Consider the following 57,671-nt stretch of genomic DNA (forward strand, 5'->3'; position numbering starts at 1 on the left):
CAGTTGGCCTGCGTGCGCCGCAGGCCCGAATTGGCACTGTCGAGCTGTGCCTGGCTGGAACCGATACGCGCTTCCGCCGCCCGTTCCAGCTGGGTCGAGTTGCTGAGGGCTGCCTGCTGGCTTGCCAGTGTCGCCTTGGCCTGTTCGAGCTTCTGCGCATAGATGCGGTCATCGATCCGCACCAGCATCTGCCCTTCCTTGACCTGCTGATAGTCCTGCACCGGCACGTCGACGATATATCCGCTGAGCTGCGGGCTGATGAGTGTCACGTAGCCTTTGACATAGGCATTCTCGGTGATCTCGACATTGCTGTTGAAGGGCGGCAGCCGCCATGCATAGAGAACCAGCACAAGGCCGAGCAGGCCGAGAAGAATGGCGGTGAGGGTGGCGGTGTTGCGGAGCAATCGGGACATGATCTTATGAACTTGGTTGGGCGATTTCGCCGGTCACGCGCGGAGCCATGAATTTTCCGGCGGCATAGCGAAAGCCGACATGGGTGAGAAGGGCGACGAGGGCAAAGAACGAGATCGCCGCAATGAGGAAGAATGCGTCATTATAGGCAAGGATATTGGCTTCACGCGTCGTCTGCAGCGACAGGAGCGCGATCCCTTCGGCATTGAGCAGTGCCTTGTCGGTGATGACCCGGCCATAGCCGTTTGCCAGTTGCGCGACACGCTGGGCGACGAGCGGGTCGGACAGGACGATATGTTCCGCCAGCACGTTGGAGTGGAATTTCTCGCGAATCGTGACGAAGCTGCCGAAGACGGCGGTTCCGAGCAGTCCGCCGAGGCTTTGCGTCGCCAGGAACACGATGATGAAATTGAGGATATAGCTCGGGCCCCGTTTCAGGGCGGAGGTGAGGCCGGCCGACATGGCGGGCGGCAGGAAGATGGCCGTGGCTGCCGCGATCAGCGCCTGGCTCAGATACATGTTGTCGGGGCGCGTCAGGTTTGTCGCCTGGCTGTCCATGTAGGAACCGACGATCAGGAAGACCAGCGCCACCGCATGGATGGCAGGGCCGCGTTCCGGCTTCATCACCGCAGCGCAGCACAGGCCTGCCACGATCATCGACACCATCATCACTCCATAGAGCGCGGCGATCTGCTCGTTCAGCAATCCCAGGTTCTGGAAGAAATTGGTGGCAACGGTGGATTGCTCGGAAACGATCAGCCGGAACAGCAGGATCGTCCCCGCCAGATGCAGCATTTCCCGGCTGGCGATCCAGCGGATGTCGAGCAGGGGCTTCTCCCGGTTGAGTTCGATGACCACCGCCGTCGTGACCGTGATGACGGCAATGGCGAGAAGAATGCCGAGCCATGGCACTTCCGCCCACCAGTAGAGGCGCCCGGTCACGAGCACGACAGCGGTACAGCCAAAGCCGATGGCAATCAGCAGGTAGCTCACGATGTCGAGCTTTTCGATGACCTTGGCGCGGGGCACGGGTGTGAGCGGCAGCAGGTAGATCGTGGCGAAGGCGATGAAGGCAAGCGATATCTCGAACATGTAGAGACCCTGCCATTGGCCGAATTCCAAAAGGGTGGGCGACAGCAGGCGGGCGAGCGGCGAGGCGAGCGAGATGTTGGTGAGGACGAGGCACACGGCGACGGTGAGTTTGCGCGCCGGCGGAAAGGCCTCCAGCATGTAGAGGAAGGCGAGACTCGACATGGGCGATGCGGCAACGCCGCTGAAAAAACGGATGATGATGGCTGATTGCAGGTCGGTGACGAACAGGTGCATCAGCGAGACGAGAACGAAACCGGCAATGCTCAGTTCGGCAAAGTTGCGCAAGCCATACTGGTTGCGGATTTTGATCAGTGCGACGGAAAGGCTGACATTCGGCGCCATATAGGCAGCGATCAGCCAGGTGGTTTCGGTATTCGTTGCGCCGAGATAGCCCTGGATCTGCGCCACATTGGTGGCGATGAGGTTCATGCCCAGCCCTTGCGTGAGGGAGAGCAGCGTCGAGGCGGCGATATAGATGGCGGAGCGGTAAGGGCTGATGGCAGGCGGCGGCGCTGGCGGCGTTGCAGCGGGCAGCACCGCTTCCTCCGGCGGTTCCGGTTGCAGCTTCAGCGGGTCATACCCGACGAATTCTGCCTCGCGGATCATCCGTTCTGATCCTTGTCCATGTCGCCGATGTTGCGGTTGATGGCACGCATGACCTCAAGTCCGGCAACAAGCGCCGTCTCGTCCACGCCATTCAGAAACTCTGCGCGCAATTCCTGCGCCAGCTGGCTGACCTCGCTGGCCAGTTCCGCACCCAGCGGTGTCATGACGATCTGCTTGGCACGGCGGTCGCCGTCCACGGAGCGCCGTTCGATAAAGCCCTGCTTTTCCAGGCCGTCGAGCAGCCGCACCATGGTGGGCGTTTCGATTTCCAATTCCTCTGCCAGATCCTTCTGGCTGAGGATTTCCATGCGGTCGAGCAGCATCATGGTCCGGGCGCGCGCAAAGGTAAGACCGCGCTGCTTGACCCGCGCATCGAACAATGTGCGGATCTTGCGGCTGACTTTCGAAAGCTCGTCAATATAGGTATCGCGGAGCGTCATCAGGGTCATATCATAGCCAGACAATAAGTAGTGTGCTAATTATTATCTGGCGATATAAACCCAATCCGTTTCATTTTCAAGATGGCGTGACGATTTTTGCCGGCGGTGTCAGCGCAAATCGAGCCGCAGCAATTCATCATCGTAGGATTGGCCGTTGATGCGCAGGGCATCCTTTTCAAAGCCGAAAACCGTGAAGCCCAATCCGAGATAGAGCGTACGGGCGGGCAGGTTGGCTGCCATGACCGTTGCGTGCAGCGTGTCGACGTGATCCCGGGCATGGCCGATGACCGCCAGGGTCAACTTCCTGCCGAGATCGTGGCCGCGCCAGTCCGCATAAACGAAAACGCCCCACAGCAGACCCTTGTGCTTCTGTTTGACCTTGGTCGTCGTCGCGAAACCGGCCATGCCGACCAGTTCAGTCCCGGCAAAGGCACCGAACACCGCATTGGGCCTGCCGTCGAGCATGCGCTCAATCTCGGCGGGCGTGCGGCCGACCTCATCCTCGTAGCTCGAGCCGAAACTTTCCGGTGTGCTCTGGAGGCCATGCAGGCGCAGGGCCTGGAAGGCGGCGGCATCGTGCGCCGTCAGGACACGAATCAAAGGGCAAGGGGACATGCGGGGCACTCTGCTGGCGTGGGATCGGATTGGGCAAGTTTTGCAAAAGAACAGGCTTGGCACAACCCGCCGGAAACGCCGGGATTACTGCCCGTTTTGCTGCTCTCCGATGAAAAGTTAACCGAACTTTAAAACAAGACCCAACTTTGCCTCAATTGAGGTAAGATAACTGCGTGAGGGACGTATTTGGTTGAAACGGAGAGGGTATACCCATGAACAGCAAACTACTTATTTCACTTGGTATGGTTTCGCTTCTTGCACTGACCGCTTGCGGCAAGAAGGAAGAGGAAAAGAAGGCTCCGGCAGCGACCGAACAGCCTGCTGCAACACCGGCCAAGCCAGCCGCTCCGGCAACGCCGTCCACAACGCAGGCTCCGGCAACGCCCGCAGCGCCAGCAGCGCCGATGAATGCGGCGGATACTCTGAAGAAGTTGAAAGAGCAGGCTGCGACCATGACGGCTGAGCAGAAGCAGGCTGCTGTCGCCACCGCCCGCAAGGCTGCCGAAGATGCGGCCAAGGCTGCCGGCCAGACGGCCGACCAGATCAAGGCCGCTGCGGATGCCGCAGAAAAAGTCATGAAGGACACGCTCGGCGTTCAGTAAGAGCCTCTATCCCCGATGAGAATGGCCGGCTTCGCGCCGGCCATTCTACTTTGACAGGTGCGGCAACCGGTCTGCCCGGCTTGCTCCAGATGGCTATCGCAATTGCGAAAGAATTTGAATAAAACAATACCATGTCAATCTGGCGCCGTATCAGCGACTTCATTACCAGCACTGCCATCGATGCTTTCTCCAGCATCATCGAGGCCGTGCGCACGGCCTTCGAGGGAGACCCCGAAACCCGCAGGCGCGTCGCGTTCTCCATCGCCATGATTGCGCTCTCGGCCAAAATGGCCAAGGCTGACGGTGTCGTCACCGAAGTCGAGGTCAAGGCATTTCACGAGATATTCCATGTTCCGCCCCGCTACCAGGATCAGGTGACCCGGCTCTACAATCTCGCCAAGCAGGATGTGGCGGGTTACGAGACCTATGCGGCGCAACTGGCGTCCCTGTGCGGCACCGGCAAACGGAACTGCAAGATGCTGGAAGATATTCTCGACGGCCTTTTCCACATCGCCAAGGCTGACGGCTCGCTGCATGACAAGGAACTGATCTTCCTGGGCACGGTCGCCGAGATTTTCGCGCTCGATGAAGAGCAGTTCGACAGCATTCTGGCACGGCATGTCGGGCGGGGACAGGCGGACCCGTTTGTGGTTCTCGGTCTGGCGCGGGATGTCAGTTTCGAAGACGCCCGCAAGCGCTACAGGGCGCTGGTGCGGGAAAATCATCCGGACATGCTGATTGCCCGCGGCGTGCCGGAGGAATTCGTCGCTATTGCCAATCAGCGCATTGCCGCTATCAATGCGGCCTGGGAAAAAGTCGAAAAAGATTTGAAGGCATATGAACGCGTTTAAACCGGACCATTTACGCGCGGAAGTGCATCCCTCACCGAATTTTGGCCCGCGCAAGGACGGCAAGCATCCGTCCTATCTCGTCCTGCATTATACAGGCATGGAAACCGGGGAGGCGGCCGAGGGCTGGCTGACCAATCCGCAAAGCGAAGTTTCCGCCCACTACGTCGTGCACGAGGACGGGCGCGTCGTTCAGCTCGTGCCGGAAAGCCAGCGCGCCTGGCATGCCGGACAAAGCTCCTGGAAGGGCGAGACGGATATCAATTCCCGCTCCATCGGCATCGAGATCGTCAATGGCGGACCGCTGCTGAATTTCCCCGATTTCGGCGATGCGCAGATCGATGCGGTGATCGACCTGTGCAAGGGGATCGTGTCGCGCCACAAGATGCGCCCGGAAAACGTGCTCGCCCACTCCGATATCGCGCCCGCACGCAAGATCGATCCGGGTGAAAAATTCCCGTGGCCGGTTCTCTACACCGCCGGCGTGGGGCACTGGGTACAGCCGTCACCGATCCGCGGCGGACGCTTCTTTTCCCTCGGCGACCAAGGCCAGCCGGTCGAGGCATTGCAGAGCATGCTGGCGCTCTACGGCTATGATGTGCCTATCGACAGTGTGTTCGGACGGTCGACAGAATTAGGCATTTTAGCGTTCCAGCGCCATTTTCGCCCGGAAAAAGTCGACGGAGTCGCCGACATGTCAACCATCGAAACCCTGCATCGGGTACTTTCCGCACTTCCCGCGCTTCATGCTTAACTCCCTGTAAAAAAACGCTTTCCCGGCGTTTATTTGTGCACTGCAACCTATATATTTCAATGTGTTACACTTTGTTATTTGGCCGACCCATATTCGGCTGCATTGGACCGTCACATCCTTGGACATTGTTCCGGTAATGCCCTTTTAGATTTTTGGCGCGGAACGGGGTCCGGCAGTGCGCTCGTATTGCCCAAGCGATTTAGACGGAAAACGATGACAAAAAAATTTGGTATGATTCTCGCCCTTGTTGGGGCGACGGCCTTCTTTGGCGCAAATTCAGCATACAGCAGTCCGGCAGAGCCGACAAACCTGATGGACTACCTCAAGGCCAAGCGGGCCGCAGCGGAAAAGGATAAAGAAGGCGGGAAATCCGCCAAGACTGCCCAGACAGCAAGCAAGGGTAAAAAGAGCGTCGTAAAGACCCACGCCAGCAAGAAGACCCTGGCGTCATCCAAGCGTCCGGTTGTCGAAACCAAGGTCCGGCTCAGAACCAAAGTGCGCCACAGGAATCTCGCCAATGTCGACACGATGACAACGGGCAGCATTCCATCGGCCGCCGGATCGATGAAGTATACGACGATCATCAATTCCTACGCCGCGTCCTACGGCGTCCCGGCTTCCCTCGCCAACGCCGTGGTCCGGGTGGAAAGCAACTACCGCGCCGACATGACCGGCAGCGCCGGCGAAATCGGCCTGATGCAGATCAAGCTCGAAACGGCGCGCGGCCTTGGCTATACCGGCACCCGCCAGGCGCTCTACAATCCCGAAACCAATATCCGCTGGGGCATGAAATATCTTGCCGGGGCACACAAGCTCGGCAACGGCACGACCTGCGGCACTATCCTGCGCTACAATGCCGGTCATGGCGCAACGCGCATGAATCCGGTCTCGGCCAACTACTGCGCCAAGGTGAAGATGGAAATGGCTTCCAACTAAAACCGTTGGAGACCTGTTCAAAGATGAAGGCCGGATAACCAATCCGGCCTTTTTCATTTGCGTTTTTGCTGCGAAACCCTTTTATACGCTTCGTCAGCTGGCCGGGCAGCCGCGCATGTCAGAAGCCGAAAGGCGGCATGTGAGGAAAGTCCGGGCTCCAGGGAAACACGGTGCCGGATAACGTCCGGCGGGGGCGACCCCAGGGAAAGTGCCACAGAAAGGAAACCGCCCCGTCTTTCGTTGCGCCGGATCATTGCCGGTTGGGCGCAAGGAATGACGGGGTAAGGGTGAAAGGGTGGGGTAAGAGCCCACCGCGTTGCTGGTAACAGGAACGGCAAGGTAAACCCCACCGGGAGCAAAACCGAATAGGGACGGCGTGTCAGGCGAAAGCCTGGCGATCAGTTTCCGGTCAGTCGTCCGGGTAGGTTGCAGGAGGCGGATGGCAACATCCGTCCAAGATGAATGGCTGCCGCGCCGGACGCAAGTCCGGCCATACAGAACCCGGCTTACAGGCCAGCTGACACTTCATTCCCCTTCTGCCGCGGCATGCCAGCACTTGTGCGTGGTGAGCTTGTCAAACCACGCACCACGCCTCAGCAAAGGCTTCAATCATACCGCCCAACCGGTTTCCTAACCGTTCATTAAGCTTAATGAGCCATAAATTCAGAATCGCCGGAAGTGCGTCTGATTGCAGGCTTGCTCCCACCATGTGTTCTCTAATCCCATTGACGCCCATAGTGCCCCATGATATCGATTGGTTTCATCAGTAGCGTTCAGTCGACACGGTGTTTCCCGACATTGGATTTGGCATGCCAGGGCTTGCATTCGGCCCGTTCGGCCAATGCTTCCGCGGCTATTGATGGGGCTCCCAGGGGTGGAGCAGGGGTAGAAATGAAACAGGCCTTCGTGGCGGAAACGGCGGTGTTGCGTTTTGAACCGGTTCCTCGGACATGTAACGAACAGGATCGATGCGAAGGGACGGGTTTCCGTGCCGGCGCATTTCCGTTCGATCATCCAGCAGACCGGCCACACGGAACTGTACGCCCTGCGCTCCCTGCATCTTCCTGCCCTCGATGCGGGCGGACCGGATCTGCTGACGCGCTTCGACAAGCGGCTGGAGAGCGAGGATCCCTTCGCCGAAATGGCAGACGATATGTCTTTCTACCTGCATGCGGATGGCGGCTTTCTCAAGCTGGACGCGGATGGACGGATCACGGTGACGGATTTCCTGCGCGAGCATACGGGCATCACGACCGATGTGACCTTTGCGGGGGCGAACACGCATTTTCAGATGTGGCAGCCGGAGCAGTTCGAAACGCATCGGGCAAAGGTTCGTCAACGCCTGATGGAGCGGCGGCGGCTGGAAAATCTGGACAATCAGACAGGAAACAGGTGATGGCGGGTGCGGGCGGTCAGGATGCAGCGCGCCACATACCCGTCCTGCTCGATGAAGTCATTGCCGCACTGAAACCCGGTCCCGGTCAATTGATCATCGACGGCACGTTCGGTGCAGGCGGTTATACCCGCCGTATTCTCGATACCGGCGCATCGGTGACCGCCATCGACCGGGATCCCTCGGCCATCGAAGCCGGGCGGGCGCTGGAAAAGGCCCATGCGGGCCGCCTCACGCTCGTGCAGGGCACTTTCTCGACACTGGATCAGGTTGCATTGCTGGGTGCTCCCGACGGAATCGTGCTGGACATCGGCGTGTCATCGATGCAGATCGACGAGGCCGAGCGCGGCTTTTCCTTCCAGAAGGACGGTCCGCTCGACATGCGCATGTCAAGTTCAGGGCCAAGCGCCGCCGACGTGGTCAATCGGCTCAAGACGGGCGATCTTGCCCGCATCTTCAATTTCCTCGGCGAGGAGCGCCATGCGGGCCGCATCGCGCGCATGATCGAAAAACGCCGCACCACCGAGCCGTTTCACCGCACCCGCGATCTGGCCAATGCCATCGAGGCGCTGGTCGGGCGCAATCCGAAGATTCCGATCCATCCGGCGACGCGCGTGTTCCAGGCGCTGCGCATTTTCGTCAATGACGAACTGGGCGAACTCGTCCGCGCGCTGCACGCGGCCGAGCGGGCACTCAAGCCGGGCGGCCGCCTGGTTGTCGTGACCTTCCATTCGCTCGAGGACCGCATCGTCAAGCGCTTCTTCAACGACCGCGCCGGTTCGAGCGGCGGTTCGCGCCATCTGCCGCAGGTGCAGGTGCGCCTGGCAAGCTTCACCCCCATCGGCAAGGGCGTGGTTGCGCCGACCGAGGCGGAGACGGAAAGCAATCCACGTGCGCGCTCGGCCAAGCTGCGTGCCGCCATCCGCACCGAAAACCCGCCGCTGGCTGAAGATCATTCGATCTACGGCCTGCCCAGTCTTCCGCATTTTCATGAAACGGCGAGGAGCTGATCCATGCTGCGCACCTTCGACATCATATTGATCGGGCTGATGATCGCAGCGGCCGGCATCACCTATAAAATCAAGCACGATGCTGAAAAGCAGATGACGGAAGTGCACAAGATCCAGCGGATGATCGCCGACGAGAAGGATACGATTGACCTCCTGAAGGCCGACTGGAGCCTGCTGACGCAGCCGAACCGCCTGCAGAAGCTGGTTGCCTCCTTCCAGGGCCAGCTCAACCTGCAGCCGGTCGAGGCGCAGCAGATCGCCAACATCAACGAGATTCCGAAAGCCAAGCCAGCGGCCGAAAAGATCGATGACGTCGCCAACCTCATCACCGAGGCCGATGCGGGGCCTGCCGTGAAAAAGACCGATACGATCAAGACCGGCAGCGTGCGCAGGGCAACCGTTGCGGCCGTCCCCGGCGCGAAACCGAAGGGGGCTGCGCATTAAGATGGGCATCTGGATCAAGCGGAAAACAGCGCAGCTGGAAAACGGAACGGCACCGGCATTCGAAATGGATGCGCGCAAGAAGAAGACGGGCAATCGCGCACGCAACCGCGTGATGATGGCCATGATCTGCTTTATCGGCATTTATGGCGTCATCAGCGGACGCCTGATTTTCTACGGGATGCAGGAAGATACCACCGGCTACAACGGTCCGACCGGCACCGTTCTGGCCTCGCGTCCGGATATTCTCGACCGCAACGGCGAAGTGCTGGCAACCGATATCAAGACCGCATCGCTCTATGCCGAGCCGCGCAAGATCATCGATCCCGATGAGGCCTATGAGTTGCTGTCGACCGTCCTGCCCGATCTCAACTTCGAACAGACCTACAGCCGCCTGAAGAGCGGCGCAGGCTTTGCCTGGCTGAAGCGCGGCCTGACACCGCAGCAGAAGAGCCAGATCATGGCGCTGGGCATTCCCGGCATCGGCTTCCGCACGGAAAAATCACGCTTCTATCCCGGCGGCCCGACCGCGTCGCATATCCTTGGTCTCGTCAATATCGACAATCAGGGCATTGCCGGCATGGAGAAGTACATCGACTCGCAGGGGCTGTCGGACCTGCGCGATGTCGGCCTTGCGGACGGCCGTTCGCTGGCGCCGGTGCGCCTGTCGATCGACTTGCGCGTCCAGCACGTGGTGCGCGACGTCGTGGTCAATGCGATGCAGAAATACCGCGCCATTGCGGCGGGTGCCGTTGTTCTCAACGTCAATACCGGCGAAGTGATGGCCATGGCCTCGGCACCGGATTTTGATCCGAACAACCCGTTCAATGCGCTCGACAAGGACCACCTCAACCGCATGTCGGCCGGTCTCTACGAGATGGGCTCGACGATCAAGAGCTTCACCACCGCCATGTCGCTCGACCATGGGGCGACGCTGAACACCACCTATGACGCGACACGCCCGATCACCATCGGCCGCCAGACGATCCACGATTTCCACGGCAAGGCGCGTGTGCTGACCCTGCCGGAAGTCTTCGTCTTCTCCTCCAACATCGGCTCGGCGCGGGAAGCCGATGCGGTGGGCATCGAAAATCACCGGGCGTTCCTGACGCGTCTCGGCCTGCTCGATCCGATGAAGACGGAACTGCCCGAGGTCGCCAAGCCCTATTCGCCGAAAGTGTGGAAGAAGGTGAATTCGATCACGATCTCCTTCGGCCACGGCATGGCCACGACACCGCTGCAGACGGCGGTCGGCGCCGCGGCGCTGGTCAATGGCGGCCGGCTGATCGAACCGACCTTCCTGCCGCGTACGCTGGAACAGGCGCAGACCATGGCCGAACAGGTCATCAAGCCGAAAACCAGCGATGACATGCGCTATCTCTACAAGCTCAACGGCGACACCGGCTCGGGCCGCAACGCCAATGTCAAGGGCTATCGCGTCGGCGGCAAGACGGGTACGGCGGACAAGGTCGTCAATGGCCGCTATGCCAAGGATCTGCGGTTCAACGCCTTCGTGGCGGCCTTTCCGATCGAAAAACCGGAATATGTCGTTTTGACCATTATCGACGAACCAAAGCCTGCCGAAGGGCAGAGCAGCGGTATCGCAGCCTTCAACGCGGCACCCATGGTGGCGGAAATTATCCGCAGATCCGCATCGTTTCTCGGGGTAAAGCCCGATTTCGGCCAACAAGTCGCGCCATTGCAGGTTTCCTACGACAGTGATGAGTAAAGCAGATTCGGTCATGAAACTGAAAGAATTGAACGGCATACCTGCCCTGGCAATCTCCGAATTCGGGGAAACGACGATCAATGGCCTGACTTCCGATTCGCGTGAGGTCAAGCCCGGTTTCCTCTTCGCGGCCCTGAAAGGCTCGAAGGCGGATGGCAGCGTTTATGCCGCCGATGCGGCAAAACGCGGCGCTGCGATCATCGTTGCCGCCAGCGCTTCCAAGCTGAGCAACGTCTCCGCGCCGATCATCTATGTGGACGATCCGCGCCGTGCGCTCGCGCTTGCGGCTGCCAGCTTCTACCGGGTGCAGCCGGATGTGATGGTCGCCATCACCGGCACCAGCGGCAAGACATCGGTGGCCTCCTTCACCCGCCAGATCTGGGCCAATGCCGGTTTCGCCTCGGCCAGCATCGGCACGACAGGCGTGGTTTCGCCGACGCGCAATGATTACGGTTCGCTGACCACGCCTGATCCCGTCGAACTGCACAAGCTGCTGAGCGAACTGGTCGAAGAGGGTGTCACCCATGCGGCCATGGAAGCCTCGTCGCATGGCCTTGACCAGCGCCGCCTCGATGGTGTGAAGCTGTCGGCCGGTGCTTTCACCAATCTTGGCCGCGACCACATGGATTATCATCCGACGGTCGAGGAATATCACGCCGCCAAACTGCGTCTGTTCAGGGAACTGCTGCCGAAGGGCGCGCCTGCCGTCATTTTTGCTGACGATCCCTTTTCCAAGCCGACCATCGCCGCCGCCACCGAAGCCGGTTGCAAGGTGCTGACGGTCGGCCGCAAGGGCGAATTCATCACGTTGAAGCGTGTCGAGCATGAGCGGTTCCGCCAGCATGTGGAAGTGCAGATCGCCGGCGAGATCTTTGAGATCACGCTGCCGCTGGCAGGAGATTTCCAGGTGGCCAATGGTCTTGTGGCCGCAGGGCTTGCCATTGCCACCGGAGTTCCCGCCGCTGCGGCCATGCGCGGCCTTGAGCGGCTGAAGGGCGCGCCGGGACGGCTCGATCTTGTCGGCGCGACGGAAGAGGGGGCGCCCGCTTATGTCGATTACGCCCACAAGCCCGATGCGCTGGAAAACGTGCTCACCTCGGTCCGTCCCTTCACGACAGGGCGCGTCATCGTGGTGTTCGGCTGCGGCGGCGACCGCGACAAGGGCAAGCGCCCGATGATGGGCGAAATCGCCACGCGCCTTGCCGATGTCGTCATCGTGACCGATGACAACCCGCGCTCGGAAGTTCCCGCCACCATCCGCGCTGAAATTCTCGCTGCCGCTCCCGGCGCGCAGGAGATCGGCGACCGGCATGAGGCGATCCGCGTGGCGGTTGCCATGATGAAATCCGGCGATACGCTGATTGTTGCGGGCAAGGGCCACGAAGAAGGCCAGACCGTCGGCACCGTCGTGCTGCCGTTCTCCGATCACACGGAAGTCGCCCAGGCCCTGAAGGACCGCCTGGCCCGGGAGCGCAATCCATGAGTTTGCTCTGGACCTCCGAAGCCATGATTGAGGCCATGAACGGCCGTCCGGTTGGCGCGCTGCCCGAAGGCATTACCGGGATTTCCATCGATACGCGCACCCTGCGCAAGGGTGAGGCGTTCTTCGCCATCAAGGGCGATGCGCTCGACGGGCATGATTTTGCCACGGCGGCGGTGGCTGCCGGCGCGGCGCTGCTCGTGGTTGCGGAAGTGAAGCTGCCCGCGCTCGGCAAGCTCAAGACCCCGATGATCGTGGTCGATGACGTGCTGGCAGCCATGACGCGGCTCGGCCTTGCGGCGCGCGAACGCTCCCATGCCCAGATCATCGCCGTGACCGGTTCCGTCGGCAAGACGACCACCAAGGAAGCGCTGCGGCACGTCCTGGCGGATTCGGGCAAGGTGCATGCATCGGTTGCCTCGTTCAACAATCACTGGGGCGTGCCGCTGACGCTCGCCCGCATGCCCGAGGACACGGATTACGGCGTTTTCGAAATCGGCATGAACCACGCGGACGAGATTCGTCCGCTGGTGAAGATGGTTCGCCCGCATGTGGCGATCGTCACGCTGATCGCTCCGGCGCATCTTGGCCATTTCAAGAACCTGCAGGAAATCGCGACGGCAAAAGCCGAGATTTTTGAAGGGCTTGTGCCCGGCGGCTATGCCTTGCTCAATCGCGACGACAAGCACTACAAGCTCCTGGAAACGCTGGCGCGCAACGCCGGTGTCGAGCACATCAAGAGTTTTGGTGAGAATGCCCGGGCGGATTACCGCCTGCGCGCGCTCAAGCTGCACGATGCCTGCTCCTGCATGACCGTGCGGCTCGCCGGTTCCGAAGCCGTCGTCAAGGTCGGCGCTCCGGGCAGGCACATCGTGCAGAACGTTCTGGCAGTGCTCGGCGCGGCGCATCTGACCGGCGCCGACATGACCAAGGTCACGCTGGCGCTGGCATCGCTGCGGCCGGAGAGCGGGCGCGGTGCGCGCCACCTGCTCGAAATCGGCAATGGCACGTTCACGCTGATCGATGAGAGCTACAACGCCAATCCGGCTTCGGTGCGCGCATCGATAGAGCTTCTGGCTGCCGCCGTGCCCACGGGCAAGGGGCGCCGCATTGCCGTGCTCGGCGACATGCTGGAACTCGGCAAGCAGGCGCCGAAGCTGCATGCGGACCTGACGCCGGTCATCACAGCCAATCATATCAACATGGTTTTTCTCGGCGGGCCCGAAATGGCGGCGCTTAAAGCCGCCTTGCCGGTTGAATTTCACGCCGAATACAGGCAGAGCGTCGACGAATTGCAGTCAAATCTGCTGAACACGATCAGGGCCGGTGATGTGATCATGATCAAATCATCGAAAGGAATCGGTTTTGTCCGGATCGTCAAGGCAATCCTACAGAAGTACAACGCCGTGGAGCCCGCCGGTCCTGCCGAGTGAGCTTACGGGGATGGGGACATAGTCTATGCTTTATTATCTGGCCGGTCTGGCGGAACATATCCAATTTCTGAACGTGTTCCGCTACATCACGTTCAGGACCGGCGGCGCGCTGATCACCTCGGCGCTGATCGTGTTTCTGTTCGGTCCCCGCATCATCGACTCCCTGCGTGTCCGGCAGGGCCGCGGCCAGCCGATCCGCGCGGACGGCCCGCAAACCCACTTCAAGAAGGCCGGGACGCCAACCATGGGCGGCCTGATGATCATGACCGGTATCCTGATCTCGTCGCTGCTCTGGGCCAACTGGTCCAACATCTATGTCTGGGTCGTGCTTCTGGTTGCCGTGAGCTTCGGGGCCATCGGCTTCTACGATGATTATCTCAAGGTCAGCAAACAGTCGTTCAAGGGCTTTTCAGCCCGCGCGCGCCTCGGCATCGAGTTTCTGGTCGCCGCGCTGGCCGGTCTTGCCATCATGTGGGCGGGGCAGGAACCGTTCTCTTCGTCCCTGACCTTCCCCTTTGCCAAGCAGCTGATCCTCAATCTCGGCATTTTCTTCGTTCCCTTTGCCGCCTTCGTCATGGTCGGCGCGGGCAATGCTGTCAATTTCACCGACGGTCTCGATGGTCTTGCCACCGTTCCGGTGATGATCGCCGCCGCCTCGTTCGGGGTGATCGCCTACCTCGCCGGTAATGCGATCTTTGCCGATTACCTGCAGATCCATTTCACGCCGGGCACAGGTGAACTTGCCGTGGTTCTCGGCGCTGTCATCGGCGCCGGTCTCGGATTCCTCTGGTTCAATGCACCGCCCGCCGCCATTTTCATGGGTGATACCGGGTCGCTGGCGCTGGGCGGCCTCATCGGTGCCGTCGCCGTTGCCACCAAGCACGAAATCGTCCTGGCCATCATCGGCGGTGTCTTTGTCATGGAAGCAATGTCGGTCATCATCCAGGTCACCTCGTTCAAGCTGACGGGAAAACGCGTGTTCCTGATGGCGCCGATCCACCACCATTTCGAAAAGAAGGGCTGGACCGAGAGCCAGGTCGTGATCCGCTTCTGGATCATCGCCGTCATTCTCGCGCTGATCGGCCTTTCCACACTCAAGCTCAGATAAGGCCAGTTGCATGATCGCTGCCCACTCCTTGCAGGACAAGACCGTCGCGCTCTTCGGGCTCGGCGGGTCGGGTATTGCGACGGCAAAGGCGATTGCAGCCGGCGGTGCGAAGGTCATTGCCTGGGACGACAATCCGGAGAGCGTTGCGCGGGCGCAGGGTGCCGGCATCGAAACCAGTGACCTGCGGTTGGTCGACTGGAAGCAGTTCTCGTCATTTGTCCTGTCGCCCGGTGTGCCGCTGACCCATCCGCGCCCGCACTGGACGGTGGATCTCGCCCGCGCCGCAGGCGTTGAAATCATCGGCGATGTCGAACTCTTCGTGCGCGAGCGCAATCTGGTGGGAAAGAACAGCCCGTTCATCGCCATCACCGGCACCAACGGCAAGTCGACGACGACGGCGCTGATCGCCCATATCATCAGGGCGTCGGGCCGTGACATGCAGCTTGGCGGCAATATCGGCACCGCCGTCATGACACTGGAGCCGCCGGCGGATGGCCGCCACTATGTCGTGGAATGCTCGTCCTACCAGATCGATCTGGCACCGTCGATCAATCCGACCGCCGGTATCCTTCTGAACCTGACGCCGGATCATCTCGACCGGCATGGCACCATGCAGCACTATGCCGAGATCAAGGAACGGCTGGTGGCGGGCAGCGAGACGGCGATTGTCGGTGTCGACGACAGTTTCTGTGCCGCCATTGCCGACCGGCTGGAGCGTGCAGGCAAGCCGGTGATCCGCATTTCCAAGCGCCTGCCTGTCCCGAACGGTTATTTTGCCGACGGGGCGACGCTGTATCTGGCCGAAAACGGCGCGAAAACTGCCGTCGCCTCGCTGCATGGCATCGGGTCGCTGCGCGGCGAACACAATGCGCAGAACGCGTTGGCAGCCTTTGCCGCCTGCCGCTCGGTCGGCCTCTCGGCGGATGAGATCAATGCGGGCCTCAAAACCTTTCCTGGCCTTGCGCACCGCATGGAGCAGGTGGCGCGGCAGGGCAGGACGTTGTTCGTCAACGATTCCAAGGCGACCAATGCGGATGCGGCCGCGCCCGCGCTGTCGTCCTTCCCGCGCATCTACTGGATTGCGGGTGGTTTGCCCAAGGAGGGCGGCATTGCTTCGCTTTCGGGCTTTTTCCCGCGCATCGCCAAGGCCTATCTGATCGGCGAGGCGGCACCGCAATTCGCCGCAACGCTTGGCGAGGCGGCACCCTATGAGATTTCGGGCACGATCAGTGCAGCGGTGGAACATGCCGCGCGGGACGCGGCTGGCGACGGATCGCAGGAAGCTGTGGTCCTGCTGTCGCCCGCCTGTGCCAGTTTCGACCAGTTTCAGAATTTCGAGAAACGCGGCGAGGCATTCCGCTCCGCCGTATTGGCGCTTGCAGGCGCTTCACCGATTGAAGGGGCAAACTGATGGTAAGCCGCATTGACCGTGGACCCGTCGCCGACTGGTGGTGGACAATTGACCGTTTCCTTTTGGCCGCCTGCCTCAGCCTGATGGGCCTCGGCATCCTTCTCTCCTTCGCCGCGAGCCCCGCCGTTGCCGAGCGCATCGGTCTTGAGAGTTTTTACTTCGTCAAGCACCAGTCGATGTTCATGGTGCCTGCGGTGTTCGTCATGTTCGCCGTGTCGTTCATGGCGCCGCGCACCATCCGGCGCTTTGCCATCATCCTGCTTGGTCTTTCCATGCTGGCGATGGTTGGCGCCCTGTTCTTCGGCATCGAAGTCAAAGGCGCGCGCCGCTGGGTGTCGCTGGCGGGCATCTCCATCCAGCCATCCGAATTCATGAAACCGGCCTTTGTCATTGTCTGCGCCTGGCTGTTTTCCGAGAATGAGCGGCGCAAGGATATTCCCGGCAACTTCTTCTCCATGGTGCTGTTCGGCGTTGTCGCGGCATTGCTGGTGGCACAGCCCGACCTTGGCCAGACCATTCTGACCGCCATCACCTGGGGCGCCATGTTCTTCATGGCCGGTGTGCCGTGGTTGTGGATCATCAGCCTTGGCGTTCTCGGCGTTGCCGGTTTCTTCGGCGCCTACACGATCTTCCCGCACGTGGCGGGCCGTATCGACCGTTTCATGACCGGCGAAGGCGATACGTTCCAGGTGGATGCCGGGCGCGAAGCGATCATCCGCGGCGGCTGGCTCGGGCAAGGGCCCGGCGAAGGCACCATCAAGCGCATCATCCCTGACAGCCACACGGACTTCATCTTCTCGGTGACCGCCGAGGAGTATGGCATCGCGCTCTGCCTGCTGATCGTGCTGATCTTCGCCTTCATCGTCATTCGCGGCCTGTCGATCGCGCTGAAGGAGCGGGACGATTTCACCCGCCTTGCCGTCTCCGGCCTCGTCATCCTGTTCGGCTTCCAGTCGATCATCAACATTTCGGTGAACCTGCACCTGATGCCCGCAAAGGGCATGACGCTGCCGTTCATCTCCTATGGCGGCTCCTCGCTCATCTCGGTGGCAATTTCGACGGGACTGCTGCTGGCGCTGACAAGGCGCAGACCCGAGGGCAGGCGGTCGGCGACGCTGGCAAACACCAAAACGCCGTCACTGGCCAACGCTATCTGAGGGACTGATGTCGAAGGGGATTATTGTTCTGTGTGCCGGGGGCACGGGCGGGCACCTGTTTCCGGCGGAAGCGCTGGCGCATGTGCTGATCGAACGCGGCTGGGATATCCATCTGGCAACCGATGACCGCGCCGAACGGTTCGCCGGGAGCTTTCCGGCCAAGGAAATCCATGTGGTGCGCTCCGCTACCATCGGCGGGCGCAACCCGATTTCTCTCGTCCGCACCTTCTGGACGCTTTGGCAGGGCAATCTCGATTCCCGCAAACTGTTCCGGCGCCTGAAGCCGAAGCTGGTGGCGGGCTTCGGCGGCTATCCGACCCTGCCGCCGCTCTATGCGGCGACGGCGCTGAGAATCCCGACGCTCATCCACGAACAGAATGCCGTGATGGGCCGTGCCAACAAGGCGCTGGCTGCCCGCGTCAATGCCATTGCCGGCGGGTTCCTGCCGCAGGGCGAAGGCCCCTATGCAGCTAAGATCGTGGTGACGGGCAATCCCGTTCGCCCGGCCGTGCTGGCGGAGGTCGGCAAGGCCTACAAGGCATCGCAGGCGCACCAGCCGTTTCATTTTCTGGTGTTCGGCGGTAGCCAGGGCGCGTCATACTTTTCAACTGCCATCCCCGCTGCCATCCAGCTTCTGTCGCCGGAGGACCGGGCCCGTCTGGTGCTGACACAGCAGGCGCGCGCCGAGGACGAGGCGCAGGTGCGCTCCGCCTATCAGGCCATGGGCGTCAAGGCCGAGGTCGCGCCGTTCTTCAAGGATATGCCGCGGCGCATTTCCGACGCGCATTTCGTCCTGTCGCGCTCCGGCGCCTCGACCGTGTCGGAAATCGCGGCTATCGGCCGCCCGGCCATTCTCGTTCCCTTCCCGCATGCGCTTGACCATGATCAGGCGGCCAATGCCGCTGCCTTGCAGGCCGCGGGCGGAGCTGATGTCATCAAGCAGTCGGAACTGTCGCCGGAGCGGATCGCCCATATCCTCTCCAGCGCCATGCACGAACCGACGCGGCTGGCATTTATTGCGGAAAAAGCCCGCTCGACGGGCAAGCCGGACGCTGCAAGGTTGCTTGCCGACCTCACAGAGGCTATTGCATCCGGCCAATCCCTTACGGTGAGATGAGTTCGCTATGACCTCGTCTCCTTCTGAAGTTTTCAAAAAAGGAGTGCGTCCATGAAGATGCCGCTCAACATCGGTCTTGTTCATTTCATCGGTATCGGCGGTATCGGCATGAGCGGTATTGCCGAAGTCCTGCACAATCTCGGCTACAAGGTTCAGGGTTCCGATCAGGCGGACAGCGCCAATGTGCAGCGTCTGCGCGACAAGGGGATCGAGGTCTTTGTCGGACACGATGCGGATAATCTCGGCGACGCCGAGGTTATCGTGGTGTCGACGGCGATCAAGAAGAGCAATCCGGAACTCGTTGCCGCGCGCGAAAAACTTTTGCCCATCGTGCGCCGGGCGGAAATGCTGGCGGAACTCATGCGCTTCCGTCAGGCGGTTGCCATCGGCGGCACGCACGGCAAGACCACAACCACCTCGATGGTGGCAACGCTGCTCGATGCAGGCAATCTCGATCCGACCGTCATCAATGGCGGCATCATCAATGCCTATGGCACCAATGCCCGCATGGGCGCGGGCGAATGGATGGTGGTGGAAGCCGACGAGAGCGACGGCACCTTCCTGAAGCTGCCTGCCGACATCGCCGTGGTCACCAATATCGATCCGGAGCATCTCGATCACTACGGCACGTTCGACCGGGTGCGCGAAGCCTTCCGGCAGTTCGTCGAGAACGTGCCGTTCTACGGCTTCGGCGTCATGTGCCTCGACCATCCGGAAGTGCAGTCGCTGGTCTCGCGCATCGAGGACCGCCGTGTCATCACCTATGGTGAAAACCCGCAGGCGGACGTGCGTTTCGTCAATCTCGTGGTCGATGGTCCGACCTCGCAGTTCGACGTGCAGATTTCCAGGCGCAAGACCGGCGAGACCACCGAGATCAAGGGCCTGCGGCTGCCGATGCCCGGCAGGCACAATGTGTCGAATGCGACAGCGGCGATTGCCGTGGCGCACGAGCTCGGCATTTCGGCTGAGGACATCAAGAAGGGCCTGTCGTCTTTCGGCGGCGTGAAGCGGCGCTTTACCCATACCGGTTCATGGAAGGGCGTCGACGTGTTCGACGATTACGGGCATCACCCGGTCGAGATCAAGGCGGTCCTGAAGGCTGCGCGTGATTCCGCCAAGGGCCGCGTCATTGCGGTCGTCCAGCCGCACCGGTTTACCCGTCTGGCGAGCCTCTTCGATGAATTCGCTGCGTGTTTCAACGATGCCGATACCGTGATCGTCGCGCCGGTCTATACCGCAGGTGAAGACCCGATCGAGGGCGTCACATCGGAAGCGCTGGTTTCCCGCATCAGGACGGCGGCGCACCGCGACGCCCGCTACATCAACGGTCCGCAGGAAATCGCGCCATTGATCGCCACCATCGCCAAGCCTGACGATTTTGTGATTTTCCTGGGTGCCGGCAACATCACCCAGTGGGCCTATGCCTTGCCAAAAGAGCTGGCTGCGCTTTAGAGCATTCTCCGGCCATAGTGACCTATTCTGGCGGAGGAATGTTGGGCCAAGATCAAGCAAAGACAGGAAGGCCCGCACCCTTCGTGCGGGCGAGTGGCTTTGCGCCGGAATTGGCGCAACAGGCTCCGTCCCTTCGGGTTTCCGGCTGGCGGACACCCACTTTGTCAGGCGGCGTCGCCCGATGGAAAGACATCGGCCTCGCCACCTTCCGCGTGGACTGTCTCGCCATCCGGGAAACAGAATATGGCCAATATGGCCGGAAAATGCTCTAATTTTGCGGTTGCGTCCGGTTCGACGGCCGGACGCCATAACTGCTGGAAGGATATCATGTCTTCAAGGATTGACGGCGAGGCCCTGCTTGGCAAGCTGGGGGATCGTTTCTCGGGGCTGCGCGGGCGGCTGACGCCCAATATGGGTATGGAAAAGGTGACCTGGTTCCGCGCCGGCGGTCCGGCGGAAGTCATGTTCCAGCCTGCCGACGAAGAAGATCTGGCAGCCTTCCTGCAGGCCGTTCCCGAAGAATATCCCATCCTTGTCGTGGGCATCGGTTCCAACCTTCTGGTGCGCGACGGCGGCGTGCCGGGTTTTGTCGTGCGCCTCTCCGCCAAGGGCTTCGGCGATGTCGAGCGCGTCGGCGATACGCAGTTGCGGGCGGGTGCCGCGACCCCGGACAAGCGGCTTGCCGCGGCGGCGCTTGAGGCGAAGATCGCCGGTTTCCATTTCTACCACGGCATTCCCGGTGGGCTGGGCGGCGCGCTGCGCATGAACGCCGGTGCCAACGGGGTCGAGACGCGCGAGCGGGTGATCGAGGTGCGGGCACTCGACCGCAGGGGCAATGTGCATATCCTGTCCAATGCCGACATGGGCTATGCCTATCGCCATTCCGGTGCTGCCAAGGACCTGATCTTCACCTCCGCATTGCTGGAAGGAACGCCCGGCGAAACCCATGCCATTCAGGCGGCGATGCATGCGGTGCAGCAGCACCGCGAAACCGTGCAGCCGATCCGCGAGAAGACCGGCGGCTCGACCTTCAAGAACCCGGAAGGCACATCCGCCTGGAAGGAAATCGACGCGGCGGGCGGTCGCGGCCTGATGATCGGTGGCGCACAGATGTCACCGATGCACTGCAATTTCATGATCAATACCGGCACCGCCAGCGGACATGATCTGGAAACGCTCGGCGAGACGATCCGCTCGCTCGTGCTGCAAAACTCCGGCATCCATCTGCACTGGGAAATCAAGCGTCTGGGGCTTTTCCGTCCCGGCCAGGAAGTGCAGGAGTATATGGGGCAGCTTTTGTAGCAAAAACCGAAATTTTTTTACGATGAATCAGAGGCGCGTTTGCCTCTGATTTTGTTTCCGAAATCGAATCGCAAACACTTTTTTTTACGCCAAATTTCATTGTTGAATCAAAGGGGACTTGTCACGGAATCAACTCTCTGATTCTTTAGGGGCAAGCGTTAACTGATTTGAGTCGGCTGATTTGGTCAGCCTCGGGTGCCTGCGGTCTCGATCGCCGGGCGTGCAGAGACTCATGTCGTTTTTCGGCTTTGATGGGGATGTGTACAAGGGGTTGCCTTCATGGCGAAAAAGCATGTTGCGGTGCTGATGGGCGGATTTTCATCGGAGCGTCCGGTGAGTCTCTCCTCGGGCAATGCCTGCGCCGATGCTTTGGAGGCCGAGGGCTATCCGGTCACTCGCGTCGACGTGACCCGGGACATCGCCAGCGTGCTGGCAGAGCTGCGCCCCGATGTGGTGTTCAACGCGCTGCATGGTCCTTTCGGCGAGGACGGTACGATCCAGGGCATCCTCGAATATCTGGAAATTCCCTATACCCATTCCGGCGTGCTTGCGTCGGCGCTGGCCATGGACAAGGAGCAGGCGAAGACCATCGCCAGGGCTGCCGGTATTCCCGTGGCCGAAGCCAAGGTGATGAACCGTTTCGATTTCACCACGAAACATCCGATGAAGCCGCCCTATGTGGTCAAGCCCGTCAATGAGGGGTCGAGCTTCGGTGTCGTCATTGTCAAGGAGGATCAGTCGCATCCGCCGCAGGTGATCACCTCGGCGGAATGGAAATATGGCAACACCGTCATGGTCGAACGCTACATCCATGGGCGCGAACTGACATGCGCCGTGATGGGCGATGTGGCCATCGGGGTGTGTGAAATCATTCCCGTGGGTCATCAGTTCTACGATTATGATTCAAAATATGTTGCAGGCGGATCAAATCATGTGTGTCCGGCTAAAATTTCACTAAAAATTTACCAAAAAATACAAACACTAGCACTCAAGGCGCATCAGGCAATTGGATGTAAAGGGATTAGCCGGTCGGACTTCCGTTACGACGACCGTTTTTCCGAAGATGGCGAACTGATTTGGCTGGAGATAAACACCCAGCCGGGCATGACTCCAACATCTCTTGTACCTGATATCGCCAAAGCCGCGGGGCATACCTTCGGTGAATTGTTGAGTTGGATGGTGGAGGACGCATCGTGTTTGCGTTGAAGGGCAAAAAAGGACACCCCCGGGGTGTGGCGCCAGTGTCTTCGGACAGGATGGCGGCTTTTGGCCGTTTCCGCTTCGTCCTGCCGAAATTCCTGCGCAAGCCTGTGCGCGTCTTCACCCGCATGGTCGAAGGGGAGGTTCATATCCCCAACCATACGGGAACCCTCGGTGCTGTCGTCTTTCTGGCTCTGACCGGCGCTTACGGTGCCATTCTTGGCGGCCATGCTCCCGAGGTGGTCAAGGTAACGACATCGACCTTCGGTTTTGCCATCGAAGACGTGAAGGTGGTCGGCAACAAGGAAACCTCCGAGATCGACGTGCTCGGCGCGCTGGGCCTCGATGGCGAGACCTCGCTGGTCGGCCTGAGTGCCGCCGATGCGCAGAAGGCCGTGGCAACGCTGCCGTGGGTTGAATCCGTCGATGTGTTCAAGGTCTATCCGAACACGATCCAGATTTCGATTCACGAGCGCTCCGCCCTGGCTGTGTGGCAGAACGGCGATGATCTCTCGATCATCGACGAGGATGGCCGCGTGATCGTTCCCTATTCGTCCGGCCGCCATTCGGCGCTGCCGCTGATCATGGGCGCGGGTGCCGACAAGCAGGCGAAAATGCTGTTCGCGCAGATTGCAGCGTTTCCGGATGTCGTATCGCAGGTCCGTGCCTATGCCCGCATCGGTGACCGGCGCTGGGATCTGATCCTGAAGAATGGCGTGACGGTGATGCTGCCGGAATTCCGTATCGATCAGGCGCTGGCCGATATCGTGAAGATGGACCGGAAGGACGGGCTGTTGTCCCGGGCGATCTCGTCGGTCGACATGCGGCTTGCCGACCGGGTTGTTTTGAAGCTGACGCCAGATGCGATGGTGCAGCGCGTAGAGTTTTTGAAGGCGCGAGACAAGGCGCCTAAGCGTTCGGAGAAGCGTATATGAGTATTCTGAACGGAAAGAGCACGTCGACTGGAGCTGCTTCCGCAAAACGGACGCGGTCTTTGACGGTTCTTGACATCGGTTCAAGCAAGGTGTGCTGCATCATCGCCCGGCTGCGTCCGCGCGAGGAAAGCGCGCATCTGCCCGGCCGCACCCATCGCATCGAGGTGCTCGGCATCGGTCACCAGAAATCACGCGGCATCAAATCAGGCGTCATCGTCAATCTCGACGCGGCCGAGCAGGCCATCCGCCTGGCCGTCGATGCGGCCGAACGCATGGCTGGCCTGACCGTCGACTCGATGATCGTCAACATTTCCGCCGGACGCCTGAAGAGCGAAAGCTTTTCCGCCAGCATCAATCTGGGCGGCCATGAAGTCGACCAGTCCGATATCCGCCGCGTGCTGGCCGCCGGTGCCAAGCAGGCGCTGGCGACGGAACGCCACCTCGTGCATTCGCTGCCCATCGGTTATGCGCTCGATGGCGAGAAGGGTATCCGCGACCCGCTTGGGATGATCGGCGATACGCTTGGGGTCGAGATGCATGTGCTGACCGCCGATGCGGCGCCGCTGCGCAACCTCGAACTCTGCGTCAACCGCTGCCACCTCTCGGTGGAGGCGATGATTGCAACCCCTTACGCCAGCGGCCTTTCGGCGCTCGTCGACGACGAAGCGGAAATGGGCGCGGCCTGCATCGACATGGGCGGCGGCACCACGACGATTTCCGTGTTCTCCGAAGGCAAGTTCATCCATGCGGATGCCATCGCCATCGGCGGCAATCACGTGACGATGGACGTGGCGCGCGGTCTTTCCGCCCATATGGACGATGCGGAGCGATTGAAGGTCATGCACGGTTCGGCCCTGCCGAGCGCTGCCGATGACCGCGATCTCATCAGCGTCTCGCCGCTCGGCAATGACGGCCGCGACGTTCCCAACCAATATCCGCGCGCGGTGCTGACACGCATCATCCGGGCGCGCGTCGAAGAAACACTGGAATTGGCACGCGACCGCCTCAACCAGTCCGGCTACGGCCAGATTGTCGGCAAGCGTGTTGTCCTGACAGGCGGGGCCAGCCAGTTGGCGGGTTTGCCTGAAGTGGCGCGCCGTATTCTGGCCCGCAACGTACGTATTGGCCGTCCTCTGGGTGTGACGGGGCTTCCCGAAGCAGCCAAGGGGCCAGCTTTCTCCGCAGCGGTGGGTCTGTTGATCTATCCGCAGGTGGCAGGAATTGAGGAGCGTTCTGTAAAGGCCGGTTCATCATCGCTGATGACGGGTACGGGTGGGCGTTTTCAGCGTATCGGCCAGTGGCTGAAAGAGAGTTTTTGATCAATCCGGGGAAACCCAAAAAAGATACCGCGGCGGCGAAGCGGTAAAGGAAAAAGGAACAAACAAATGAGCATCAATCTGCAAAAGCCGGACATTACCGAGCTTAAGCCCCGGATCACCGTGTTTGGTGTTGGCGGTGGCGGTGGCAACGCGGTCAATAACATGATCAATGCCGGTTTGCGCGGTGTTGAGTTTGTTGTGGCCAATACGGATGCGCAGGCGCTGTCGCAGTCAAAGGCTGAACGTCTCATTCAGCTCGGTGCTGCAGTGACCGAAGGCCTTGGCGCCGGTTCGCAGCCGGAAGTCGGCCGCGCCGCCGCTGAAGAATGCATCGATGAAATCAACGATCACCTGCAGGGCACGCACATGTGCTTCGTCACGGCCGGCATGGGTGGCGGTACCGGTACCGGTGCTGCGCCCGTTGTTGCCCGCGCCGCCCGCGAAAAAGGCATCCTGACCGTGGGTGTCGTCACCAAACCTTTCCATTTCGAAGGCCAGCGCCGCATGCGCACCGCCGACATGGGCATCGAGGACCTGCAGAAGAATGTCGACACACTGATCGTCATTCCGAACCAGAACCTCTTCCGCATCGCCAATGACAAGACGACCTTTGCCGATGCCTTCGCCATGGCCGACCAGGTTCTCTACTCCGGTGTTGCCTGCATCACCGACCTGATGGTCAAGGAAGGCCTGATCAACCTCGACTTCGCCGACGTGCGTTCGGTGATGCGCGAGATGGGCAAGGCGATGATGGGCACGGGCGAAGCATCCGGCGATGGCCGCGCCATGGCCGCTGCCGAAGCTGCCATTGCCAACCCGCTGCTCGACGAAACCTCGATGCGCGGCGCCAAGGGCCTGCTGATCTCGATCACGGGCGGGCGTGACATGACGCTGTTCGAAGTCGACGAAGCGGCAACGCGCATTCGCGAAGAAGTCGATCAGGATGCCAACATCATCCTCGGCGCGACCTTCGACGAAAGCCTCGAAGGCATCATCCGCGTTTCGGTCGTGGCAACGGGTATCGACAAGCAGCTGGGAGAGTCGGCCCCTGCGCCGATCGAATTTCGCCAGCCGATGAAGCCGATTGCCAAGCCGGTCCAGCAGCCGGCCGCCCGGGTCGAGACTGTTGCTCCGCGCCCTGTCGTGCAGCAGCCGGCAGCCCGCCTTGCCGATCCGGTCGCCGACGCCATCCGCGCCGCCGAAATGGAAATGCCGCAGCGCGCACCGCAGCCGGCCGAACAGGAATTCCGTCCGCAGAGCCGCATTTTCCAGGCACCTGCGCCGGAAGTGTTCGACGCACCGGTTGCCGCAGCACCGCAGCAGCCTGTCCACCAGCCCGCGCCCCAGCCGCAGGTTCAGATGCAGGCAGCGCCCGTCGCACAGCCCGCACCGGCACCGCGCATGCCAAACGTGTCCGACTTCCCGCCGGTTGTTCAGGCGGAACTCAATGCCCGCGACCATGGCCGCGACCAGGCATCCTATGACAGCCACGAAGACCGTGGCCCGATGGGTCTGCTGAAGCGCCTGACCGCCGGCCTGACCCGCCGCGAAGACGACACCGCACGGCTTGAACCGGCACAGCCGCGCGAACCGGCCATGCGCCCGGCAGAGCCGCGCCGCCCGCTGTCGCAGGATGCATCGATCTATGCACCGCGCCGTGGTCAGCTGGACGAACAGGGCCGTGTTCAGCCCCAGTCGCGCCAGTCGTCGGAAGATGATCAGCTGGAAATCCCGGCATTCCTGCGCCGCCAGGCCAACTGATCCGATCACGTATTGTTAAGAAATATGAAACCCGCCATTGTCCCAATGGCGGGTTTTTTCGTTCAAACTATTGAAAAACCTCGAAAACGACCTAGTTCTTGTCCGTGCAGGACCGTTGCGGGACTGCCGAAACCGTGATTTTGCCTGACGCCGCGTCAATTGTATCGTCCGGCGCAAAATAGCTGCGGTTCACCTTGATTCTGGCAGAACGGCACAGATTGATTTTACGATGACATGGGCAGAGCAGGGCATGGGGTCTCAGTTGCGCGACTATCAAACGACCATTGCAGAGCGGGTTTCACTGTCCGGCGTTGGCGTCCACAGCGGCGCACCCGTCACGATGACCTTCGCGCCGTCCGCCGCCGATACGGGCATCGTCTTTCACCGGCGGGATGGCGAAGGGCGCAGCCATGCCATCAAGGCGCTGGTCTCGGAAGTCGGCACGACGGATCTCAGCACCACGCTGGGCAAGCGGAGCGGCGCGACCGTCAGCACCGTTGAACATGTGATGGCCGCGATATCCGGGGCAGGGATCGACAATCTGATCATCGAGATCGACGCGCCGGAAGTGCCGATCGTCGACGGCACATCGGCCGCCTTCCTCGTGGCCTTCGATGAGGCGGGGCTGGTCCAGCAGACAGCCCGGCGGCGCTATATCCGCGTGCTCAAGCCGTCACGCATCGAGGCCGGTGCCTCCTGGGCGGAGTTCGTCCCCCATGACGGCACGCGCTACGAGGTGGAGATCGATTTCGACACGCCCGTCATCGGCAGGCAGATCTTTGCCGCAGATATGAGCGAGGCGGTGTTCCGCGACGAGATTGCGTCCGCACGCACCTTCGGGTTCATGCGCGATGTGGAAAAGCTCTGGGCTGCCGGGCTGGCGCTCGGCTCGTCACTGGATAATTCGCTTGTCATCGGCGATGACCATACGGTCATCAATCCCGGCGGCCTGCGCTTTCCCGATGAGTTCGTGCGCCACAAGACATTGGATGCCGTTGGTGATCTTGCCCTGGCAGGGGCGCCGTTCATCGGCTGCTTCCGCTCCTATCGCGGCGGCCACCGCCTGAATGCCATGGCGCTGCGGGCACTGCTGTCCGATCACTCTGCATTCGAGATCGTCGAAACGGCGGGCATCCCGGGGCGCGGGGCGTCCCTCGTCGCTGTCCATGCACCGGTGTTTGCACCCTGGGCTGTCTAGCCAGTCTTGCAATTGATGTCATGCGTGTCGAACCACGCACCACCGCTCTCTGTTCAATCCTTCTAAGCGGCCTTTGCCCCCACACGCACTGACTCGTGCAATGCCTGCAGGATGATCGATGCCAGCCGGGCCGTGACCGGCGACGGCTCCGCATCGGCCCGGTACAGGTCCAATCCCAGATTTGGCAGCAGGGGCAGCCCGTTTGCCCCAGGCGGTATCGCCTGCACCGTTCCCGGCAAGCCGATCGGCGTGCGGATGGTGAGGCCGAGCCCCGCCGCCGTTGCGGCCCACAGGCCGCCCAGGCTTGGACTGATGAACGCCAGGCGCCAGGCGATGCCGGCGCGATCCAGCGCATTGATGGCGGCGGTGCGCAACAGGCAGGGCGCTTCGAGGGCAGCCAGCGGCAGGGGTTCGGTGCCGGACTTCTGCCAGACCATGTCGGGATTGATGGAGCCGACCCAGCACATGGGAACCTCCATGACGCGTTCGCTGTTGGACAGCGGTGCGCTGTTGTTCCAGGCCAGAGCGAGGTCGAGGCGGCCGGATGCGACGCGCTCAAGCAGCTCCGCATTGCGGGCCACGCGCGCTTCGATGCGCACCTTGGGATGGGCCCGCGCAAACTGCCCGAGAATATTGGGCAGCAGGGTTTCGCCGAAATCCTCCTGCAGGCCGAGCCGTACCCAGCCTTCCAGTTCGATGCCGTGAATGGCGCTCGCCGCTTCGTCGTTGAGGTCGAGCAGGCGCCTTGCATAGGCGAGCATCGTCTCGCCCGCGTCGGTCAGGGCAAGGCCGCGCCCGGATTTCTGGAAGATCGGCGTTCCCGCCTGCTGCTCCAGCTTTTTCAGTTGGGCGCTGACCGCAGAGGTCGACCGGCCGAGCCTGTCGGCTGCCTTGGCAAAACTGCCAAGGTCGACGCCCGTCGTGAAGGTTCGCAGAACATCCAGGTCGAATATGGTCCGGCGCATATTTATCGTCCAATTTTTCAGGATCATCGATCCATATATTTCTGATTATCAGGATGATTGTGCGGTGCTAGAACCATTCCGTCAAGTTCAATTGCGCTTCACACCATGTGCCGGGGCGCCAGACAAAGAGGATCGTTCCATGCCGTTCGCCCGTATTTCCCTCATGCAGGGCAAGTCTGATGATTATCTGAAAGCCGTGTCGGACAGCCTGTATCAGGCGATGATCGAGACGTTCAATGTTCCGCAGAACGATCTCTTCCAGGTCATCCACCAGCACCGCCCGAACGAGTTCATTTTCGACCGCCATTATCTCGGCGGCCCGCGCTCCGACGACTTCATCATCTTTGCCATCACCATCGGCAAACCGCGCGATACGACGACGAAGAAGGCGTTCTACGAGCGGCTTGTCGAGAAGCTTGCGGTTTCTCCTGGCGTGCGCCCCGAGGATGTCATGATCATCATCAGCACGTCCTCGCGCGATGAATGGTCCTTCAGCAATGGCGGCATGCAGATGCTCGAAGTCGCCTGACCCGGCTTTTTCTCAGTACAGGAAATCAGTCCATGAACGACATAACCACGAAACCAAAGGCCTGTCCGGCGGAAATGACAATACGGCGGGCAGGGACGGCAATCGGACGTGCGCCGGAGGGCATATCCTCCGCGCCGTTCTGGGCGGAAATGCTTTTGGAAAGCGAAAGCGAAGGTGAGAACACCGTGATGCGTGCCACCGTTGACCCTTCGGTCATCACCCATTGGCACACCCATCCGCGCGGACAGTTTCTCTATGTCCTGTCCGGCGTCGGCATTGCCCAGAGGGACGGCGGACCGGTTGAAGAACTGCGGGCCGGGGATTGCGTCTGGTTCGCTCCGGATGAACGCCATTGGCACGGCGCCAGCGCTGACAGCGCGTTCTCCTATGTCAGCATTCAGGCCGTGCATGACGGCAAGTCGGTGCATTGGCTTGAACCCGTCATACGACAAGGAGAACGATCATGATCGCGATGCAATACAGTTTCACCCTGCCTGCCGATTATGACATGGGGATCATCGACCGGCGGATCGCCGAGAAGGGGCATCTGCTCGACAACTATCCGCATCTGCGCTTCAAGGCCTATCTGTCGGCCCGCCGCACGGATGCAACCCGCAGCCGCGACAACCTCTATGCGCCGTTTTATCTGTGGGACGATGTGGAGGGCTTGAACAATTTTCTCGGCGGGGACGGGTTTGCCGGCGTGTCGGGCGCGTTCGGCCGGCCGCAGGTAAAGTCCTGGTTTGTCTGGCAGGCCTTCGTGTCGCCCGACGTGTCGCAGGCGGCGTTTGCGACGCGGGAGATTGCGCCGGTCGACGCCTCCATGCCCCTGGGCGAAAGACGCAAACAGGAAAGCGGGCGGGTGTTACGGGATGGCGAAGACAACGGTATTCTTGCATCCGTGGCGGGTTTCGAGCCGGCCACATGGACGGTGGTGCGTTTCCGGCTGTGGGCTGCGGAGCAGCCGGAACAGGCCGATGAAGCGACCCGGATTTATCGGGTAGGGCATATGTCGCTGCCGAAATAAGGGAATATGTTCTTTTCTCAACTCATTTCTGCCTCCGCCACAAATTTGGACGAATAGATGGCAATAAGATTGCTGATTCTGTTGGCTTGTGGTTTAAGAACGCGCAACTGACAGTGAGTTTGACAGTATCTAGAGCATGATGCGCAAACGTGATATCGGATTTGCGCAGAATGCTCTAATTTCTTGAATGGGGCCTAAGACAGAATGGCGAGTTGCAGAATGTCGATGAGTGCAGGGTTTGGCAGCAAGGCCCGGTTGGCCCTTCTTATGGCGTCCGTTGCCGGTGCAACAGCCATTTCCGGTTGTGCTTCGAACGATAAGGACCTCGACCTGTCGGCCTATGTCGACACAATCGAGCCTGCCGATGTGCTGTACAATCAGGCCCTCGCCAATCTGAATGCCGGGCGCCTCGACGAGGCCGCCAAGAAGTTCGATGCCGTCGACCGCCAGCATCCCTATTCCGAGTTCGCCCGCAAGGCGCTGGTGATGGGGGCTTTCGCCAACTACCGTGCCGGCAAGTATGACGACTCGCTCGCCATGACCAAGCGCTACATCGCGCTGTATCCGACGCAGCCGGAAGCCGCCTACGCCTATTACATCACCGGCCTGTGCTATTACCGTCAGATCCCGGACGTGACGCGCGAACAGACCATGACACGCCGCTCCATCACGGCGTTCAATGAAGTCGTCGAGCGTTTCCCGCAGTCGGAATATGTCGACGATTCCAAGGAAAAGATCCGTTTCGGCCGCGACCAGCTCGCCGGCAAGGAAATGCAGGTCGGCCGCTATTATCTGGAACGCAAGGAATATCTGGCGTCGATCAAGCGCTTCCGCGGCGTTGTCGAACAATATTCCAACACCCGCCATGTCGAAGAAGCATTGGCGCGTCTGACCGAAGCCTATTATGCGCTGGGTCTGACCAGCGAGGCGCAGTCGGCCGCAGCGGTGCTCGGACAGAACTACCCGGACAGCCAGTGGTACAAGGACAGCTACAAGCTGCTGCAGAGCGGCGGTCTGGAGCCACGCCAGAATGCCGGTTCCTGGCTGTCACAGGCTGCCCAGACGATCGTGGGCAGCAAGAAAAATGGCGCCTGATCCACTATTAACCTGAGCGATTCATGCTTTCGCACCTGTCGATCCGCGATATTGTTCTGATTGAACGGCTCGACATTGAGTTTCGCGATGGCTTGTCGGTACTCACCGGCGAGACCGGCGCCGGAAAATCCATCCTTCTCGATGCCTTGTCGCTCGCCCTCGGCGCGCGCGGCGATGCCTCGCTGGTGCGCCACGGCGCGGAGCAGGGGCAGGTGACGGCCGTGTTCGACGTGGCAGGTGCCCATCCTGCCCGCGAACTCCTGCGCGACAACGACATCAGCGATGACGGCGACATCATCCTGCGCCGCGTGCAGACATCGGATGGCCGCAGCCGCGTCTTCATCAACGATCAGGCCGCAAGCGTCACGCTGTTGAAGGAGCTCGGCCGGAGGCTGGTCGAAATCCACGGCCAGCACGATGACCGCGCGCTGATCGATATCGATATTCACCGCTCGCTCCTCGACGCTTTCGGTTCGCTGGAAACCAAGGCGGCAACGGTCCGCTCATTGCACAAGACCTGGCGGGATGCGGAAAACACGCTGGTGCGGCATCGCGCCAAGGTCGAGGCGGCGACGCGCGAGGCGGATTATCTGCGTGCCTCCGTCGACGAGCTGACAAAGCTTGATCCGGAACCGCTGGAAGAAGAGGCGCTGGCCACCAGACGCACCGAAATGATGCGCTCGGAAAAGATCGCGGGCGATGTCAACGATGCCAACGAGGTGCTGTCCGGTTCCGCTTCGCCGGTGCCGTCGCTGGCGAGCCTCGTGCGGCGGCTGGAGCGCAAGGTGCCGGAAGCGCCGCAGCTCTTGGAACCGGTGGTCAAGGCCATCGACGAGGCGCTCAACGCCCTGACGGAAGCGCAGAACGGCATTGAACAGGCCATCCGTGCCATTGATTTCGATCCGCGTATTCTCGAGCAGACGGAAGAGCGGCTTTTCGCCCTGCGCGGTGCCGCCCGCAAATATTCCGTACCGGTGGACGATCTCGCCGGCCTGCGCGACAGGATGGATGCGGATCTCGCGGATATCGATGCGGGTGCCGAGCGGCTCGGCGCGCTGGAAAAGGAAGCTGTTGCAGCGCGGGCAGCCTATGACGAAGCGGCGGCGATCCTGTCACGGGAACGGCACGAAACCGCCGGTCACCTCAAGGCAGCCGTCATGGCCGAGCTTCCCGCTTTGAAACTGGAGCGGGCCGAATTCATCGTCGAGATGGCGGCGGACCCGGAAAACCGCCTGCCCGAGGGCATCGATACGGTCGAATACTGGGTGCGGACCAATCCCGGCACCCGGGCTGGGCCGATGATGAAGGTGGCGTCCGGCGGCGAGCTGTCGCGTTTCCTGCTGGCACTCAAAGTGGCGCTGGCCGATCGCGGTTCGGCGCCGACACTGGTGTTCGACGAAATCGACACGGGGGTTGGCGGTGCCGTGGCCGATGCCATCGGCCAGCGCCTGCGCCGCCTGTCGGACCGGGTGCAGGTGCTGTCGGTCACCCATGCGCCGCAGGTGGCGGCACGGGCGCAGACGCATTTTCTCATCGCCAAATCCGCCAGGGGCGATGACCGTGTTGCCACGTCCATCCATGCGATGGAAACGGGCGACCGCCAGGAAGAGATTGCCCGGATGCTGGCCGGTGCCAGCGTTACGGATGAAGCACGTGCCGCCGCGGTGCGGCTTCTGCGTGAGAACAGCGCCGCTGCCTCCTGAGCTCGTCGAACCACGCACCATCTTCATGCAGGGCGGGTTGTGGCAGGAGCTGACTGCAACCTGCGGATCCTGCTGATTTTGAACGGTGCATTTGCGCGCCGCTTCAGTTAATCTCCCGCCGAATCCGTATTTTCAGCGTCGGACAGGCCATGGCAGACATTCCCGTAGAAGAATTGAGCGAAGCAGAAGCGGCAGAGGAACTCGGCCGTCTGGCGGCGGAGATTGCCCAGCACGACTACCGCTACAACACGGAAGATGCGCCAACGATATCCGATGGCGAATATGACGCCCTGCGGCGGCGGAACCTTGCCATCGAGCAGCGTTTCCCGCACCTGAAGCGCGAGGATTCCCCCTCGAACAAGGTAGGCGCGACGGTCTCTGAAAAGTTCGGCAAGGTCACGCATTCCATCCCGATGCTGTCGCTGGATAATGCCTTTTCCGATCAGGACGTGCAGGATTTTGTCGACCGCATCCGCCGCTTCCTCAAGCTGGGCGCCAGCGCGCCGGTTGAAATCACCGCCGAACCGAAGATCGACGGACTGTCCCTGTCGCTGCGCTACGAGATGGGCCGCCTGGTCACCGCCGCCACCCGCGGCGACGGCACGACAGGTGAAAACGTCACGCTCAACGCCCGCACGGTCGCGAGCATTCCGAATGTGCTGGGCGGCAATCCGCCCGAGGTGCTGGAGGTGCGCGGCGAAGTCTATATGAGCCATGCGGATTTTGCCGCGCTGAACGAACGCCAGACGCAGGATGGCAAGCCGGTCTTCGCCAATCCGCGCAATGCGGCGGCGGGATCGCTGCGCCAGCTCGACGCGACGATCACCGCATCGCGGCCGCTGCAGTTTTTCGCCTATGCCTGGGGCGAGGTCAGCGCCATGCCTGCGGCAACGCAGATGGGCATGGTGGAGGCGTTCAAGTCCTACGGCTTCCGCGTCAATCCGCTGATGCAGAAGTTCGAGACGGTGGATGGCCTGGTCAGGCATTATCACCAGATCGAGGAACAGCGTGCGACGCTGGGCTATGATATCGACGGCGTTGTCTACAAGGTCGATGATCTCGCTTTGCAGCAGCGGCTGGGCTTTGTCTCCCGCAGCCCGCGTTGGGCCATTGCCCACAAGTTCCCGGCGGAACAGGCAATCACCATCCTGCGCGGTATCGACATTCAGGTCGGGCGGACCGGCGCGCTGACCCCTGTCGCCCGGCTTGAACCGGTGACGGTCGGCGGTGTCGTCGTCACCAATGTGACCCTGCACAACGAGGACTACATCAAAGGCATCGGCCAGAACGGCCAGCCGGTCCGCGAGGGGCGGGACCTGCGCGTCGGCGATACCGTCGTGGTGCAGCGGGCGGGCGACGTCATCCCGCAGATCGTCGATATCGTCGCGGACAAGCCGCGCGGCCCGTCCGCCTATGTCTTCCCGGATACCTGCCCGGCCTGCGGCTCGCATGCGGTGCGCGAGGAGGGGGAAGTGGTCCGGCGCTGCACCGGCGGGCTGATCTGCCCGGCGCAGGCGGTGGAGCGCATCCGGCATTTTGTCTCGCGCAATGCCTTCGACATCGAGGGGCTTGGCGAAAAGCAGGTCGAATTCTTCTTCAAATCCGACGATCCGGCCCTGCATATCGGCACGCCTGCGGATATTTTCACCCTGAAGAAACGCCAGGCGGCATCGCTGGCCAAGCTGGAAAACATCGACGGTTTCGGCGCTGTCTCCGTCAAGAAACTCTATGACGCGATCGATGACCGGCGGCAGGTGGCGCTGAGCCGCTTCATCTATGGTCTGGGCATTCGCCATGTCGGCGAGGTCAATGCCAAGCGGCTGGCCAAGGCCTATCGCTCCTACGCGGCGCTGGCAGCCGTTGCGCAGGCGGCGACCCTGCCGGCGGACAAGTCCGACAAGGGCAACGACGCCTGGCGCGAGCTCAATGATGTCGAGGGCATCGGCAGCATCGTGGCCGAGGCACTCGTCGATTTCTATGCGGAAGAGCACAACCGGACGGCGCTGGCTGCCCTGCTCGCTGAAGTGACGCCGCTGGACGAAGAGGTGCGCACCGTCAGCAATTCGCCGGTTGTCGGCAAGACCATTGTCTTCACCGGTTCGCTGGAGCGCATGTCGCGCGACGAGGCGAAAGCCATGGCCGAACGCTACGGCGCCAAGACGGCCGGGTCCGTCTCGAAAAAGACCGATCTGGTGGTGGCCGGGCCGGGCGCCGGCTCCAAGCTGACGCAGGCACAGTCCCTTGGCATTGAAGTCATCGATGAAGACGCCTGGTTTACCCTGGTGGGCGCATGAGCGAGACGGTTTTCAAGGGGTTTGGCGACAAGGCGCTGCCTTTCCTCAAGGCGCTGGATTTTCACCAGAACCGGGAATGGTTCGTTGAGAACAAGGATCTGTTCGAAGCCCACCTGCACGAGCCGCTGGGCGACCTTATCGATGATCTGATCGCCCGGTTTGAAAAGGCCGGATTGCCGTTCAAGGGGGACCGCAAGAAATCGCAGTTCCGCATCAAGCGGGACACGCGCTTTGCCAAGGACAAGAGCCCCTACAACCGGCATCTCTCCGCACTGCTTTCGCCCGATGGCAGCAAATGGGCCGAATCGGGCTGCTTCTACGTCTGCGTCGGCCTTGCGGACTACAAGGGCTGCTATGCCGCCGTCGCGTGGTGGCAGCAGAAGCCGGAGCTTCTCGCAGCCATGCGCAAGGCCATCGTCGACAAGCCGGAGAACTACCGCGCCATGGTGGCCGCATTGAAAAAAGGCGGACTGACCTTAAGCGATTACGACCGCCTGAAGCGCACGCCGCGCGGCTTCGAAACGGTGACCGATCCCGACCTCGTCGAAGCCCTGCGCAACCGGCATTTCGTCGTGCGCCATCCCATTGATCCGGACGGCATTACCTCGCCGGCGCTTGCCGATGAACTCTTCGCCTTTGCATTGAAGGCCAAGCCGCTTATCGACTGGGGAAAAAAGATCGAGGGAACGCTGGTTTCCTGATGTGCCGACGGGACAAATGTGGTGCTGCGGCAACACCGTTCCGGCCAATAAATCGGCCTGAAATAATTGGTGTATTTAATATTGACTTTTATAGTCATGTTTTTGTACTGAACAAATGTACAGCGTGAATACACGCAGATAATTTCCGCTCAGCAAGCCATGAACACGGCGCGGTCTTCGCGCTCAACGTTAAGCCAGCCAAGCATTCTCTCGGGGGTTTGGATATGGTTTTGACACGGAACATGCTTGCGCGCCTGATGTGCGGTAGCGCGGGTACCTTGCTGGTTGTGGGGTTGGGCACGGGCGCAGCGTTTGCCCAAAGCGCACCGGCAACCGGTGAAACAATCGAGCTGGCGCCGATTGTGCTCAAGCGCAATCAGAGCGGCACGGAGGCGACGCCGCTGACGACGACGACCGAGCGGGAAACCATCCAGAAACGGATGGTCGATAATTTCCAGGATCTGGGCCGCCGGGTCGATGCGGGCGTCAACTTCAATTCCACCTCGAAGAGTATCAATCTGCGCGGTCTCGACCAGGACCGGGTGCTGACGACGATCGATGGCATCCGCGTGCCGTGGATTTCCGATCCGCGCGGAACGCAGGGCGGTCTCGACGGCTTCGATTTCGACGGGCTCTCCAAGATTGACATCACCAAGGGCGCCGACTCAAGCCGCTACGGTTCGGGCGCGCTGGGCGGGGTTGTCCAGATGCGCACGCTCGACCCGTCCGATGTCATCAGCGATGGGCGCAATTGGGGCGTTCTGACCAAGGGCACCTATGACAGCGGCGACAAAAGCTGGCGCACCAATGCGGCGGTGGCGGCCCGTGCGGGCAATACGGAATTCCTCGTGCAGGGCGGTTATCGCCAGGGGCACGAGAAGGATACCCCCGGTGATATCGGCGGTTATGGCACTGGACGGACCGAGGCCAATCCGCTTGATTACGATCAGGGCAATGTGCTGGTAAAACTCTACCAGAATGTCGAAGGCGGCCATCGTTTCGGCCTGACCGGCGAAATCTTCAAAAAGGATTCCGATTCGGACAATTTCATCGGAACGACATCGGCCTATGTGCCCGACAGCTTCAAGTCCGGCGAGACTTATGAACGCAAGCGCATTTCCGGCAGCTATGATTACATCGCCCCGGACAAGGGCGGCTGGGTGGATGAGGCGCACGCCGTTGCCTACTGGACACAGCAGACCCTGACCAATACGACCGATGCCATCCGCTTGCCGGATGCCAGGGCGCGGATCATTCGCGGCGACCCGTTCCGCTATGGCTTCCCCTCGGGCGTGTACAAGCGCGACAACGAGCTGAACCTCGATGCCTATGGCTTTACCGGCTATGTGGTCAAGGAAGCCGAGATCGGCGACATCAGGCACAAGTTCCGCATCGGTACGGAAATCTACCGGCAGAACATGCATCAGTACGCGGCGGGCGTCGACAATTGCCCGAGCGTCGACTGGAGCAAATTGCCCCAGCCTTTCGGCCCGCAGACCTGCCGCATGCTGCATGCCAACAGTTCCGATATGCCCGACGTGCAGTCGACCGGATTCGGCATCTATGCCGAGGATGATATCGAGCTTCTGAATGGCCGTCTGACCCTGACGCCGGGCGGGCGTTTCGATTGGTACGAGCACAATCCGCAGTCGACCGCAGCCTATGAGCATGGCCCCAACTTCAACGGGACATTGCCGGCATCCAACAGCGACTCACGCTTTACGCCGAAGCTGCGGGCGACCTATCACGCCACCAGCGAGCTGGATTTCTATGTGCAGTGGGCCCAGGGCTTCCGCGCGCCGTCCGCGCAGGAACTGTTCCAGAACTACGGCGCGCCCGGTTCCTATGCCCGTGTCGGCAATCCCGGCCTGAAGGCCGAGACCAGCAACGGTTTCGAGGTTGGCGCCAAGTATGAGAGCGACAGATATGCGCTGTCGGCCAGCGTCTTCAACAATTACTACCGCAACTTCATCGGCACCGTGACCATTGCACCGCCCGGCGGCGAGTATCCGGTTGGCGGCATCACCGGTTATGCCAATCTCAATCGCGTGCAGATCTACGGTGCCGAACTCAATGGCCGCGTCAATTTCGCCGAGAACTGGGTGACATGGGCATCGGTTGCCGTTTCACAGGGCAAAAACACCGAAACCCAGGAATATCTGAACTCCATCCCGCCGATCCGCGCGATTGTCGGCCTCGGCTACAACGCCGACAGCTGGGGTGCCGATGTTTCGCTGACGATGGCCGCAGCGCGCGACAAGGTCAGCGGCGGCGGTTTCGTTGCTCCAGGCTATGGCATCGTCGATACGACAGCCTATTGGGAGCCGAAGTTTGCCAAGGGCATGAAGCTCCAGGCCGGTGTCTTCAATGTCTTCGACAAGAAATACTGGAATGCCACGGATGTCCCGAACGATATCAATCTCGCGGTGGCCGACCGCTACGCCGAAGTGGGCCGCAGCTTCCGCATTTCGCTGACCCAGAAGTTCTGAGTTCAGCCGATAGCCGGGTCTGGTGTGCGTGTCGAAACACGCACACTATCGACGCAGTTGGCCAGGCCGTTCGACGCTGCAGCAACATTGATGATAGCGATCAACAATTCTCACGTGACAGGCTGGCCAACCTGCCTTAGACCACGCTCATCATGAGCGAACAAACATATCAAGACGAAACCACCGTTGCGCGGCGGGCAGGCTTTGGCGTGGAATTCTGGCAGGGGTTCCGTCGCGGGCTTCCCGTGATGATTGCCTCGGCGCCTTTCGGCCTGCTGTTCGGCGCGCTTGCCATCGATAACGGCTTTACCGTGTTTGAAGCGGTGCTGATGAGCGCGGCGATTTTTGGCGGTGCGAGCCAGATGGTCGGCATCGAACTGTTCGGCCACAATATTCCGGCCTGGCTGATCGTCTTTTCCATCTTCGCGGTCAACTTCCGCCATGTGCTGTATTCGGCAGCCGTCGGCCGCCGCATCGGCCATTTCACCATTCCCGAAAGCCTGTTGAGCTATTTCCTGCTGACCGATCCGCAATATGCCGAGACCGAAAAGCGGGCGGAATCCGGCGTGCCCGTCACCTTTGCCTGGTATCTCGGCGTGGCGACGCCGATCTATGTGATGTGGGTGGTGGAAGCGTGGATCGGCGGGCTCTTCGGCAATCTGATCAAGGATCCGCATGCGCTGGGGATCGACATGCTGCTGCCGATCTATTTTCTCGGCCTGGTCATGGGTTTCCGCAAACGCTCCAACTGGGCGCCCATCGTTATCGCCAGCGGCATCGCATCGATTGTTGCGGCCAAGACCATCGGCTCGCCCTGGCATGTCAGCATCGGCGCGCTCGCGGGTATCTTGACCGCCGTGATCGTGGCGAAACCCGATAAAACTACGGGGGAGAACTGAGATGTCGACGATCTTCTGGATCATCCTGGCCGGTGCCGTGCTGACGTTCCTGACCCGCATCGGCGGTCATCTCGTCCTGTCGCGCTTCGACCGCGTGCATCCGCGCGTCGAAGTGGCGCTCAATGCCGTGCCTGCCGCGGTTCTGACGACGCTGGTCGCGCCAGCCATCGCCACGGCGGACTGGCGCGGCGTGGTTGCGCTGGTGTTCGCCGGGCTGGTTTCGCTGCGGTTCAATGCGCTGACGATGTTTCTCGCCGGCGCAGCGATGATCATCCTGCTGCGCCAGCTTCCCGTATAAGTTACCCGAGCGGTTCGGTTGCCTTGATCAGCCAGTCGCGGTCAGCGGCGCTGGTGTGCGGCAGCAGAACCTCGCGCACCTGTGCGTGATAGGAATCGAGCCATACCAGCTCTTCCCGGATGAGCAGGCTGGTATCGATCAGGCGCTTGTCGATCGGGCAGAACGTGATCGTTTCGAAACCCATCATCTGGATATCGCCGCCCTCTGGCACGACAGGTTCCGTGACAATGAGCAGGTTTTCCGTGCGGATGCCGTAGCCGCCGGGCTTGTAATAGCCGGGTTCGTTGGACAGGATCATGCCTGGCAGCAGTTCGTGCGTGCCGCGCTTGGAAATGCTCTGCGGACCCTCATGCACCGACAGGAACGAGCCGACGCCATGGCCGGTGCCGTGGCCGTAATCATAGCCCTGCTTCCACAGGGCGATACGGGCGAGTACGTCGATGTCCATGCCGCGCGTGCCCTTGGGGAAGCGCGCGGTGGTGATGGCGATGACGCCTTTGAGCACCAGTGTGAACTTGCGTTTCATGTCGTCCGTCGGCTTGCCGACCGGCAGGGTGCGGGTGATATCGGTCGTGCCGTCGCGGTACTGGCCGCCGCTGTCGATCAGATAGAGCTCGCCATCCTGCAACTTGCGGTTTGACTGGGTGTTGACCCGGTAGTGGGCAAAAGCACCATTGGGACCGGCGCCGGATATGCTGTCGAACGAAAGGTTTTCCAGCGGCATCTGGAAGCCTTCGGCCACGGTGCGGCGGGTTTCCTCCAGCTTCTTCGCCGCATCGATCTCGTCGATGGTGCCGGGTGCCTGCGCGTCGACCCAGGCCAGGAACGACACCATGGCAATGCCGTCGCGCTCATGCGCTTTGCGTGCGCCGGCCAGTTCAGCGGCGTTTTTCAGGGCGCGGGGCAGGCGGGCAGGATCCGTACCTTCGACAATCCTGCCGCCGGCATGGTCGACCACGAGCCGCAGTTTTTCCGCCGCGAGCGCCGGGTCGAGCGTCACGGCCTTGCCCTGTGCGCCGAGGCTGGCGACATCAGCTTCAAGGGCCGATGGCGGGCGCAGCGTTGAGAGCTGGGTCAGGTAAGCCTCCGTCTCGATGGGCAGCTTGCGCTTGTCGATGAAGAGCAGCGGTTCGCCGGACACCGGGATGATGGCGAAGGACAGGGGCAGCGGCGTGTTGCTGACGTCGTTGCCGCGGATGTTGAAGGCCCAGGCAATGGAGGAGGGATCGGTCAGGACAGTTGCGTCAGCCTTGGCCTTCTCCACCGCTTCGGCCAGTTCCTTCAACTTGTCGCTGGCGAGTTTCCCGGCATATTTTTCCGGCTGGATGGTCACGGCTTCGAGCGGCGGGGCAGGCTGGTTTTCCCAGACCAGATCGACCAGATTGTGCTCGACCGCCACCAACGTGCCGCTATTGGCTTCCAGCGCTTCGCGCAGCGCCTTGGTTTCGGCAATGGTGTGCAGCCACGGGTCGAAGCCGATGGTCAGTTTGCGGCCGCTGTTGCGCAGCCAGACCGGTGGCGGGGTTTCCACCAGGCTTTCCACGCTGAAAACCGCCGGGTCGGTCTGCTCGGCTGCCTGCAGCGTGTAGCGGCCGTCGACAAAGAGATGCGCCTTGTTTTTCAGGACAAGCACGACACCGGCGGAACCGGTGAAACCGGTCAGCCAGGCCAGGCGCTGGGCGCGCGGCGGTACATATTCGCCCTGGTGTTCGTCCGCACGGGGAACGAGAAAACCGTCAAGACCGAGGGATTCGAGTTCGGCGCGCAGCTTGGCGACGCGCGGGGCGCCGGTGGCCGGATTGCTGACGACCTCAAACGACTGGAACATGGTGATGCAAACCTCTGCTGTTGGGTGATGGAACCTATCTTTCGATCACGGCGGAGGCAATGGAGGCGCGCGGTTTGCACCGGGTTTTTCAAGACGGCACGCGCCAAAGAACCGGGCACATCGTCTGCGCCGTCTCAAACAAAGGGCAGCGAAAGCCGCCCTTTTGATTCAGTAGGTGGATTTCGCCTTGAGGTGCAGGGTGACCCATCCCTCGCGCCGCAGCGTTTTCTGGTGGAAAAGACCCTGTACGCGATAGGCCGCCAGCACCTTGTCACGCTGGGTTTCCAGAATGCCCGAGAGAATGAGCGATCCGCCCCAGGCCAGATGCTTGCGCATCTCAGGCGCGAGCTGCATCAGCGGGCGGGCCAGGATATTGGCGACGATCAGGTCGAATGGCGCGGCAAAGCGCATGGCCGGGTGATGGAAGCCCGTGGCCGTCTCCGTCTGGACGCGCGCGGCGACGCCGTTTTTCACCACGTTGTCCTGCGCCACCGCCACCGCCACCGGATCGATATCCGTGGCCAGAACCGGAATGGGGGCAAGCTTGGCAATGCCGATGGCCAGCACGGCGCTGCCGGTGCCCAGATCCAGCGCATTGCGCGGATGTTCGCGGCGGATCACCTCGCCGATCATGTCGAGGCAGCCGGAGGTCGTGCCGTGGTGGCCGGTGCCGAAGGCAAGACCGGCGTCGATCTCGATGCCGAGGTCGTTGATGCGGCGTTTGTCGCGGTCGTGCGAGCCGTGCACGAAGAACCGTCCGGCACGCACCGGCGAGAGGCCTTCGAGCGAATGGGCGACCCAATCGATATCGGGTACCTGCTCGCGCTGCACGTCGAGGCTGAAGGCATGGCTGCCCAGGATATCGCGGATGCGCGGCTCGATCTCGTCGGGCTCGAACGTATAGACCGAGACGTCGAAGATTTCCGCATCCTCGTCCACTTCGAAGGTGGAAATCGGCAGGCCATCCTCTTCGAAGGCAAGCTGTAGCAGGTCGAACACGCGGTCGGCTTCGATCTTGCCAGCGGTGAGGAACAGGCGGGTCTGGGTCATCGGGTCGGATACTTTCGGGGTAGTCTCTAGCTCTTGGCCAGACGTTTCAGCTTTGCCACAGCCGTATCAGGATTTTCGCCATAGGCAATGGTGCCGAAGAAACCGCCCTTGCTATCCAGAAGAAAGACCGAGGCGGTGTGGTCCATGGTGTAGTCACTGCCTTGGGTGGGAACCTTGCGCGCATAGACGCTGTAGCCCTTGAGCATCGCCGCCATCTTGTCCGGATCGCCGGTTATGCCGGTGATGCGGTCCGAGACATTGCCGACATAGGTTTTCATGACGTCGGCGGTATCGCGTTCGGGATCGACGGTGACGAAATAGGCGTTGATATTCTGGCCTTCGGGCCCGAGCTGCTTCAGCCAGGCATCGAGTTCGAACAGGGTGGTCGGGCAGATTTCCGGGCAATGGGTGAAGCCGAAGAACACCGCCGACGGTTTTTGCTGGAACGCCGCCTCGGTGACCGGCTCGCCGTTCATGGTCACAAGCTGAAACGGTACGCCGAAGGGGCCGGCATTGGCGGAGCCCGGCTGATGCCGGTAGGACTGGAACGTGATCCATCCGGCCGCGGCGGCCAGCAGCATGATCGCCACGACAAGAAACGGCATCAGACGTCTGTTCATAAGTACATTTCCTCTGGGGGCTGTGTTGGCGCTTCTATATGCACCAGGAAAGACCAGCCTGGATCAGCGACAGGAAGATCGTATCGCCATGGTTGAACCATGCGGCAAAGGTTGCGCCCGTCGCCATGGCTGCAAAGAGTGCCAGTGTCGTGTAGAGCGTCAATCGCGATGGGCTGATGGAATAGGATGATTTCATGCGGGGATTATAGGATTTCACCGGCTTTTATGCAAAAGAATTGCCGCAACCTTATTTGAGAAAGCACGATGGCTGATCCCGACGACCTCCGCTTCCAGAATCCCGAACCGCGCATCCACCCGACGGCACAGCTCAAGGGCGTCAAGCTCGGCCGTTTCGCCGAGGTCAGCGAGCGGGTGATCCTGCGCGACGTGACGATGGGGGATTTTTCCTACATCGAACGCCACAGCGAAGGCATCTATGCGGATATCGGCCGCTTCTGCTCGATCGCGTCCAATACGCGCATCAACGCGCTGGAACATCCGATGGAACGGCTGACCACCCACAAGGTGAGCTATCGCCCCAATGAGTTTTTCCGGTATCAGGGGGTCGATTTCGGTTTCCGTGCCCGGCGGCAGGCCAAGCGCGTCAGCATCGGCCATGATGTGTGGATCGGCCATGGCGCCGTCATCATGCCCGGCATCAGCATCGGCCACGGCGCGGTGATCGGTGCCAATGCTGTGGTGACCAAAAACGTGGCGCCCTACACCATCGTCGCGGGCAATCCGGCGCGCCTGATCCGTCCGCGTTTTCCCGCCGCCATTGCCGAGCGCCTGATGGCGCTGGCCTGGTGGGACTGGCCCGCGACGACGATTTTCGAGGCCATCCCCGATATCCAGTCGCTGGGCATCGAGGATTTTCTGGCGAAGTGGGAACGATAGGAGCGGCGGGCCGTTCTGCTTGCAATTCCACAACGCCGTATCCAACTGTGTCTGGCAACCCAACCATTTCAGGAGATTCTCGATGAAGCATATGCTCGCTGCTCTGGCCCTTCTGGGCGCCGCCATCCTGCCGGCTCAGGCGGAGGAGGTCGGCAAGGTCGGCGTCGACTGGCTGGGCAATGACATTGTCATCGATGCGGTTGCCGACCCGAAGATCCAGGGGGTGACCTGCCATCTCGCCTCGTTCTCGCGCGGCGTGATCGACCGGCTGCAGAAGGGCAACTGGTTCGAGGACCCGTCCAATGCCTCGATCTCCTGCCAGCAGACTGGCCCGATCATCATCGGCGACATCAAGCTGGGCGAGGGCGGCGAGCGGGTGTTTTCCGAGCGCACCAGCCTGATCTGGAAGAAGCTGAACATCACCCGCATCTACGACAAGCAGAACAATGCGCTGATCTATCTCGCCCATGCGAGCCAGGTGCAGGATGGATCGGCCAAAACCTCCATCGCCACGATTCCGTTGTTTGCCGGAAATGTCACCTGGACCAAGGGCAAGCCGGAATAGGTTTGGGGTGTTTCCGTTGGGTTTGCAGCCCAGAGGGGGGTGAAAGAACCAAGCCCGCTCAGATCTGCTTCACAAAACTGTCGAGCACGCGTTTTTGCCCGGCCTTGTCGAAATCGATGGTCAGTTTGTTGCCTTCGATGGATGAGACATTGCCGTTGCCGAACTTGATGTGGAACACGCGGTCGCCGACGTCGAAATTCGACGGGGTTTCGCTGACGGATTTGGCGACCAGCTCGCCATCGATCATGCGGCCCTTGACCGAGCCGCGTCCGGCGCCGTGGCCGGAATCCGTCTCGCCATAGCCGATGCGCTCGACCTTTGCGCCGGAGCGCGAGCCCCAATTGTTGCGCGTGGCGTCAGAACGGTTCTGCTGGGCGCGCTGCCAGCCGGGCGTCGAATAGGTATTCTCGAATGGATCGGCGCGGTCGAAGCGTGACTGGCCATAGCCGCCACCGGAGCCGTATCCGCCATAGGAATTGCCTGTCGCAACAACTTCCACGTGCGCTTCCGGCAATTCCTCGAGGAAACGGGACGGTATGGTCGATTGCCAGAGGCCATGGATACGCCGGTTGGAGACAAACCAGATGTGCAGGTTCTTCTTGGCGCGGGTCAGGCCGACATAGGCGAGGCGCCGCTCTTCCTCAAGGCCGGAGCGGCCGCCCTCATCCAGCGCACGCTGATGCGGGAACAGGCCTTCCTCCCAGCCGGGCAGGAAGACAGTCTCGAATTCAAGCCCCTTGGCCGAATGCAGCGTCATGATGTTGACCGCATCGAGATTCTCGTTCTGCTCGGCATCCATGACCAAAGCCACGTGCTCGAGGAAGGAACGCAGGGACTCGTACTCCTCCATGGAGCGGATGAGTTCTTTCAGGTTTTCCAGCCGGCCCGGCGCTTCCGCTGAACGGTCCGCCTGCCACATGGCCGTGTAGCCTGATTCATCGAGGATCATTTCGGCCAGCTGCGTGTGCGGCGTGGAATCAATCAGCGATTGCCAGCGGTGGAAGTTTTCAACCACTTCGCGCAGGGCGGAACGGGGTTTCGGCTTCAGCTCTTCCGTCTGCACCAGATCGGTGGCGGCCTCGAGCATGGCGATGTCGCGGGCGCGGGCATAGTCATGCACCTGCCGCACGGCGGCTTCACCGAGGCCGCGCTTGGGCGTGTTGATGACGCGCTCCAGCGCAAGGTCATCGGACCCTTGAGCCACGACGCGGAAATAGGCGAGGGCATCGCGGATTTCGAGGCGCTCGTAGAACCGCGGGCCGCCAACGACGCGGTAATTCAGGCCGAGGGTAACGAAACGGTCTTCGAATTCGCGCATCTGGAAGGAGGCGCGCACGAGGATCGACATGTCGTTGAGCTTGTGCCCCCTGCGCTGCGCCTGCTCGATTTCCTCGCCGACCGCGCGGGCTTCCTCTTCGGAATCCCAGGCGGCGTGGACATTGACCTTGGCGTCTTCGGCATTCGGCGCATCGGTGAACAGGGTTTTACCGAGGCGGCCCTCATTGTGGGAAATGAGGAAGGAGGCCGCGCCGAGAATATGTGCCGTCGAGCGGTAATTGCGCTCCAGCCGGATCACGACCGCGCCGGGAAAATCTTTTTCGAAACGCAGGATGTTGTCGACTTCGGCACCGCGCCAGCCATAGATCGACTGGTCGTCATCGCCGACGCAGCAGACATTCTTCGAGCCCTGCGCGATCAGGCGCAGCCACATGTACTGGGCGGTGTTGGTGTCCTGATACTCGTCGACAAGGATGTAGCGGAATTTGGCGTGATATTCCTTCAGCACATCCGGATAGGCGCGGAACATGCGGATGGGATGGCAGAGCAGGTCGCCGAAATCGCAGGCATTGAGCGTCTTCAGGCGGTTCTGATAGGCCGTGTAGAGTTCGCGGCCTTTGCCATTGGCAAAGGCGCGGGCGTCGCCCTCGGGGATTTCCGTCGGGCCGAGGCCCTTGTTCTTCCAGCCGTCGATCATCAGCGCGAACTGCTTGGCGGGCCAGCGCTTGTCGTCGAGCCCTTCAGCCTGAATGATCTGCTTGATCAGCCGGATGACATCATCCGTGTCGAGAATGGTGAAATCCGAGCGCAGGCCGACCAGTTCCGCATGGCGGCGCAACAGCTTGACGCCGATGGAGTGGAACGTGCCGAGCCAGGGCATGCCTTCCACGGCACCGCCGACGAGAACGCCGATGCGCTCCTTCATCTCGCGCGCCGCCTTGTTGGTGAAGGTCACCGCAAGAATCTGGCTGGGATAGGCCTTGCCGAGGGAGAGGATGTGGGCGATGCGCGAGGTCAGCACCCGTGTCTTGCCGGTTCCGGCACCGGCGAGAACCAGTACCGGCCCTTCGGTTGTTTCAACCGCAAGGCGCTGTTCCGGGTTGAGGCCATTGAGGTAGGGCGGCGCGCCGCGCGCCTGCATGGCGCGTGCAGCTATGCCCTGCGGCTGGCGAGGCGCATCAGGTTCATCGAAGAACGGTATATCGTCAGGCAATCCGGACATTTCACTCCAATGTAGTGATTCGGCATCGAAAAACCAGACCGATCCGATACAAAGCAAGAACATACAGCATTTAGCGCAGAGTTTCCCCCGAAACTTGCGATTGAAATTTTCAATCGCTGATATTGCACGCATCGGATTTAAGGCATAGGCCTGTCAAAGAGAGGAATCTGGCAGCCGATGGCCCGTTCGCAGCCTCATGTCAGGACCATTCGATCTTGATTGAGCTTGGAAAGGACCCCTGCCATGGCAATCACTCTGACGGCTCTCCTTTTTCTGATCATCGCGGCTGCCCTGGGTGCGGGTGGCGTCTGGCTCGCCGTTCTCGGCGGCAGCTGGTACTACGTCATCGCCGCGCTCGCCTTTCTCGTCACATCCATTCTCCTCTTCCGGCGGCGCTCGGCCGCATTGACGGTCTATGCGCTGCTGGTGATCGGCACGCTGGGCTGGGCCATCTGGGAAATCCGCTTCGACTGGTGGCAGCTGGCGCCGCGCGGCGGCGTGATCATCCTGCTCGGGCTCTGGCTCCTGACACCGTGGGTGCGCGGCCCGTTGACCCGTGCCGATGCCGGCTCTGCCTCCCTGGGGGCAGCACCGCTCTGGCTGGCCGTTCTGGTGGCGCTCGGCGTTGCCGGCTATTCCATGACCCGGGACCCGCTCGATCTTCCCGGCCAGTTGAGCCGGGAGGCGGTGACCGCCACGCCCGATATCGGCGGCGTGCCCAATGACGACTGGCACTTCTATGGCCGCAGCCTCTACGGCCAGCGCTATTCCCCCTTGAAGCAGATCACGCCCGACAATGTCGCCAAGCTGCAGGTGGCCTGGACCTACCAGACCGGCGACGTGCGCCGCTCCACCGATATTCCGGAAACGACCTATCAGGTGACACCGCTCAAGGTGCGCGACACGCTCTATATCTGCACGCCGCATAATTTCGTCATTGCGCTTGATGCCGCCAGCGGCAAGGAAAAATGGCGCTTCGATCCGCAGGTGAAGGACAATGACGACCGGCAGCACCAGACCTGCCGCGGCGTGTCCTACTATGCCGATGCCACCGTCGCGGCCGGACAACCCTGCGCCGAGCGGGTCTATATGCCGACCGCCGATGCAAGGCTGATCGCGCTCGATGCGGCCAATGGCCAGGTCTGCCCGGCCTTTGGCGACAAGGGCACCATCCATCTGGAAACCGGCATGCCTTATAACCCCGCCGGGTACTACTATTCGACCTCGCCGCCGGTCATTGCCGCGGGCAAGATCATTGTCGGAGGCGCGGTCAATGACAACTATTCGATCCACGAACAGTCCGGCGTCATCCGCGCCTTCGATATCAACACCGGCGCGCTGGTGTGGAACTGGGATTCCGGCAATCCCGATGTGACGACACCGCTGCCGGAGGGACAGAAATACACCGCCAATTCTCCCAACAGCTGGTCGATTTCCAGCGCCGATGAAAAACTCGGGCTCATCTATGTGCCGCTCGGCAACCAGACGCCGGACCAGCTTGGCGCCGGGCGGTCCGCCAATGTGGAGAAATTCTCGTCCTCCATCGTGGCGCTCGATCTCAACACCGGGCAGATGCGCTGGGTGCGCCAGACCGTGCATCACGATCTCTGGGACATGGACGTGCCCTCGCAGCCAAGTCTTGTCGACATCAACACCGCAAGCGGAGCGGTTCCGGCACTGGTCGGTCCGACAAAGCAGGGCGATATCTATGTGCTCGACCGGCGTTCGGGCGAGCCGATCATCCCGGTCGAGGAGGTGCCTGCCCCCGGCGGTGCCATCGAGGGCGACCACACCTCGCCGACACAGCCGGTTTCCGGCCTGACATTCATACCGCGACCGCTGCAGGGCAAGGACATGTGGGGCGTGACGCTGTTCGACCAGCTCGCCTGCCGCATCCATTTCCTCAAGCTGCGCTATGAGGGGCGCTATACGCCGCCGTCGCTGCAGGGCTCGCTGATCTATCCCGGCAATTTCGGCGTGTTCAACTGGGGCGGCGTGGCGGTCGATCCGGAGCGGCAGGTGATGTTCGGCATGCCGACCTATCTGGCCTTCACTTCACGGCTCGTGCCGCGCGCCGATGTGCCGGCGCCGGGTGCGGGCACCAAGGGCAGCGAGCAGGGGCTCAACCGCAATGAAGGCGCACCCTATGCGGTGGTGATGGGACCGTTCGTGTCGCCGCTCGGCCTGCCATGCCAGACCCCGCCCTGGGGCTATGTGGCGGGGGCGGACCTGCGCACAGGCAAGATCGCCTGGAAGCACCGCAACGGCACGGTGTACGATTCCTCGCCGCTGCCCCTGCCGCTCAAGGTCGGGGTGCCGGGGCTGGGCGGCCCGATCATCACGGCGGGCGGCGTCGCATTCCTTGGCGCAACGGTGGACAATTATCTGCGTGCCTATGACGTGACCACGGGCAAGCAGCTGTGGGAAGGGCGTCTTCCCGCGGGCGGACAGTCCACACCCATGTCCTATGCGCTGCCCGACGGGCGGCAGTTCGTCGTCATCGTCGCCGGCGGCCACGGCTCGATCAACACCAAGGCCGGTGACTACGTCATCGCCTATACCCTGCTGAAATAGGCGGGGCGCACCATCGCACCCTCCCGGGTCGGCAGCCGGGAGGGTTTTTGTTGACTGTTTTAATCCAGTTGACGCGGCGCGAAACTGCTCATATCAATTCATCAGGCAGATACGGCCAGCCGCTCGCGGGGGTTCAACCCATGGTGAATGTATCGAACGATGCTGCGTTTCATCCTTTGCATGGTGAACGGGTCGGCAATGCGGGCACTGACTTTCCGCGTTCACCCTATGAAGGATAGACGATGCGTACATTTCATGACGCCAAGGCGATGGCCAAATCGCTGCGACAAGCGCTTGCCGCCAAAAATATCGAGATTTCCCACAGTGACGGTCTGGAGCTTGTTGCGGCCGGGTTCGGTCTCGACAACTGGAACGTGCTTGCGGCAAAGATTGCGGAGGACGGGCCCGCGCCGAAGAGAGCCATCTCCTTTGGACCGGCCAACCCGATCCTGCGGATTTTCGACGTTGATAAGGCCAAGGAATTCTACCTGGACTATCTCGGCTTCACCCTCGACTGGGAGCACCGGTTCGAGGACAACATGCCGCTTTACTGTCAGGTGACGCGCTCCGGCCTGACGCTGCATCTGAGCGAACATTCCGGCGATGCCAGCCCGGGCGCCCGGGTTTTCGTGCGCATGACGGGGATCGAGGCGTTTCACAAGGAGCTTCATGCCAGGAACTACCGCTTCATGAAGCCGGGTCTCGAAGAAGCGCCCTGGGGCCGCGAGGTGCACGTGATCGATCCGTTCAGCAACCGGATCAGCTTTTGCGAGGACAAGTAGGTTTTGCGTGCGGGACAGCGCCGGGGCAATCCGGCGCTGCCTGCCTTGACGAGGCGGTCGGCGTCTGGGAAATTGGCGCCACAGTGATGACTGGACTCGGCGTTGCGCTCTCCACCGGTGTCCTTTCGCATCGCCTGAAAGGGTGATGGGAAACGGCGGGGGTTTGATGGCCCGGCAGTCCTTTTCGATGGAAAGAGCCACAATGGACAAGCCGAAGAAAACTCCGACGATCAGTCAGGCCATGGTCGATGCTTATGACGAATACACGCATCTGACCCTCGACCGCCGGTCCTTCATGGACAAGCTCGCCAAACTGGCGGGCTCCGGCGCCGCAGCCGCGGTCATTGCACCGATGCTGGCGGCAAATTCCGCTCAGGCTGCGGTTGTCGCGTCCGACGATCCGCGCCTGCTCACCAAGGACCTGATCCATTCGGGCGATGTGGGAGACATGAAGGGCTACAGTGTGCGCCCGACCGACACGACGGCGAAACTGCCGGTGGTTGTGGTCATTCATGAGAATCGCGGTCTCAACGGCCATATCCGCGATATTGCCCGGCGCATGGCACTGGAAGGCTTTACGGTTTTCGCCCCGGACTTCCTGTCGTCGGTCGGTGGCACGCCTTCGGACGAAGACAAGGCGCGCGACCTGATTGCCAATCTCGACCCCGAAAAGACCATCGCCGAAGGCGTCGAGACGATCGCCTATCTCAAAGCGGCAAAGTATGCCAACGGCAAGGTCGGCGTGATGGGCTTTTGCTGGGGCGGCGGGCTGGTCAATGATCTGGCCGTCAATTCGCCGGACCTCGATGCCGGTGTGGCCTATTATGGCCGCCAGCCCAAGGCCGAGGATGTTGCAAAGATCAAGGCGCCGCTGCTGCTGCATTATGCGGGGCTCGACACGCGGATCAATGCGGGCATCGATGGCTACAGGAAAGCGCTGCAGGACAATGGCAAGACCTTCGACATCGAGGTCTATGACGGCGTCAACCACGCCTTCAACAACGATACGTCCACCGCCCGCTACAGCAAGGAAGCCGCCGACCTCGCCTGGAGCCGCACGGTTGCGTTCTTCAAGAAATATCTGAGCTGACAAGCCTCACGGTGCGCCCGTCGAACCACGCACTATAAGTCATGCATCACACATTTCCGTCCCCATGAAACCAATGGCTTGCCAGACCGTTCCGGGCACTGCTAGTCACAACAACGGAACGCGACGGGAAATGCCTTCATGCGCTACATAACTGCCCTTCTGGTCTTCACGATGATATCGCTTGCGCATGTGCAGGCGGGCTTTGCGCAGGAGGCTGTTTTCCCGGAAGGCTCCAGCGTTGGCCTGGTCATTCCCCGGAACATGCAGCCATCGTCGACGTTCAGCGGCTTTGAAGACCCGGCGATGGGCGCGACCATTGTGCTGACCGAGCTGCCGGTGGATGCCTATGCGCAAATCTCCGCCAAGTTCAATGCGGAAGGTCTGGCGCCCACGGGCATCGTTGTCAGCGGTGCCGCACAGGACTGGCAGGTCAAGGGCGCCTCGGCGGCCAAATATATTCACGGCAGCCAGATTGCCTCCGGCATCAAATACCGCAAATGGATTGTCCTGTCGCAGGCGCCGACGACCACGACGATGGTCACCATGCAAATTCCCGACGGGGTTGCCGGTGCGCCATCGGATGCGGATGTCGAGGACACATTGCGCTCGATCGCGGTGCGCACGCCGCCAACCCTTGACGAACAGATTGCTGCCCTGCCGTTCAAGGTGGGCGATCTCGCCGGGTTTCGCCCGATCCGCGCCATTGCCGGGGCAACCTATCTCCTGACCGACGGACCGCAGGACGTACCCGCCAGCGCGGCGCAGCCGGTGATCATCATCGCGTCCAATCTCGGCAATGCGCCCGAGGCTGCCGCACGCATGGACTTTGCCAGGAAGGCCTTTGCGTCGCTGACCGGGATCAAGGATGTCCGCTCTGACAATGAAAGCAGCGCGCCGGCCGATGGCGGCGAATGGGTGGATATTGACGGCAGCGCCAAGGACGCGACCAGCGGAGATGCGCTTTACGTTGCCCAGATCGCCCGGTTTGCCGGCGACCGCTACGTTCGCGCCATCCTGATCGTGCGGGGCAGCGAAAGGGATAAATTTGCCGACCGCTTCCGCAGACTCGCCAAGTCGCTGACGATCAATTAAAATCGGGCATGGATAAAACCTATCGACTCAGCAAAGACGAGATACGGCCATTGGTCCGCAATTACGGCGGCTGTATCGCAACCGATACGATTACAATTGACGGCTATCCCGTGCGCTTCATGTACCGCGAGGATCCCGACAACGCACTGGACAGCGGCTGGCGTTTTCTCTCGGGCTTCGAGAGCGACGACTACATGGAAGACCCGGACAACAGCGGGATTTTCGACGTCAACACCATCGCCAACTACGATCCCAGCATCATCCCTCTGCTCGACTCGCCGGTCGGCAGCGTGTTTGAACGGACCGGCGAACAGGAGCGCTTTGTCCGGGTCACCGACTGGGAACCCAGCGACGACGATGAGGAGTGAAGGGGTTCTATAGGCTTACACCCCCCTCTGGGCTGCCGCCGATCTCCCCCCTTGTGGGGGAGATGTCCGGTAGGACAGAGGGGGGTGCCCGGATCAACCGGCATAACAATACCGTATTGATTATCTCACTGACTTTCTTCCCCAACCCTTGCGGTTCTCTCACACAGAGTTACAACTGGACAAGTCGCGTGCAGTGACTGAAAATGCACGTGAATTGGACGAATCCTCGATTGGAATTCTGGAGACCGGAATGGCATTGGCTGATGCAGGAGCAATGGTGCGCAATGAAAATGGTATTGCGACCGTTGTTTCGATTCTTAAGAAAAGGTTTGGTGACAACGCGCAGACGGGCAAATCCATCCGCGAGCAGCATGGCCACACCACCAGTTATGTCCCGAACCAGGCCCCCGATCTCGTGGTTTTCGCCGAAACGACCGAAGACGTTCAGGAAGTCGTGCGCCTCTGCGGCGAGTGGCAGGTGCCGGTCATTCCGTTCGGCACCGGCACGTCGCTGGAAGGCCATGTGAATGCGCCGGCGGGCGGTGTGTCCATCGACCTGTCGCGGATGAACCGCATTCTCAAGGTCTATACCGAAGACCTCAATGTCGTGGTCGAGCCGGGCATCACCCGCAAGGAACTCAACGAATATCTGCGCGATACCGGCCTGTTCTTCCCGATCGATCCCGGCGCCAATGCCAGCCTTGGCGGCATGGCCGCCACGCGTGCCTCGGGCACCAATGCCGTGCGCTACGGCACCATGCGCGAAAACGTGCTGGCGCTGAAGGCCGTCATGCCGGATGGCCGCCTGATCAGCACGGCAAAGCGGGTGAAAAAAACGTCTGCTGGTTATGACCTGACCCGGCTGCTCGTCGGCTCCGAAGGCACGCTCGGCATCATCACCGAACTGACGCTGAAGCTCTACGGCATTCCGCAGGCGATCTCCGGCGGCATCTGCGCGTTTCCGGATCTTGAAAGCGCCTGCAATGCGGTGATCGAGACCATCCAGATGGGCATTCCCGTGGCGCGTATCGAGCTGGTCAACAGCCTGCAGATGCAGGCGATGATCAATTATTCCAAGCTTGATTATCCGGTTGCCCCCTATCTCTTTGTCGAATTCCACGGCAGCGATGCGGGCGTGGCCGAACAGGCGGAACTCTTCGGCGAGATTGCCGCGGCCAATGGCGGTGGCCCGTTCAAATGGACGGCCAATCTGGAAGAGCGCGAAAAGCTGTGGTCGGCGCGGCACAATTCCTATTTCGCCTGCATGACGCTGGCGCCCGGGAAGCAGTCGCTGTCGACGGATGTGTGCGTGCCGATTTCGCGCCTGGCAGAATGCATTGTCGCAACGGAGAAGGATATTGCGGCGAGCGGGCTGATCGCGCCGATTGTCGGTCATGCGGGCGACGGCAATTTCCATGTGCTGATCCTGTTCGACGACAAGAATCCGGAGGAAATCCAGAACGTGGAAGCCTTTGTCGAGCGCCTCAATCTCAGGGCGATTGCCATGGACGGGACCTGCACGGGCGAGCACGGCATCGGGCAGGGCAAGATAAAATTCCTCCGGCTCGAGCTTGGCGGTGCGGTCGACGTGATGGAAACGATCAAGCGGGCTATCGATCCGGGCAATATCATGAATCCCGGCAAGATCTTACGTCTGTAACTTTGCACGTTGATTCCGCATCTTCGCCCAATTTATGAACGGTGCGGTGTATACGGTGCCCAACGCGTAAGAATGGAGTTGAAACACTGGCGCGCCTTTTTGTTCTGATCGGCGGACTACTGGTACTGGTGCTCACCGCGGCACTGGTGGTGCCGTATTTTGTCGACTGGGCCGGCTACCGCTCCTCGTTTGAACGGGAGGCATCGGCGCTTCTCGGGCGGCCCGTCACGGTTGCCGGGACGGCCAGCGCCCGGCTCCTGCCGTTTCCATCGGTGACCTTCTCCGACGTCAAGGTGGGCGACCCCGGATCGGCGCCGGTCATGACCATCGACAAGTTTTCGATGGACGCGGAACTTGCGCCGTTCCTGCGCGGCGAGATTCTCATTTTCGACATGCGGCTGGAGAAGCCGACCGCTTCGGTCAATATCGACCGCAACGGCGTGGTCGACTGGGCCATCCGGCCGCAGACATCGTTCGGCTCGACGCAGGTCAAGCTGGAAAACGTGCGGATCACCAACGGCTCCGTGCTGGTGCGCGACGCCTCGACCGCGACGGTCCGCACCGTGAACGATCTCAATGCGACGGTGTCCGCGACCAAGCTGAGCGGTCCGTGGAAATTCGATGGCACATTGCTTTTCAACGGGGAGCGGACCAGCGTTTCCGCTTCCACCGGCCAGTTGAAGCCTGACGGCTCGCTCAACGTGCATGCACGTATTATCCCTGACGGCATTCCGGCGGTGCTCGAGACCGACGGCGGGGTGACGCTTGACAAGGGCGCGCTGAAATATGCCGGCAGCATCAACATCCGTTCGGCGGATGAGACAGCACCCAAGGCGGCGGGCAAGGGGACGCCGGCCGAGGACAAGCCGCTTCTTTCCAGCGTGCGCGTGACCGGGCGCTTCGAGGCCGATCATGCCAGCGTGACCATTCCGGAGTTCCGGATGGAGCAGGGGACGGTTGACGATCCCTATATCGTCAATGGCAACGCGCTTTTCGACTATGGCAGCAACCCGCGGTTTGAAGTCAAGGCGGATGGCCAGCAGGTGACGTTCGACACCCAGAACGAGGACAGCAAGGGCAGCAAGCCGACGCCGCACACGGCCGCGCAGCGGCTGGGCGTGTTCCGCCGCCTGATGGACCAGCTGCCCATTCCGACGGTTCCCGGCAGCATCGATCTGAAACTTCCTGCCATCGTGGCGGGCGACACCACCATCCGCTCGGTGCGGATCGATGCGGAACCCTCGGGCGGCGCCTGGAAGATCAACCAGCTCCGCGCGGAACTGCCGGGACGAACCCAGTTCGAGGCCAGCGGCATGCTGCAGATCGGCAAGGATTTCGGCTTTGACGGCAAACTGCTTGTCGCATCGCGCCAGCCCTCGGGCCTGGCGGCCTGGCTGACCGATACGGTGGATGAATCGATCCGGCGGCTGGCGGGCGCGGGTTTTTCCGGTGATGTGAAACTGCACGACGACCTGCAGCGCATCGACAATCTGGAAGTGGCGCTTGGCGGCGCCTCGCTGAAGGGATCGCTGATCCGCAGCGCCAAGGGCGAATCCGTGCCGCTGACCCAGCTGACGCTGGACGGTGGCGCGCTGGATGGCGATGCGCTGGAAGCCTTTGCCGCCATCTTCGGCCGCAACACGCCATCGGAGGCGGGCAAGGGCGCACCGCAGCTGGCGGGTGAAGATCTCGATGTGCGGGTGAAAGCCGGGCCGGTCAGCCATGGCGGCCTGGTGGCGGAATCGCTCGATACCGGCTTTCGCCTGCGCGACGGCGTCTTCGATATCGACCGCCTGACCGTGGGCAATGTATCCGGAGCAACCATTACCGCAACCGGCAAGATCGCGCCGTTCAAGGCCGAGCCTTCCGGTTCGCTGGATGCAACGGTTCTCTCGGATGACATGGCGCCGTTCGTTGCGGCGCTGGCGGCGCAGTTTCCCGACTTCCCGTTCCTTGCGGCGCTCAACGAGCATGCGGCCCGGTTTCCCGGACTGTTTGACGGAACGGAGCTGAGCATCATCGCCAATGCGCTGCATGGCAAGGATGCCGCCGATGAGTTCTCGCTGAGCGCGGCGGGGAAAACCGGCGGCATGGATATCACGCTTTCCGGCACGACCAGCCAGGGCACCGACAAGTTCCGCGTGCTGGAACTGACGATGAATGCGCGCACGGATCACGGCGAGAACCTGATGGCCCTGATGGGACTTCCCGCGCTGCCGCTCGGCTTTGCCGGTGAGCTGGAGGCGGACCTTGCCTTGAAAGGCAATGGCAAGGACGGCATCCAGACGCAGCTTGCGCTGAAAGCGCCGGACGGCCAGGCGCTCCTCGACGGCAGTTTGCGCAGCAGCAACGGCCTGTTGAACGGCGAAGGGCGCGCGTCGATCAAGGCCAGCGATCTGGAGCCCTATCTTGCGACAGCCGGCTATTCGCTGCCGGGATTTGGCAACGGCATGCCGGTCGACATGGCCAGCAGCTTCCAGCTCGCCAAGGGCCGGCTGGTGCTGCCGGATTTGAACGGCAAGGTGCATGATACCAAGATTGCCGGCCGTCTCGATCTCGGCGTGAACAACGGCACACCCGATATACAGGGCAATCTGGCGCTGGGCAGGATCGACCTTCCCGCCGTGGTGCAGTTCATGCTCGGCACCGGCGCCGTCGACGCGGGCGGGCAAACGCACTGGCCGAAAGAAACCTTTGCCAAGGCGCCGCTGTTCCCGGCCGATTTCAATCTCAAGATCAAGGCTGACGAGGCGGACGCCGGTGTTCTCGGACGGGTGGGCAAACTGCAGTCCACCGCATCGCTGAAGGACGGCTATCTGCGGCTCGATGAAACGCAGGGCGAGATTCTCGGCGGCACCGTCAAGGGCACGTTCGAGCTGCGCAACACGAGCGGTA

Annotated in this window: 50 protein-coding genes and 1 other RNA gene (1 of these 51 running past the window's edge); 41 read left to right on the forward strand and 10 right to left on the reverse strand. The window is 61.4% G+C overall.

Going from position 1 to position 57,671, the window contains the following annotated elements; all coding sequences use genetic code 11:
- From RDL77_RS07450 to RDL77_RS07465, 4 genes are all read right to left on the reverse strand, one after another.
- Window positions 1-413: HlyD family secretion protein (locus tag RDL77_RS07450; RefSeq protein ID WP_288192390.1), on the reverse strand; the 413-nt coding region annotated here is incomplete at its 3' end.
- A 4-nt stretch (window positions 414-417) separates the two neighbouring features.
- On the reverse strand, window positions 418-2,109 hold the full coding sequence (locus RDL77_RS07455) for an MFS transporter (protein ID WP_288192391.1): 1,692 nt from the start codon (window positions 2,107-2,109) through the stop codon (window positions 418-420).
- Window positions 2,106-2,558: a MarR family winged helix-turn-helix transcriptional regulator gene (locus RDL77_RS07460; protein WP_374042684.1), complete on the reverse strand. Its 453-nt coding sequence runs from the start codon at window positions 2,556-2,558 to the stop codon at window positions 2,106-2,108. Before RDL77_RS07460 ends, RDL77_RS07455 begins: the two co-directional genes overlap by 4 nt.
- Before the next feature lie 99 nt (window positions 2,559-2,657).
- Window positions 2,658-3,164 carry a GNAT family N-acetyltransferase gene (locus RDL77_RS07465; protein WP_288192393.1) on the reverse strand — a complete coding sequence of 169 codons (507 nt, stop codon included), beginning with the start codon at window positions 3,162-3,164 and terminating at the stop codon, window positions 2,658-2,660.
- A gap of 212 nt (window positions 3,165-3,376) precedes the next feature.
- Between RDL77_RS07465 and RDL77_RS07470 the strand changes: the two genes are divergently transcribed.
- From RDL77_RS07470 to lpxC, 22 genes are all read left to right on the forward strand, one after another.
- Window positions 3,377-3,766 (forward strand): hypothetical protein, encoded by a 390-nt coding sequence (locus tag RDL77_RS07470; RefSeq protein WP_288192394.1) that lies wholly within the window; start codon window positions 3,377-3,379, stop codon window positions 3,764-3,766.
- A 131-nt stretch (window positions 3,767-3,897) separates the two neighbouring features.
- Window positions 3,898-4,617: a DnaJ family molecular chaperone gene (locus RDL77_RS07475; protein WP_288192395.1), complete on the forward strand. Its 720-nt coding sequence runs from the start codon at window positions 3,898-3,900 to the stop codon at window positions 4,615-4,617.
- On the forward strand, window positions 4,604-5,368 hold the full coding sequence (locus tag RDL77_RS07480) for an N-acetylmuramoyl-L-alanine amidase (RefSeq protein WP_288192396.1): 765 nt from the start codon (window positions 4,604-4,606) through the stop codon (window positions 5,366-5,368). Before RDL77_RS07475 ends, RDL77_RS07480 begins: the two co-directional genes overlap by 14 nt.
- 213 nt (window positions 5,369-5,581) lie before the next feature.
- Window positions 5,582-6,304: a lytic transglycosylase domain-containing protein gene (locus tag RDL77_RS07485; RefSeq protein ID WP_288192397.1), complete on the forward strand. Its 723-nt coding sequence runs from the start codon at window positions 5,582-5,584 to the stop codon at window positions 6,302-6,304.
- Between the two features lie 93 nt (window positions 6,305-6,397).
- Window positions 6,398-6,829: RNase P RNA component class A (gene rnpB, locus RDL77_RS07490), an RNA gene on the forward strand.
- A gap of 406 nt (window positions 6,830-7,235) precedes the next feature.
- Entirely contained in the window at window positions 7,236-7,700 is a 465-nt protein-coding gene (gene mraZ / locus RDL77_RS07495; protein WP_288192398.1) for a division/cell wall cluster transcriptional repressor MraZ, read from the forward strand.
- Window positions 7,700-8,707, forward strand: coding sequence for a 16S rRNA (cytosine(1402)-N(4))-methyltransferase RsmH (rsmH, locus tag RDL77_RS07500; RefSeq protein WP_288192399.1), 1,008 nt, complete (start codon window positions 7,700-7,702; stop codon window positions 8,705-8,707). The genes mraZ and rsmH overlap by 1 nt, the downstream gene beginning before the upstream one ends.
- Before the next feature lie 3 nt (window positions 8,708-8,710).
- The gene (locus RDL77_RS07505) at window positions 8,711-9,151 is read left to right on the forward strand and encodes a hypothetical protein (RefSeq protein WP_288192400.1); all 441 of its coding nucleotides are present in this window, start codon (window positions 8,711-8,713) and stop codon (window positions 9,149-9,151) included.
- Window positions 9,152-9,215: 64 nt separating this feature from the next.
- The gene (locus RDL77_RS07510; RefSeq protein WP_288192470.1) at window positions 9,216-10,877 is read left to right on the forward strand and encodes a penicillin-binding protein 2; all 1,662 of its coding nucleotides are present in this window, start codon (window positions 9,216-9,218) and stop codon (window positions 10,875-10,877) included.
- A gap of 13 nt (window positions 10,878-10,890) precedes the next feature.
- Entirely contained in the window at window positions 10,891-12,360 is a 1,470-nt protein-coding gene (locus RDL77_RS07515) for a UDP-N-acetylmuramoyl-L-alanyl-D-glutamate--2,6-diaminopimelate ligase (RefSeq protein WP_223612728.1), read from the forward strand.
- Complete coding sequence (locus RDL77_RS07520) at window positions 12,357-13,790, forward strand: UDP-N-acetylmuramoylalanyl-D-glutamyl-2,6-diaminopimelate--D-alanyl-D-alanine ligase (RefSeq protein ID WP_288192401.1); 1,434 nt, start codon at window positions 12,357-12,359, stop codon at window positions 13,788-13,790. Before RDL77_RS07515 ends, RDL77_RS07520 begins: the two co-directional genes overlap by 4 nt.
- A 25-nt stretch (window positions 13,791-13,815) precedes the next feature.
- Window positions 13,816-14,898, forward strand: coding sequence for a phospho-N-acetylmuramoyl-pentapeptide-transferase (mraY, locus tag RDL77_RS07525; protein ID WP_105732193.1), 1,083 nt, complete (start codon window positions 13,816-13,818; stop codon window positions 14,896-14,898).
- 10 nt (window positions 14,899-14,908) lie between these two features.
- Window positions 14,909-16,309, forward strand: a complete 1,401-nt coding sequence (murD, locus tag RDL77_RS07530; RefSeq protein ID WP_288192402.1) for a UDP-N-acetylmuramoyl-L-alanine--D-glutamate ligase — start codon at window positions 14,909-14,911, stop codon at window positions 16,307-16,309.
- Window positions 16,309-17,466: a putative lipid II flippase FtsW gene (ftsW, locus tag RDL77_RS07535; RefSeq protein WP_105732195.1), complete on the forward strand. Its 1,158-nt coding sequence runs from the start codon at window positions 16,309-16,311 to the stop codon at window positions 17,464-17,466. The genes murD and ftsW overlap by 1 nt, the downstream gene beginning before the upstream one ends.
- Before the next feature lie 7 nt (window positions 17,467-17,473).
- Window positions 17,474-18,583 carry an undecaprenyldiphospho-muramoylpentapeptide beta-N-acetylglucosaminyltransferase gene (murG, locus tag RDL77_RS07540; RefSeq protein ID WP_288192403.1) on the forward strand — a complete coding sequence of 370 codons (1,110 nt, stop codon included), beginning with the start codon at window positions 17,474-17,476 and terminating at the stop codon, window positions 18,581-18,583.
- Between the two features lie 51 nt (window positions 18,584-18,634).
- Window positions 18,635-20,035 carry a UDP-N-acetylmuramate--L-alanine ligase gene (murC, locus tag RDL77_RS07545; RefSeq protein WP_288192404.1) on the forward strand — a complete coding sequence of 467 codons (1,401 nt, stop codon included), beginning with the start codon at window positions 18,635-18,637 and terminating at the stop codon, window positions 20,033-20,035.
- A gap of 327 nt (window positions 20,036-20,362) precedes the next feature.
- Window positions 20,363-21,337, forward strand: a complete 975-nt coding sequence (murB, locus tag RDL77_RS07550) for a UDP-N-acetylmuramate dehydrogenase (RefSeq protein WP_288192405.1) — start codon at window positions 20,363-20,365, stop codon at window positions 21,335-21,337.
- Window positions 21,338-21,616: 279 nt separating this feature from the next.
- Entirely contained in the window at window positions 21,617-22,543 is a 927-nt protein-coding gene (locus RDL77_RS07555) for a D-alanine--D-alanine ligase (RefSeq protein ID WP_288192406.1), read from the forward strand.
- Entirely contained in the window at window positions 22,531-23,472 is a 942-nt protein-coding gene (locus tag RDL77_RS07560) for a cell division protein FtsQ/DivIB (protein WP_374042685.1), read from the forward strand. The genes RDL77_RS07555 and RDL77_RS07560 overlap by 13 nt, the downstream gene beginning before the upstream one ends.
- Window positions 23,469-24,791 carry a cell division protein FtsA gene (gene ftsA / locus RDL77_RS07565; RefSeq protein ID WP_182549367.1) on the forward strand — a complete coding sequence of 441 codons (1,323 nt, stop codon included), beginning with the start codon at window positions 23,469-23,471 and terminating at the stop codon, window positions 24,789-24,791. Before RDL77_RS07560 ends, ftsA begins: the two co-directional genes overlap by 4 nt.
- Before the next feature lie 66 nt (window positions 24,792-24,857).
- Window positions 24,858-26,552: a cell division protein FtsZ gene (ftsZ, locus tag RDL77_RS07570; RefSeq protein ID WP_223612736.1), complete on the forward strand. Its 1,695-nt coding sequence runs from the start codon at window positions 24,858-24,860 to the stop codon at window positions 26,550-26,552.
- A 250-nt stretch (window positions 26,553-26,802) separates the two neighbouring features.
- Window positions 26,803-27,750 carry a UDP-3-O-acyl-N-acetylglucosamine deacetylase gene (gene lpxC, locus RDL77_RS07575; protein WP_288192471.1) on the forward strand — a complete coding sequence of 316 codons (948 nt, stop codon included), beginning with the start codon at window positions 26,803-26,805 and terminating at the stop codon, window positions 27,748-27,750.
- 62 nt (window positions 27,751-27,812) lie between these two features.
- Here lpxC and RDL77_RS07580 read toward each other — a convergent pair whose 3' ends face one another.
- Window positions 27,813-28,715, reverse strand: coding sequence for a LysR substrate-binding domain-containing protein (locus tag RDL77_RS07580; protein WP_288192407.1), 903 nt, complete (start codon window positions 28,713-28,715; stop codon window positions 27,813-27,815).
- A 139-nt stretch (window positions 28,716-28,854) separates the two neighbouring features.
- Between RDL77_RS07580 and RDL77_RS07585 the strand changes: the two genes are divergently transcribed.
- From RDL77_RS07585 to RDL77_RS07630, 10 genes are all read left to right on the forward strand, one after another.
- Window positions 28,855-29,244, forward strand: coding sequence for a tautomerase family protein (locus RDL77_RS07585; RefSeq protein ID WP_288192408.1), 390 nt, complete (start codon window positions 28,855-28,857; stop codon window positions 29,242-29,244).
- 32 nt (window positions 29,245-29,276) lie between these two features.
- Window positions 29,277-29,711 (forward strand): cupin domain-containing protein, encoded by a 435-nt coding sequence (locus RDL77_RS07590; protein ID WP_288192409.1) that lies wholly within the window; start codon window positions 29,277-29,279, stop codon window positions 29,709-29,711.
- A complete protein-coding gene (locus RDL77_RS07595; protein ID WP_288192410.1) occupies window positions 29,708-30,271 on the forward strand; it encodes a DUF4865 family protein in 564 nt (187 codons plus the stop codon). Before RDL77_RS07590 ends, RDL77_RS07595 begins: the two co-directional genes overlap by 4 nt.
- A gap of 225 nt (window positions 30,272-30,496) precedes the next feature.
- Window positions 30,497-31,366: an outer membrane protein assembly factor BamD gene (locus tag RDL77_RS07600; protein WP_223612741.1), complete on the forward strand. Its 870-nt coding sequence runs from the start codon at window positions 30,497-30,499 to the stop codon at window positions 31,364-31,366.
- A 23-nt stretch (window positions 31,367-31,389) separates the two neighbouring features.
- The gene (gene recN, locus RDL77_RS07605; RefSeq protein WP_288192411.1) at window positions 31,390-33,069 is read left to right on the forward strand and encodes a DNA repair protein RecN; all 1,680 of its coding nucleotides are present in this window, start codon (window positions 31,390-31,392) and stop codon (window positions 33,067-33,069) included.
- Window positions 33,070-33,218: 149 nt separating this feature from the next.
- Window positions 33,219-35,363: an NAD-dependent DNA ligase LigA gene (gene ligA / locus RDL77_RS07610; protein WP_288192412.1), complete on the forward strand. Its 2,145-nt coding sequence runs from the start codon at window positions 33,219-33,221 to the stop codon at window positions 35,361-35,363.
- Complete coding sequence (locus tag RDL77_RS07615) at window positions 35,360-36,064, forward strand: DUF2461 domain-containing protein (RefSeq protein WP_288192413.1); 705 nt, start codon at window positions 35,360-35,362, stop codon at window positions 36,062-36,064. Before ligA ends, RDL77_RS07615 begins: the two co-directional genes overlap by 4 nt.
- A 224-nt stretch (window positions 36,065-36,288) precedes the next feature.
- Window positions 36,289-38,553, forward strand: a complete 2,265-nt coding sequence (locus RDL77_RS07620; RefSeq protein WP_288192414.1) for a TonB-dependent hemoglobin/transferrin/lactoferrin family receptor — start codon at window positions 36,289-36,291, stop codon at window positions 38,551-38,553.
- Window positions 38,554-38,705: 152 nt separating this feature from the next.
- Window positions 38,706-39,452 (forward strand): AzlC family ABC transporter permease, encoded by a 747-nt coding sequence (locus tag RDL77_RS07625; protein WP_223612746.1) that lies wholly within the window; start codon window positions 38,706-38,708, stop codon window positions 39,450-39,452.
- A 1-nt stretch (window position 39,453) separates the two neighbouring features.
- A complete protein-coding gene (locus RDL77_RS07630; RefSeq protein WP_130270011.1) occupies window positions 39,454-39,750 on the forward strand; it encodes an AzlD family protein in 297 nt (98 codons plus the stop codon).
- 1 nt (window position 39,751) lies between these two features.
- On the opposite strand, the gene RDL77_RS07635 is transcribed toward RDL77_RS07630, so the two are convergent.
- From RDL77_RS07635 to RDL77_RS07650, 4 genes are all read right to left on the reverse strand, one after another.
- Window positions 39,752-41,578 carry an aminopeptidase P family protein gene (locus RDL77_RS07635; RefSeq protein ID WP_288192415.1) on the reverse strand — a complete coding sequence of 609 codons (1,827 nt, stop codon included), beginning with the start codon at window positions 41,576-41,578 and terminating at the stop codon, window positions 39,752-39,754.
- Between the two features lie 168 nt (window positions 41,579-41,746).
- Window positions 41,747-42,628: a 50S ribosomal protein L11 methyltransferase gene (locus RDL77_RS07640; RefSeq protein WP_288192416.1), complete on the reverse strand. Its 882-nt coding sequence runs from the start codon at window positions 42,626-42,628 to the stop codon at window positions 41,747-41,749.
- Window positions 42,629-42,654: 26 nt separating this feature from the next.
- Window positions 42,655-43,248 carry an SCO family protein gene (locus RDL77_RS07645; RefSeq protein WP_288192417.1) on the reverse strand — a complete coding sequence of 198 codons (594 nt, stop codon included), beginning with the start codon at window positions 43,246-43,248 and terminating at the stop codon, window positions 42,655-42,657.
- 34 nt (window positions 43,249-43,282) lie between these two features.
- Window positions 43,283-43,444, reverse strand: a complete 162-nt coding sequence (locus RDL77_RS07650) for a hypothetical protein (RefSeq protein ID WP_223612750.1) — start codon at window positions 43,442-43,444, stop codon at window positions 43,283-43,285.
- 68 nt (window positions 43,445-43,512) lie between these two features.
- Between RDL77_RS07650 and RDL77_RS07655 the strand changes: the two genes are divergently transcribed.
- On the forward strand, window positions 43,513-44,145 hold the full coding sequence (locus tag RDL77_RS07655; protein WP_223612751.1) for a DapH/DapD/GlmU-related protein: 633 nt from the start codon (window positions 43,513-43,515) through the stop codon (window positions 44,143-44,145).
- Window positions 44,146-44,227: 82 nt separating this feature from the next.
- Window positions 44,228-44,710: a CreA family protein gene (locus RDL77_RS07660; RefSeq protein WP_288192418.1), complete on the forward strand. Its 483-nt coding sequence runs from the start codon at window positions 44,228-44,230 to the stop codon at window positions 44,708-44,710.
- A 58-nt stretch (window positions 44,711-44,768) separates the two neighbouring features.
- Here RDL77_RS07660 and RDL77_RS07665 read toward each other — a convergent pair whose 3' ends face one another.
- Entirely contained in the window at window positions 44,769-47,210 is a 2,442-nt protein-coding gene (locus RDL77_RS07665) for an ATP-dependent helicase (protein ID WP_288192419.1), read from the reverse strand.
- 243 nt (window positions 47,211-47,453) lie between these two features.
- On the opposite strand from RDL77_RS07665, the gene RDL77_RS07670 reads away from it, so the two are divergent.
- The 7 genes from RDL77_RS07670 to RDL77_RS07700 all read left to right on the forward strand — a co-directional run.
- Window positions 47,454-49,784 carry a glucose/quinate/shikimate family membrane-bound PQQ-dependent dehydrogenase gene (locus tag RDL77_RS07670; protein ID WP_288192420.1) on the forward strand — a complete coding sequence of 777 codons (2,331 nt, stop codon included), beginning with the start codon at window positions 47,454-47,456 and terminating at the stop codon, window positions 49,782-49,784.
- 242 nt (window positions 49,785-50,026) lie between these two features.
- Window positions 50,027-50,566 (forward strand): glyoxalase superfamily protein, encoded by a 540-nt coding sequence (locus RDL77_RS07675; RefSeq protein ID WP_288192421.1) that lies wholly within the window; start codon window positions 50,027-50,029, stop codon window positions 50,564-50,566.
- A gap of 187 nt (window positions 50,567-50,753) precedes the next feature.
- Window positions 50,754-51,656 (forward strand): dienelactone hydrolase family protein, encoded by a 903-nt coding sequence (locus tag RDL77_RS07680; RefSeq protein ID WP_374042686.1) that lies wholly within the window; start codon window positions 50,754-50,756, stop codon window positions 51,654-51,656.
- A gap of 138 nt (window positions 51,657-51,794) precedes the next feature.
- Window positions 51,795-52,748 carry a hypothetical protein gene (locus tag RDL77_RS07685; protein WP_288192422.1) on the forward strand — a complete coding sequence of 318 codons (954 nt, stop codon included), beginning with the start codon at window positions 51,795-51,797 and terminating at the stop codon, window positions 52,746-52,748.
- An 8-nt stretch (window positions 52,749-52,756) separates the two neighbouring features.
- The gene (locus RDL77_RS07690; protein WP_223612758.1) at window positions 52,757-53,116 is read left to right on the forward strand and encodes a DUF2185 domain-containing protein; all 360 of its coding nucleotides are present in this window, start codon (window positions 52,757-52,759) and stop codon (window positions 53,114-53,116) included.
- Window positions 53,117-53,366: 250 nt separating this feature from the next.
- The gene (locus RDL77_RS07695; RefSeq protein ID WP_223612759.1) at window positions 53,367-54,776 is read left to right on the forward strand and encodes an FAD-binding oxidoreductase; all 1,410 of its coding nucleotides are present in this window, start codon (window positions 53,367-53,369) and stop codon (window positions 54,774-54,776) included.
- A 41-nt stretch (window positions 54,777-54,817) separates the two neighbouring features.
- On the forward strand, window positions 54,818-57,671 hold the 5' portion of the coding sequence (locus tag RDL77_RS07700; RefSeq protein WP_288192423.1) for an AsmA family protein. Its footprint extends 989 nt past the window's final position; the window shows 2,854 of its 3,843 coding nt (coding positions 1-2,854); it begins with the start codon at window positions 54,818-54,820; its stop codon lies off the right edge, out of view.

Source organism: uncultured Phyllobacterium sp. (genome assembly GCF_902479695.1).
Taxonomy (GTDB): Bacteria; Pseudomonadota; Alphaproteobacteria; order Rhizobiales; family Rhizobiaceae; genus Phyllobacterium; species Phyllobacterium calauticae.

What these genes read in the sequence shown, in the direction of transcription:
- RDL77_RS07455 (WP_288192391.1), bottom strand. Translation starts at nt 2,109, where the DNA reads ATGATCCGCGAGGCAGAATTCGTCGGGTATGACCCGCTGAAGCTGCAA.
- RDL77_RS07460 (WP_374042684.1), bottom strand. Translation starts at nt 2,558, where the DNA reads ATGACCCTGATGACGCTCCGCGATACCTATATTGACGAGCTTTCGAAA.
- RDL77_RS07465 (WP_288192393.1), bottom strand. Translation starts at nt 3,164, where the DNA reads ATGTCCCCTTGCCCTTTGATTCGTGTCCTGACGGCGCACGATGCCGCC.
- RDL77_RS07470 (WP_288192394.1), top strand. Translation starts at nt 3,377, where the DNA reads ATGAACAGCAAACTACTTATTTCACTTGGTATGGTTTCGCTTCTTGCA.
- RDL77_RS07475 (WP_288192395.1), top strand. Translation starts at nt 3,898, where the DNA reads ATGTCAATCTGGCGCCGTATCAGCGACTTCATTACCAGCACTGCCATC.
- RDL77_RS07480 (WP_288192396.1), top strand. Translation starts at nt 4,604, where the DNA reads ATGAACGCGTTTAAACCGGACCATTTACGCGCGGAAGTGCATCCCTCA.
- RDL77_RS07485 (WP_288192397.1), top strand. Translation starts at nt 5,582, where the DNA reads ATGACAAAAAAATTTGGTATGATTCTCGCCCTTGTTGGGGCGACGGCC.
- rsmH (WP_288192399.1), top strand. Translation starts at nt 7,700, where the DNA reads ATGGCGGGTGCGGGCGGTCAGGATGCAGCGCGCCACATACCCGTCCTG.
- RDL77_RS07505 (WP_288192400.1), top strand. Translation starts at nt 8,711, where the DNA reads ATGCTGCGCACCTTCGACATCATATTGATCGGGCTGATGATCGCAGCG.
- RDL77_RS07510 (WP_288192470.1), top strand. Translation starts at nt 9,216, where the DNA reads ATGGATGCGCGCAAGAAGAAGACGGGCAATCGCGCACGCAACCGCGTG.
- RDL77_RS07515 (WP_223612728.1), top strand. Translation starts at nt 10,891, where the DNA reads ATGAAACTGAAAGAATTGAACGGCATACCTGCCCTGGCAATCTCCGAA.
- RDL77_RS07520 (WP_288192401.1), top strand. Translation starts at nt 12,357, where the DNA reads ATGAGTTTGCTCTGGACCTCCGAAGCCATGATTGAGGCCATGAACGGC.
- mraY (WP_105732193.1), top strand. Translation starts at nt 13,816, where the DNA reads ATGCTTTATTATCTGGCCGGTCTGGCGGAACATATCCAATTTCTGAAC.
- murD (WP_288192402.1), top strand. Translation starts at nt 14,909, where the DNA reads ATGATCGCTGCCCACTCCTTGCAGGACAAGACCGTCGCGCTCTTCGGG.
- ftsW (WP_105732195.1), top strand. Translation starts at nt 16,309, where the DNA reads ATGGTAAGCCGCATTGACCGTGGACCCGTCGCCGACTGGTGGTGGACA.
- murG (WP_288192403.1), top strand. Translation starts at nt 17,474, where the DNA reads ATGTCGAAGGGGATTATTGTTCTGTGTGCCGGGGGCACGGGCGGGCAC.
- murC (WP_288192404.1), top strand. Translation starts at nt 18,635, where the DNA reads ATGAAGATGCCGCTCAACATCGGTCTTGTTCATTTCATCGGTATCGGC.
- murB (WP_288192405.1), top strand. Translation starts at nt 20,363, where the DNA reads ATGTCTTCAAGGATTGACGGCGAGGCCCTGCTTGGCAAGCTGGGGGAT.
- RDL77_RS07555 (WP_288192406.1), top strand. Translation starts at nt 21,617, where the DNA reads ATGGCGAAAAAGCATGTTGCGGTGCTGATGGGCGGATTTTCATCGGAG.
- ftsA (WP_182549367.1), top strand. Translation starts at nt 23,469, where the DNA reads ATGAGTATTCTGAACGGAAAGAGCACGTCGACTGGAGCTGCTTCCGCA.
- ftsZ (WP_223612736.1), top strand. Translation starts at nt 24,858, where the DNA reads ATGAGCATCAATCTGCAAAAGCCGGACATTACCGAGCTTAAGCCCCGG.
- lpxC (WP_288192471.1), top strand. Translation starts at nt 26,803, where the DNA reads ATGGGGTCTCAGTTGCGCGACTATCAAACGACCATTGCAGAGCGGGTT.
- RDL77_RS07580 (WP_288192407.1), bottom strand. Translation starts at nt 28,715, where the DNA reads ATGCGCCGGACCATATTCGACCTGGATGTTCTGCGAACCTTCACGACG.
- RDL77_RS07585 (WP_288192408.1), top strand. Translation starts at nt 28,855, where the DNA reads ATGCCGTTCGCCCGTATTTCCCTCATGCAGGGCAAGTCTGATGATTAT.
- RDL77_RS07590 (WP_288192409.1), top strand. Translation starts at nt 29,277, where the DNA reads ATGAACGACATAACCACGAAACCAAAGGCCTGTCCGGCGGAAATGACA.
- RDL77_RS07595 (WP_288192410.1), top strand. Translation starts at nt 29,708, where the DNA reads ATGATCGCGATGCAATACAGTTTCACCCTGCCTGCCGATTATGACATG.
- RDL77_RS07600 (WP_223612741.1), top strand. Translation starts at nt 30,497, where the DNA reads ATGAGTGCAGGGTTTGGCAGCAAGGCCCGGTTGGCCCTTCTTATGGCG.
- recN (WP_288192411.1), top strand. Translation starts at nt 31,390, where the DNA reads ATGCTTTCGCACCTGTCGATCCGCGATATTGTTCTGATTGAACGGCTC.
- ligA (WP_288192412.1), top strand. Translation starts at nt 33,219, where the DNA reads ATGGCAGACATTCCCGTAGAAGAATTGAGCGAAGCAGAAGCGGCAGAG.
- RDL77_RS07615 (WP_288192413.1), top strand. Translation starts at nt 35,360, where the DNA reads ATGAGCGAGACGGTTTTCAAGGGGTTTGGCGACAAGGCGCTGCCTTTC.
- RDL77_RS07620 (WP_288192414.1), top strand. Translation starts at nt 36,289, where the DNA reads ATGGTTTTGACACGGAACATGCTTGCGCGCCTGATGTGCGGTAGCGCG.
- RDL77_RS07625 (WP_223612746.1), top strand. Translation starts at nt 38,706, where the DNA reads ATGAGCGAACAAACATATCAAGACGAAACCACCGTTGCGCGGCGGGCA.
- RDL77_RS07630 (WP_130270011.1), top strand. Translation starts at nt 39,454, where the DNA reads ATGTCGACGATCTTCTGGATCATCCTGGCCGGTGCCGTGCTGACGTTC.
- RDL77_RS07635 (WP_288192415.1), bottom strand. Translation starts at nt 41,578, where the DNA reads ATGTTCCAGTCGTTTGAGGTCGTCAGCAATCCGGCCACCGGCGCCCCG.
- RDL77_RS07640 (WP_288192416.1), bottom strand. Translation starts at nt 42,628, where the DNA reads ATGACCCAGACCCGCCTGTTCCTCACCGCTGGCAAGATCGAAGCCGAC.
- RDL77_RS07645 (WP_288192417.1), bottom strand. Translation starts at nt 43,248, where the DNA reads ATGAACAGACGTCTGATGCCGTTTCTTGTCGTGGCGATCATGCTGCTG.
- RDL77_RS07650 (WP_223612750.1), bottom strand. Translation starts at nt 43,444, where the DNA reads ATGAAATCATCCTATTCCATCAGCCCATCGCGATTGACGCTCTACACG.
- RDL77_RS07655 (WP_223612751.1), top strand. Translation starts at nt 43,513, where the DNA reads ATGGCTGATCCCGACGACCTCCGCTTCCAGAATCCCGAACCGCGCATC.
- RDL77_RS07660 (WP_288192418.1), top strand. Translation starts at nt 44,228, where the DNA reads ATGAAGCATATGCTCGCTGCTCTGGCCCTTCTGGGCGCCGCCATCCTG.
- RDL77_RS07665 (WP_288192419.1), bottom strand. Translation starts at nt 47,210, where the DNA reads ATGTCCGGATTGCCTGACGATATACCGTTCTTCGATGAACCTGATGCG.
- RDL77_RS07670 (WP_288192420.1), top strand. Translation starts at nt 47,454, where the DNA reads ATGGCAATCACTCTGACGGCTCTCCTTTTTCTGATCATCGCGGCTGCC.
- RDL77_RS07675 (WP_288192421.1), top strand. Translation starts at nt 50,027, where the DNA reads ATGCGTACATTTCATGACGCCAAGGCGATGGCCAAATCGCTGCGACAA.
- RDL77_RS07680 (WP_374042686.1), top strand. Translation starts at nt 50,754, where the DNA reads ATGGAAAGAGCCACAATGGACAAGCCGAAGAAAACTCCGACGATCAGT.
- RDL77_RS07685 (WP_288192422.1), top strand. Translation starts at nt 51,795, where the DNA reads ATGCGCTACATAACTGCCCTTCTGGTCTTCACGATGATATCGCTTGCG.
- RDL77_RS07690 (WP_223612758.1), top strand. Translation starts at nt 52,757, where the DNA reads ATGGATAAAACCTATCGACTCAGCAAAGACGAGATACGGCCATTGGTC.
- RDL77_RS07695 (WP_223612759.1), top strand. Translation starts at nt 53,367, where the DNA reads ATGGCATTGGCTGATGCAGGAGCAATGGTGCGCAATGAAAATGGTATT.